Raw genomic sequence first — 56,939 nt, 5'->3', positions numbered from 1 at the left:
CAGCCCGTCGAGGGTCTGGATGAGCAGGTCGTTGTGGGAGGCGGAGTACAGGGCCCGGTGGAACTTGCGGTGCGCGACGAGCTGCTCGTACGCGGGGTTGCCCGGCAGCGGCTTGAGACCGTCGAGGGCGGCACGCATGGCGGCGATGTCGGCCTTGGTGCGGCGTTCGGCGGCCAGCGCGACGGCGAGCGGGTCGAGGGAGCGGCGCAGCTCCAGCAGGTCGCGGGCCTCCTCGGCGGCCAGGGGCGCGACACGGGCGTCGCGGTGGGCGTCGAGCTCGACCAGGCCCTCGCTCTTGAGCCTGCGCAGCGCCTCGCGCAGCGGGGTGGTGCTGATGCCGATCTCGCGGGCGAGCTGGGCCTGCGCGATGACGGAGCCGGGGTGCAGGGTGCCGGACAGGATCAGCTCCTTGACCCTGAGGTAGGCGTAGTCCGCCTTGGTCGTGTAGAGCTCCGCCGCTGATTCGCTCATCGTTGTCCCGTCCCGTCGCCCGATGACGGTTATAACCTACACCGATCTCCTGCCCTGTCGGCAAGTCGCGACCGCTGCACCTGCCGAACCCTTCGTGAAGCACGTTGCGCCTATAAGGCGTCCACGAGGCTTAACGCGTTACATTCCGGAAACAGAGGCTTGACGTCATAGGTTATAACGAAGCAGAGTGTGCGGCATCGCAGGCGGTGGCCGGCCAGTGCCTCGCCTGGTCAAGGAGGAAGCACATGACCACCTTCCACCCCCCGTTCCGCGCCCTCGGCGCCGCCGTACTCGCGCTCGGCCTGCTCACGGCCTGCGGCGGCGGTGGCGGCGAGGCGGCGAAGGCACCGCCGCCGAACCGGATCGCGACGGGACAGGCCCCGTCGTACTACCCGGCCGACTACGCCCGGCTCATGGAGGCGTCCAGGAAGGAGGGCGGCACCCTCACCATCTACTCCAACACCGACCAGGAGAACTGGGCGCCGATCTTCCGCGACTTCCAGAAGAAGTACCCCTGGGTGACGAAGCTCGCGGCCAACAACCTCGACAGCGACGAGGTGTTCCAGCGGGTGCTCAGCGAGCAGGCCACCGGCAGCTCGCCGGCCGACCTGGTGGTCTCCAACGCCGCCCAGGCGTGGGCCGACTTCGCCGCCCGGCCCGGCACGCTGACGGAGTACGCCTCGCCGGAGAAGGACAAGCTGCCGGACTTCGGCGAGCTGCTGCCCCACGTGTACGCCATGTCGATCGACCCGCTGTCGATCGCCTACAACACCTCGCTGCTGCCCGGGAAGCCGACGGGGCTGAAGAGCCTGGCGGCGATCCTGGCCAAGGACCCCGCCCAGTACAAGAGCAAGATCACCACCCGGGACGTGAGCGGCGCGTTCGGCTTCACCGTCTCGCACGCCTTCGCCGAGGCCCGCCCCGAGTCCTGGGCCTCGTTGCAGTCGGTGCTGCCCCTGGCCAGGCCCGAGACGTCGTCCGGCACCCAGATGGAGAAGATCATCTCAGGGGAGTACGTGGCCGGCTTCTTCGTCAGCGCCGCCCCGGCGTACCCGGTGGTGGCCAAGAGCGGCGGCCTGCTGGCGATCTCGTTCCTCGACGACGGCACGGTCGCGCTGCCGCGCGGCATCGGCATCGCCGCCGGGGCGCCGCATCCGGCGACGTCGAAGCTGTTCGTGGACTTCGTGCTGTCGCAGGAGGGGCAGCGGGCCGTGGCCGAGGGCGGCCTGACCTCCTACCGCGACGACGTGCCCGCCGCCGACGGGCTGCACACCTACCAGGAACTGGTCAAGGCGGTGGGCGAGGCCAACGTGATCGTCGCGAGGTACACGAAGGTGCCCGACGCGGAGGTCGAGTCCTTCACCGACAAGTGGAACGGCCTGCTCGGCCGCTGAGAGGAACGCGATGACCACCCTGTCCCCGACGCGTCCCCCCGCCCATCCCCCGCCGCGCTACCGCAGGCCGCTGGGGCTCGGCCGGGAGGGCTGGCTGCAGTACGGCGTGCTGCTCCTGCTGGCAGTCCTGGTGCTGGCGCCGGTCGTGCCGACGCTGTACCAGTCGTTCCTCGACCGCCCCCTGTACGAGGCGGGCGGCGTGCTCGGCGCCGGCAACTACGTGCGGCTGTTCACCGAGGCGGGCTTCGGCCGGGTCGTGCTCGACACGGCCCTGTTCGCGGGCCTGACCACCGTGCTCAGCCTGCTCATCGCGGTGCCGATGGCCGTGGTCGTGGTGCGCACGAAGCTGCCGGGCGGGCGCGTGTTCGCCGCCGCCATGCAGTGGCCGTTCTTCATCTCCTCGCTGATCCTGGGCTTCGGCTGGATCACCATGTACGGCCCCGCGGGCTTCGTGAGCGTCGAGGTGCGGCGGATCCTGGGGTTCCTGCCGTGGAACCTGTACTCCATCCCCGGCATGGCCCTGACCGAGGCCGTCGCGCTGGCCCCGATCGTCTACACGTTCTGCGCCGGCGCGCTGCGCCAGAGCGACGCGTCGCTGGAGGCCGCCGCGCAGGTGTGCGGCGCCGGCCCGCTGCGCATCCTGCGCTCGGTGATCCTGCCGCTGCTGCGCCCGCCCGTCGTCTACAGCTCGATCCTGGTGGCCAGCATGTCGGTGGAGACGCTGAGCGTGCCGCTGCTGTTCGGCCAGCCGGTCGGCATCGACGTCTTCTCCACCTTCCTCTACCGCAACGGCCTGCAGTCGATCAACCCGGACTACGGCGTGCTCGGCGCGGCGTCGGCGATCATCCTGCTGGTCACCGTCAGCCTGGTCGCGCTGCAGGCCAAGCTGCTGAAGGACGCCCAGCGCTTCGTCTCCGTACGCGGCAAGGCCACCCGCCCGCGCCCGCTGGACCTGGGATGGCTGAAGTGGATCAGTGTGGCCGCCATCGCCTTCTACGTGGTGATGGGCGCGCTGATCCCGATCGGCGGGCTGGTGTTCCGCTCGTTCACGCAGGTGTTCACGCCGCTGCAGTCGCCGTTCAAGACCCTGACCGGCGACAACTACGAGCGCATCTTCACCTATCCGGTGTACGTGCAGTCGATCGTCAACAGCCTGATCGTGGCCGCGGTCGGCGCGGTCCTGGTCAGCGTGCTGTCGCTGCTGGCCGTGATGGTGGCCAGGCGCTCGACGTTCCGCTTCGCCCGCGCGGTGGAGAACCTGGCCCTGGCGCCGCAGGCCATGCCCGGCATCATCGTCGGCATCGGCCTGTTCTGGGCGCTCGCCTTCGCCCCGTTCGGGCTGGGCTCGCTGGTCCAGGGCACGCTGTGGGCGCTGATCATCGGGTTCGGGCTGCGCGCACTGCCCAGCGGGTTCGGCTCCATCTCGCCGTCGATCATGCAGATCGGGCGCGAGCTGGACAACGCCGCCCGGGTGTCGGGAGCCGACTGGGTGCGCACGTTCAGCCGCATCCTGGCCTCGCTACTGCGGCCGGCCTTCGCCGGAGCGCTGATCCTGACGTTCGTGACCCTGCTCAAGGAGTACTCGCCCGCCGTGTTCCTGGGCTCCGCGGACTCCAACATCATCGGCACGACCATGCTGGAGCTGTGGGTGCAGGGCAACACCGGCTCCGTGGCCGCGCTGGCCAGCCTGCAGATCGCCATCACGGCGACCTTCGTCGGGCTCGCCGGCCTTCTTCTCAAGGGACGTGACAAGAATGCCTGAGGTCAAGGTCACCCACCTGTCCAAGCAGTTCGGGGACAACGCCGTCCTGCGCGACATCAGCTTCACCATCGCCGACGGCGAGTTCTTCACCCTGCTCGGCCCCAGCGGCTGCGGCAAGTCCACCACGCTGGCCTGCATCGCCGGGCTCGAACGGCCCACCCGCGGCAGCATCGCCGTCGGGTCCAGCACCTTCGTCGACACCGGCACGTTCGTGCCGCCCGAGGGCCGCAACCTCGGCATGGTGTTCCAGTCGTACGCGCTGTGGCCGCACATGACCGTCGCCCGGAACCTGGCCATGCCGCTCAAGATCCGCAAGGTCGACCGGCGCGAGCAGGACAGGCTCATCGCCGACGCCCTGGACAAGGTGGGGCTCGCCGGGCTGAGTGACCGCTTCCCGCACCAGCTCTCCGGCGGCCAGCAGCAGCGCGTCGCGCTCGCCCGCGCCCTGGTCTACTCCCCCAGCGTGCTCCTGCTCGACGAGCCGCTGTCCAACCTGGACGCCAAGCTGCGCGACCAGGCCCGCGCCTGGCTCAAGCGGCTGCAGACCGAGCTCGGCATCACCACCGTGTACGTCACCCACGACCAGGAGGAGGCGCTGGCCCTCAGCGACCGCATCGCGGTGATGTCCAGGGGCGACATGGTGCAGATCGGCACCCCGCAGGACATCTACGAGCGGCCCGCGACCGCCGAGGTGGCCGCCTTCGTCGGCCGGTGCAACTTCCTCACCGGCGCCACGACCGGCCCCCGCGAGGTGCGGCTGGACTGCACCGGGCAGACCATCACCGTCCCGGACACCGCTCCCGGCGGGCCCGTCACCGTGGCGATCCGCCCCGAGCGGCTGGAGATCCTCCCGCCCGGCCGCGCCGCCCCCGCCGGCGCCAACGTGCTCACCGCCGAGGTGCTCACGAGCTCCTACGTCGGCTCCCGCCACGAGTACGACCTGCGCCTGGGCGACCACGTCATCCAGGCCGAGACCAGCCGCCCCGGGCTGACCGGCGAGGTCGTCCTCGCCGTCGAGCCCGCCGCCTGCCTGCTCTACCCCGCCACCGGCGCCCTGCCCGAGGACGCCGCGGCTCTCGTCACCACCGCACAGTGAGGATTCCCGTGAGTTCCTATCGTCTTGGCGTGCTCGAAGGCGACGGCATCGGCCCCGAGATCGTCCCCGCGTCCGTCCTGGTCGTGGACGCCGCCCTGGCCGCCGCCGGCGCGCCACCCGCCGAGTGGGTGGAGCTGCCCCTGGGGGCCTCGGCCATCGGCACGCACGGCGACGCCCTGCCCGCATCGACGCTCGCCGCGCTGGAAGGGCTGGACGGCTGGCTGCTCGGCCCGCACGACAGCGCCGCCTACCCCGAGCCGCACCGCTCCAAGCTCAACCCCAGCGGCGGCATCCGCAAGCACTTCGACCTGTTCGCCAACATCCGCCCGGCCAAGTCGTTCGACGGCGCCGACGCCGTCGTGCCCGGCACCGACCTGGTCATCGTGCGCGAGAACACGCAGGGCTTCTACGCCGACCGCAGCACCTACAAGGGCACCGGCGAGTTCATGCCCACCCCTGACGTGGCCATCGCCATGGGCATCGTCACCAGGCCGGCGGTCGAGCGGATCGCCGTCGAGGCGTTCGAGCTGGCCTCCCGCAGGCGTGGCCGGGTCACCATCGTGCACAAGGCGAACGTGCTGAAGCTGACCACCGGCCTGTTCCGCGACGTCTGCCGCGAGGTCGCCGCCCGCTACCCGCAGGTGAGCGTGGACGACTTCCACATCGACGCGATGACCGTGCACCTGGTGCGGCGCGCGGACGCGTTCGACGTCATCGTCACCGAGAACATGTTCGGCGACATCCTGTCGGACCTGGCCGGCGAGATCGCGGGATCGCTCGGCATCGCCCCGTCCATCAACGCCTCCCACGAACGCGCCATGGCCCAGGCCGCCCACGGCTCCGCCCCGGACATCGCCGGCCAGGACGTCGCCAACCCCATCGCGATGATCCTGTCCAGTGCCATGCTGCTCGACTGGCTCGGCGCCCGCCACCAGGACCCCGCCCTGGCCCGGGCCGCCACCCTGATCGAGACGGCGGTCGCCGGCACCGTGCGGGGCGGGGTCCGTACCCGCGACATGGGGGGCACGGCCGGGACCCGCGCGTTCGCCGAGGCCGTCGCCGCCGGTGTGAAGCGATGAGAGTCGCGGTCGTCAACGCCACCCCCGCCTCCATGCGGCCCGCCGACGACGGGCTGCGCGAGGGCTTCCCGGAGGCCGCCGCCTGGCACCTCCTGGACGACCGGCTCGTCACCGAGGCCGACGCGGCGGGCGGCATGACACCCCCGCTGACGCGGCGCATGCTGGCCCTGATCGACTACGCGGTGCGCGGCGGCGCGGACGCGGTGCTGCTGTCGTGCTCGATGTACGGGCCGGTGGCGGGGCTGGCGCGGCGGTTGCACGACGTGCCGGTGACCGGCTCGGACGAGGCGATGTTCGCCGAGGTCGCCCGGCGGTTCGGCGAGCAACGGCCCGCCGGCTCAGGCGATGCGGCCGTTCGGCCGGGCGCGGGTGAGGCGGCCGGGGAGCCCCGCGCGGGTGACAGGGCCGGGCGGCCGGGCGGGGTTCTGGTGCTCGGCTCGCTCGAGTCGGCGGCGGCGGATTCGGCGCGGCGGCTGCGGGCGGTGGCGGGTGGTGTCGCGGTGCGGGCTCTCGCGGCTCCTGGCGCCGCCGCCGCGGCGGCCGACAGGGACTGGCCAGGGCTCACGGACGCGCTCGCGCGGGCCGCCCTGCCCGCCCTCGACGGCGCCGGCCTGGTGCTGCTCGGGCAGTACTCGATCAGCCCGGTGCACGCCGCACTGGCCGGCCGGCTCGGCGTGCCGGTGCTGACCCCGCCGCTCATGGCGGCCAGGGCGTTGCGGGAGGCGCTGGCATGAGCCCGTCGCTCGGGTGCGTGGCCGACGACTACACCGGCGCGACCGATGTCGCGGCCGCCTTCCGGCGGTCGGGGCTGCGGACGGTGCTGCTCTTCGGCGAGCCGGGACCGCGGACGGTCGTGCCGGAGTGCGACGCGGTCGTCGTCGCGCTCAAGACCCGCTCGGTCCCGGCCGTCGAGGCGGTCGCCGCGTCGCGGGCCGTCCGGGACTGGATGGCCGGCCGAGGTGTCCGGCGGGTCTACTTCAAGTGCTGTTCCACCTTCGACTCCACCGACGCGGGCAACATCGGCCCGGTCGCCGACGCGCTGGCCGAGGCGGGCGGGGGTCGCCTGACCGTCGTGTGCCCGGCCTCGCCCGAGCACGGCCGCACCGTCTACCAGGGGCATCTGTTCGTCGGTGACAGGCCGCTGTCGGAGTCGCCGATGCGGCACCACCCGCTCACCCCCATGACGGACGCCGACCTGGTCCGCGTCCTGGGCCGGCAGACCCCGCACCGGGTCGGGCTCGTCCCGCTGCGGACGGTGGAGCGCGGCGCCGCCGCCGTGCGGGAGGCGCTGGAGGAGCTGGCCGCGCGAGGCGTTCGCCACGCCGTGACGGACGCGGTCGGTGACGGCCACCTCGACACCGTCGCCCGCGCCGCCGCGCACCTGCCGCTGATCACAGGTGCAGCGGGGCTGGCACGCGCCATCGGCACACTGACCGGCACCGCCCTCGGCACCGCGGACGGCGACGGCCTCGCTGGTGCGGATGGGGTGCCGGGGTTGCCGCCAGGTCCCGTCGTGGTCCTGGCGGGCAGTTGCTCGGCCGCCACGCTGGAGCAGGTGGCGCTGGCCCGCGAACGCATGCCCGCCCACCGCCTGCGAGCCCACGACCGGGGCCTCGCCGAAGCGCTCGGCTGGCTGGAGGACAGCCTCGCCGGGGAGGACCGGGTGATGATCTACACCTCCGCCCCGCCCGGCCGGCGCGCGCCCGGCGCGGCCGCGTTCCTGGAGGGGGCGCTGGCGGCCGTGGCGGCCCGTGCCGCCGAGCTGGGCGCGGGCCGCATCGTCGTGGCCGGCGGCGAGACGTCCGGCGCGGTGGTGAACGCGCTCGGCGTGTCCGGCGCGCTCGTCGGCGCCGAGGCCGACCGCGGCGTCCCCTGGCTGCACGTCACCCGCCCGGGAACGCGTCTCGCCCTGCTGCTCAAGTCCGGCAACTTCGGCCGTCCCGACCTCCTCGTCCGAGCCACGGAAGCACCATGACCGACCTGTCACAGCAGATCGCCGACCTGGGCGCGTCCCTGTTCGCCCGGCGGCTCACCCACGGCCGCACCGGCAACCTCAGCGCCCGTACCGGCGGCGGATTCCTCATCACCCCCGGCGGCGGCTCGCTCGGCGCGGTCGGCGACCTGTCGCTGGTCAGCCTGGCGGGCGAGCACCTGGACGGGCCGCGCCCGTCGAAGGAGGCGTTCCTGCACGCCGCCCTCTACCGGGCCCGCCCGGACGCCGGCGCGGTCGTCCACCTGCACAGCACCCACGCCGTGGCCGTGTCCTGCCACGCCGGCCTCGACCCGGACGACGCGCTGCCGCCGCTGACCGCGTACTACGTGATGCGCGTCGGACGGCTGCCGTTGCTGCCCTACCACGCGCCCGGCGACCCGGCGCTGGGGCCGATCGCCGAGCGGGCCGCCCGCACCGCGCACGCCCTGCTGCTGGCCAACCACGGCCCGATCGTCGCCGGCGCCGGCCTCGCCGCCGCCGCCGACGCGATCGAGGAGCTGGAGGAGACGGCGCGGCTGTGGCTGCTGCTGCGCGAGCGCCCCACCCGGCCGCTCACCCCCGACCAGGTCAGGAGCCTGTCATGATCCCACCGTCCGAGCTGATCTGTTTCGGGACCGCGGTCCTGGCCTCGCTCGGCGTCCCCGAGCCGGACGCCCGGCTGGTGGCCGACAGCCTGGTCACGGCCGACGCGTGGGGGCATCCCTCGCACGGGATGCTGCGCCTGGAGTGGTACGCCGCCCGGCTGCGCTCCGGCGTGATGCGCGCGGTGACCGACGTGGCGACCGTGGTCGACGGCGGCGCGGTCGCCTTGCTCGACGGCCGCGACGGCGTGGGGCAGGTCGTCACCGCGTACGCGGCCCGCGACGCCGTGCGCAGGGCGGGCGAGCACGGCGTCGGCGTGGTGGCCGTCCGCAACGGCAACCATTTCGGCACCGCCGCCTACTTCACCCGCATGATCGCCGCCGAGGGCTGCGTCGCCCTGCTGACCACCAACGGCAGCCCCGCGATGGCCCCGTGGGGCGGCCGGGAGAAGAGCGTCGGCGCCAATCCGTGGTCGATCGCGGCGCCGGGCGGAAGGCGCGGCCCGGTCGTGCTCGACCTCGCCAACACCACGGTCGCCCGGGGCAAGGTCTACGCGGCCCTGGAGCGTGGGGAGCCCATCCCCGGGGGCTGGGCCCAGGCGGCGGACGGCTCCCCCACCACCGACCCCCGGCAGGCCGTCGACGGGCTCATCCTGCCGATGGCCGGGCACAAGGGGTACGGCATCGCGTTCATGATGGACGTGCTGTCCGGGGTGCTGACCGGCAGCTCGTACGCCACCGGCGTGACCGGCCCGTACGTGCCCGACCGCCGCAGCGGCTGCGGCCACCTGCTGCTCGCGCTGCGCGTGGACGCCGTGGCGGAGCCCGGCGACTACGCCCGCCGGCTCGACGACCTCATCGACCGCACCAAGGCCGTCCCGCTCGCGCCCGGTTTCGACGAGATCTTCTACCCCGGCGAGATCGAGGACAGGAACGCCGCCAGGACCGGTGTGGGCCTGCCCGGCAGGACCCTGCGCGGCCTCGCCCGCCTCGCCGACGAGTGCGCGATCGACCGGCCCGCCTGGATGGAGGCCGCGTGAGCGGGCACCTCACGGCGGGGGGACGCCGTTACCGCATCCACCCCGTCGGAGCCCCGGACCGGCTGCCGTACAGCCTGCGGATCATGCTGGAGAACCTGCTGCGCCACGGCGCCCCCGCCGCCCAGGTGGCGGCGCTCACCGGATGGCAGCCGCGCGGAGCTCGTACCGAGGCCGTGGACCTGCATCCCGCCCGCGTGTTCCTGCACGACACCAACGGCGTGCCCGCGCTGGCCGACCTGGCGGCCATGCGTGACGCCATGGCGGCGCTCGGCGGCGACCCGGAGCGCGTGAACCCGGCCGTCCCCGCCGAGCTGGTCGTGGACCATTCGATCATCGCCGACGTGTTCGGCCGGCCGGACGCGCTGGCCCGCAACGCCGAGCTGGAGTACGAGCGCAACGCCGAGCGGTACCGTTTCCTGCGCTGGGGGCAGGCGTCGCTGCGCGACTTCACCGTGGTGCCGCCCGGCAAGGGCATCATGCACCAGATCAACGTGGAGCACCTGGCCCGGGTGGTGATGTGCCGCGACGACGAGGCGTACCCGGATCTGTGCCTGGGCACCGACTCGCACACCACCATGGTCAACGGGCTCGGCACGCTCGGCTGGGGCATCGGCGGGATCGAGGCCGAGGCGGCCATGCTCGGGCAGTCGGTGTCCATCCTCGTGCCCGACGTGGTGGGGGTGCGCCTGCACGGCGAGCTGCCGGTGGCCGCCACGGCGACCGACCTGGTGCTGACGCTCACCGAGCTGCTGCGCGCGCACGGCGTGGTCGGGAAGATCGTGGAGTTCCACGGGCCGGGCGTCACCGCGCTGCCCGTCACCGACCGGGTGACGATCTCGAACATGAGCCCCGAGTTCGGCTCCACCGCCGCGCTGTTCCCCATCGACGCCGAGACCGTCCGCTACCTGCGCTTCACCGGCCGCTCCGGCGAGCACGCCGATCTGGTGGAGGCGTACGCCAGGGCCCAGGGCCTGTGGCACGACCCCGGCGCGCCGCCCGCCTACACCGCCGACCTCTGCCTGGATCTGGCCACGATCGTGCCCTCGGTCGCGGGCCCGCGCCGGCCGCAGGACCGCGTCCCGCTGGAGGGGGTGAAGGCGGCCTTCCGGGGGCAGGAACGGCCGCCCGCCCCGGCGTCCGGCGAGATCACCCACGGCAGCGTCGCCATCGCGGCCATCACCTCCTGCACCAACACCTCCAACCCGTCCGTCATGATCGCCGCCGGGCTGCTGGCCAGGAACGCGGTGCGGCGCGGGCTGCGGGCCAGGCCGTGGGTGAAGACCACGCTGTCGCCCGGCTCGCGCGTCGTCATGGACTACTACGGCCAGGCCGGGCTGACGTCCGCGCTGGAGCGGCTCGGCTTCACGCTGGCCGGGTTCGGCTGCATGACCTGCATCGGCGCCTCCGGCCCGCTCGTCGAGGAGGTGTCGAAGGCCGTGGCCGAGCACGATCTCGACGTCGCCGCCGTGCTGTCCGGCAACCGCAACTTCGAGGGCCGCATCCAGCCGGAGGTCCGCTCCAACTACCTGGCCTCGCCGCCGCTCGTCGTCGCCTACGCGCTGGCCGGCACCGTGGACGTGGACCTCACGACCGAGCCGCTCGGCACCGGCGCCGACGGCCGTCCCGTCTACCTGCGCGAGCTGTGGCCCAGCCCGCAGGAGGTGCGCGCGGTCATCGAGGAGGTGATCCGCCCGGAGATGTTCGCCCGCGCCTACGCCGGCGTGCTCGACGGCGACGAGCGCTGGCGAAGCCTGGACGTCCCCGGCTCCGCCACCTACCCGTGGGACCCCGGCTCCACGTACGTGCGCCGCGCCCCGTACCTCGACGGCATGTCTCCGGAGCCGCCGCCCGTCACCGACATCACCGGCGCGCGGGTGCTGGTCAAGCTGGGTGACTTCATCACCACCGACCACATCTCCCCGGCCGGCGCCGTCCTGCCGTCCAGCCCCGCCGGGCGCTACCTGACCGGGCTGGGCGTGCCCCGGCACCGGCTCAACACCTACGCCTCCCGCCGCGGCAACCACGAGGTGATGATGCGCGGCGCGTTCGCCAACGTCCGCCTGCGCAACCACCTCGCCGCCGGGGCCGAGGGCGGCCTCACCCCGGACTTCCTGGACGGCGGGCGGATCACCAGCGTGTACGAGGCCGCCCTCGCCTACCAGGCCGCCTCGGTGCCCGCCGTGATCCTGGCCGGTGAGGGTTACGGCGCGGGCTCCTCCCGCGACTGGGCCGCCAAGGGGCCCGCGCTGCTCGGCGTGAAGGCCGTCATCGCCAAGTCGTTCGAACGCATCCACCGCTCGAACCTGGTCGGCATGGGCGTGCTCCCGCTGCAGTTCCTGCCCGGCGAGGGCGCGGACGAGCTGGGCCTGACCGGCCGCGAGAGCATCACGGTCACCGGCCTGGCGGCGCTCGGCGGGCCCGGCGTCCCGCCGGCGCTGACCGTCACCGCCGGCGGCGTCACCTTCCAGGCCCGCCTCCGCCTCGACACGCCGCGCGAGGCCGACTACTACCGGCACGGCGGCATCCTGCCGTACGTGCTGCGCCGCCTGCTGCGAGGCGAGGGTCCCGCAACTCCCCCGGACGCGCCCGCGGCCGGTTGCCCGGGCTCGCACGGGAAGGATGCAACGTGAGACTTCCGCCCCGGTGAAGGAGCCCGGCGTGGGCCCGGCGTGGGCCCGGCGTGGGGCGCGGATCGGCCGGCTGGCCGCGATCCGCGGGCAGACCGGCGTGCCGCCGCCCGCGCTGCTGGACGCGGTGGCAGCCGTCGGCCGCCGCTGACGATCTGCCGCAACTTCACGCGATCCGGCGGCGTCTAACCGCCCGTGGATCCATTGCTTGCGGGGGACCCGCCCCGGATCGGCGGCTACTGGCTGGCCGGGCGGCTGGGCTCGGGCGGTCAGGGCGTCGTCTACGAGGCCTACGACGCGGCGGGGACGCGGGTCGCCGTGAAGGTGCTGCACGCCGAGGCGCGCGATCGTTTCGCCAAGGAGGCCGAGGCGGCGCGCCGGGTGGCGTCGTTCTGCACGACCAGGGTGCTGGACGTCGAGCTCGACGGGGACAGGCCGTTCATCGTCAGCGAGTTCGTGCCGGGGCCGAGCCTGCGGCGGGCCGTACAGGGTGGGCGCAGGTTCACCGGGGACGACCTGTACCGGCTCGCGACCGCGGTGGCGACGGCGCTGACCGCGATCCACGACGCCGGCGTGATCCACCGCGATCTCAAGCCGGACAACGTGCTGCTCGGCCCCGACGGGCCGCGGGTGATCGACTTCGGCATCGCGCGGACCGCGGACATGTCGCTGACCAGGACCGGCGAGGTGGCGGGCACGCCCAGCTACATGGCGCCGGAGGTGTTCACCGGGCAGCGGGCCGGGACGGCGGCGGACGTGTTCGCGTGGGGCGCGCTGCTGGTGTTCGCCGCGACCGGCGAGGACCCGTTCCGCGCCGACAACCTGGGCGGCGTGATCCACCGGGTGCTGTCGGCGCAGCCGGACCTGAGCGTGCTGCCGGACCGGCTGGCCACCCTGGTGACCGCCGCGCTGGAGAAGGACCCCGCCGCCCGGCCCGCCGCGCGGGAGCTGCTGCTGGCGCTGGTGTCGGGCGACGGCGGCGACGTGCGGCAGTTGCTCGCGGCGGGCAGCCGCTCGGCGGCGGGCCTGGACGTGCCGCAGACCGCCGACCCTGAGCTCGGCGCCATCGCCGAGGACGTCTACGCCTCCCTCGCGCCCGAGGAGCGCGACCTGGCGGCCGAGGTGTTCCTGCGCCTGGTGACCGTCACCGAGGACGGGCACGAGACGGTCCGCTGGGCGGCCGTGGACGAGCTCGCCGACGGCCGGCCCGAGATCGCGCGGATCCTGGAGCGCTTCGCCTACCTGCTGACCCGGCGGGACGGGGCGGTCGCGCTGTCGCGCCCCGCGCTGCTGCGCGCCTGGCTGCGCCTGCGCAGGTGGGTGGACGCCGACCGCGACGGGCTGGCCACGCTGGCGCAGCTCTCCGCCGCCACCCGCCACTGGATCGAGCACGGGCGCAAGGACGGCGACCTGCTGCAGGGCAGCCGCCTGGAGCAGGTGCTCACGTGGGCCGCGGCGGGGCGCACGCACATCAGGCTGACCACGGCCGAACGCTCCTTCCTCCAGGCGGCCACCGTGCTGACCCGCAGGCGCACCACGCGGCGGCGCACGATCACGGCGGCGCTGGCGGGGCTGCTGGCGGTCGCGGTGGCCGCCGCCGGCACGGCCTTCGTGCAGGCGCAGCGGGCCGCCGAGCAGGGCAGGGCCGTCGCGCTGCAGCGTGACCAGGCCGTCGGCCGCCAGGTCGCGGCCGAGGCGGGCCGGCTGCGCACCACGGACCCGACCGTGGCGATGCTGCTCAGCGTGACCGGCTGGCGGCTCGCGCCCTGCGCCGACACCCGGCAGAGCCTGATGGGCTCGCTGACCATGCCGGAGCGGGCGGCCTTCCGCGACCCCGCCGTCAAGGGGGTGTCGGCGGGCGCGGCGGCCGCCTCGGGGCGGATCAGGGCCGTGGCCGGCGAGGACGGCGTGCGCGTCTACGACGTGCCCGGCACGCGGCTGCGCGCGTCCTGGACGTGGCCGCGCGGATTCACCTCGCTGCCCGCCACGGCGGCCCTCAGCCCCAGCGGCGCGACCCTCGTCGTCCTCAACGGATACACGATGTCGGCCTGGGACACGATGACGGGCAGGAAACTGCGCGAGCGCCCGGTGGCGGAGGGCACGCCGCGCCCCGACCTGGCGTTCGGCGACAACGAGGACCTCGTGAGCGTGACGAGGTCGGGCTCGGTGGAGCTGCTCTGGAACGTCAGGACGGGCCGCGCCAGGAAGCCGTCCATGGAGGCGGGCCTGTCCCCGGCCGTCTCCGCCTCCGGCGAGTACGTCGCGGGCATGGGGCCCAACGACGGGATGCGGGTGATCCGGCTCCCGGACCTGTCCGTGCTGCCGTGGACGCCGAAGGAGTGCCACGCGGTAGCCTTCTCCCCGGACAGCACCCGCATGTACTGCGTGAACGGCACGATCCAGGTCTGGGACACACGCACCGGCCGCCGCGTCCCCGGCGGCGGCGAGCCGTTCTGGAACGCGTCGGAGCACGGCGCCCGCCTGTGGGTGTCGGCGGACGGCACCCGGCTGCTCGGCCTGCAGGAGAACACGATCAGGCTGTGGGACGCCAAGAGCGGCGACGAGCTGTTCACCTACCGCGCCGGGGGCGAGCCCGAGCACGCGTGGATCGAGGGCGACGGCACCGTCCGCTACCTGCTCGGCAACTCGATCGTCACGCTCGACGCCGGCTCCCGCGGCATGACCTCCAGGCTGCCCGGCGGGGCCAGGCTGATGAGCCTCGGCGACGGCCCCCTGATGATCGCGGCCAGGCCGGACGACCTCCTGCGCACCTGGGACGGCAGGCGGCTCGGCCCGCCGCTGCCCGGCTCCGAGGGGGTGGCCCCGATCGAGCTCGACCCCCAGGGCCGCAGGCTGGCAGGCGTCAAGGAGACCAGGACCGTGCAGGCGTGGGACGTGCCCACCGGGCGGACGTCGTGGACGTGGCCGTTCCCGCCCATGCAGGACGTGGTCGCCATGACGTTCACGCCGGACGGGAGCAGGCTGGTGCTCTCGCTGGCCGAGAACAGCCAGCGGGACGCCCGCAACGAGCTGCTCGTGCTGGACGCCGCCGACGGCAGGGTGCTGAAGCGGCACGAGCTCGACACCGCCACCGGCCACCTCGCCGCGGTGCACTCCGGCAAGGCCGTGGTGACCAGCGTCGGCAGGATGCTCGACCTGGACACCGGCGAGCTGACCGGGTCCGGCTTCAACAGCGGGCAGAGCGGCACGATCGCGGCCGCCCGCACCCGTCCGCTGGTCGCCTTCGGCTCCGCCGCCGTGCAGCTCTGGGACCACGGCAAGGGCGAGGAGCTGTCTCCCCTGCTGCGCCCGGCCGGCGCGCTCGGCATCTCCGGCATCGCCTTCAGCCATGACGGCTCGCTCGTCGCCGCGGTCAGCAGCACGCGGCAGGAGGAGTACTTCGTGCACGTCTGGGACGTGGCCACCCGGCAGGAGCTGGCCGCCGTGCCCATCGGGTTCGGCGACGAGCTGCGCTTCAGCGCCGATGACAGCGTGCTGTACGCCGGCGTGCGCAACTACCCGGCGGTCACCACGATCCCCGTCAAGGGGGACGCGGTGGCCACGCTCGTCTGCGAGCGCGCGGGCCGCGCGCTGTCCCCGCAGGAGTGGTCCCGTCACCTGGGAGGCGTCCCCTATCGCGACCCGTGCCCGGGCTCTCACCGGTAGGCGGCGGGTGGCCGGCCGCGCGCCGGCGCGCAGTGGTTAAGCTGCGCGCATGGCACGCGTTCTCCTCTTGCACTCGATGTACGGTCTGCGCCCCGCCGTCCACCAGGCGGCCGACCGGCTGCGGGCGGCCGGGCACGAGGTGCACGTCCCCGACCTGTACGGCGGCCGGGTCGCCGGCACCGCCGAGGAGGGGATCGCGATCAAGGAGGAGATCGGCCGCGACGAGCTGCTGAAGCGGGCCGTGGCCGCGGCCGCCCCGCTGTCCGACGAGCGGCTGGTCTACGCGGGCTTCTCCCTCGGCGCCGCGATCGCGCAGAACCTCGCCCTGGGCGACGAGCGCTCCCGCGGCCTGCTGCTGATGCACGGCACGTCCGACATGGCCGAGGGGGTCTCGGCCGACGACCTGCCCGTCCAGCTGCACGTCGCCGACCCCGACACCTACGAGCCCGCCGACTGGCTGACCACCTGGTATCTCGGCATGCGCCGGGCCAGGGCCGACGTGGAGGTCTTCCGCTACCCCGGCGTGGGGCACCTGTTCACCGATCCCGGCCTGCCCGACTACGACGCCGAGGCCGCCGAGCGCGCCTGGGCGATCGCCCTGGACTTCCTCGCCGGCCTGTGATCCGCCCTTCGGCGCAGGAGCGGCGCCCGGCGCCGGGCGAGATCTGCCGAACGGCGGATGGGCGTGGCCGCCGTCCGGCCCGAGGCTTGAGCCATGAGGAAGATCATGGCGGACTGGCCCCGATGGGCCGGGTACGCGGCGGCCGGCTGGTCGCTGGGTTACGGGGCGCTCGGGCTGTTCTGGGCGCTCGGCGGCGGAGGGTTCCCCTTCGGCAGGACCGACCCCGACTGGGAGCCCGGGCTCTCGGTGCTCGGGGAGGCGACCAGGCAGGCGGCGGCGCCGCTGATCGCGGTGCTCGGCGTGCTGGGGGCGGGCGCCGGGCTGGCGATCGCGAGAGGGGTGCGGCGGGGACGGCCCGTGCTGCTCGGGTTCGCGTGGGCGGCGGCGGCCGGGCTGACCGTGGTGGTGCCCGACAACCGGGTGCTGATGCTGGTCGCGTACGCGCCGCTGCTGGCGGTGTTCGCCTTCACCGGCGTGCCGGGCGGGCAGCCGATGTCGGAGCTGGTGCCGTGGTCGCGGGTCAACCTGTTCATCGTGCTGGCGGGCGGGCTGCTGTGGGCGCTGGCGGCGCTGGCGCACCAGCGGCGCACGGCGGGCAGGTGCACGGCCTGCGGGCGGGGCGGGCACCGTACGGCGCGCTGGGCCACGCCGGCGGCCGCGCGGCGCTGGGGCCTGTGGGCGGTGGTGGTCGCGGCGGCCGTCCCGGCCGCGTACGACGCCAGCCGGTTCGCCTGGGCGGCGGGCATCCCGCTGGGGATCACCGAGGAGTTCTGGCGGTGGCTGGACGAGTCGGGGCTGCGCTGGGCCGGGCTGTTCCTCAGCCTGATGGGGCTGGGAGGGGCGATCCTCACGCTGGGGCTCGTGCAGCGCTGGGGCGAGGTCTACCCGCGGTGGATCTGGTTCAGGGCGGGCCGGCGGGTGCCGCCCATGCTGGCCGTCGTCCCCGCCTCGATCGTGTCGGTGATCGTGCTGTCCGGCGGGCTGACGTTCTGGCGGCTGCGCATGGTGCACGACTACGACTGGGAGATGTGGGCGACGTGGGCGCCGTCGCTGGTGTGGCCGTTGTGGGGGGTCGCGCTGGCCGCCGCCACCCTCGCGTACCACCTGCGCCGGCGCGGCGCCTGCCGGTCGTGCGGGCGCGGCGGGCCGCTGGAGGCCGCGCGTGATCGGGAGCTCGCGTGATCGGGGGCGCGCATATGCGGGGCTGGGCATGATCGGAGCTGGGCATGATCGGGGCTGGGCATGATCGGGGCTGGGCATGATTAGCGCCGCGGGCCGGCGGGTCACGGTGGCCGGGGTCGCGGGGGTTGCCGGGGCGCTCTCGCTCGCCGTCACACTGGCGCACCCGCTGACGGGCAGGGCGAGCGTGAACGCCCTGGCGACGGTGGCCGAGGTGGCAGTGCTGCTGGTCCTCCTCGTCGTCACCGTCCGCCGCTCCCCCGCGCGCCAGGCGGCCGTCGCCGCGGCGCTGAGCGGCTCGGCGGTGGCGCTCGTCCTGCTGCGCGCGGTGTGGCAGGGCCCGCCGCAACTGGCGTTCGGCGCGTGCGCGGCCTGGGCGCTCGGCTCCGTGGCGGCCACGGGGGCCGGGCTCTACCTGCGCAGGCTGGACGACAACCGGCGGCGCGCGGTGGAGGAGGCGACCCGGGCGCAGCGGCTCGGGCTGGCCCGCGACCTGCACGACTTCGTCGCCCACGACGTCAACGGCATGCTCGTGCAGGCGCAGGCCGCCCAGGTGGTGGCGGGCGAGCTGCCGGAGCCGGTGGCCGACGCGCTGCGGCGCATCGAGGAGGCCGGGCAGCGGGCGCTGGCCTCGCTCGACCGTACGGTGCACGCGCTGGGCGAGCGGGGGCCGGGGATCGAGGGGCTGGCGCGGCTGGCCGGCGCGTTCTCGCCCGGCGTGCGGGTGGACCTGGCCGTCGAGCCGGGCCTGGCGCCGCGGCACGAGGTCTCGTCCCTGGCCTACCGCGTGGTGACCGAGGCGCTCACGAACGTGCGCAGGCACGCCCCGCGTGCCACCATCGTGGCGGTGGAGATCCGTGAGAGGGGCGGTGTCCTGCGGGTGCGCGTGGCGGACGACGGCGGCGGCAGCTCGCCGAGCACCAGGGCCGGCGGGTTCGGCCTGGCCGGCCTGGGCGACCTGCTGGAGGCCCGCGGCGGAAGCCTGGCGGCGGGCCCGCACGGGCCCGGCTGGCAGGTCGTCGCGGAGATCCCGGCATGACGGCGCGCCCGGGTGCGCGGGCCCGCGGCGCGGTGGCGTGCGTGCGGGGAGCGGCATGACGACGCGGATCCTGCTCGCCGACGACCAGGAGGACGTGCGGATCGGCTTCCGGCTCATCCTCGACGCGCAGCCGGACATGACCGTGGTGGGTGAGGCCGCGGACGGCGCGCGGGCGGTCGAGCTGGCCCGCCACCTGCGCCCCGACGTGGTGCTGGCCGACGTCCGCATGCCCGTGCTGGACGGGCTGGAGGTCACCAGGAGGCTCGCCGCCGAGACCCGCGTGATCGTCGTGACCACGTTCGACCTGGACGAGTACGTCCACACTGCCCTGCGCGAGGGCGCCTGCGGCTTCCTGCTCAAACGCTCGGGCCCCGCCCTGCTGGTGGAGGCCGTCCGCGCGGCGATGGCGGGCGACACCCTGATCAGCCCCCAGGTGACCGTACGCCTGCTCCAGGGCCTGACCCGCCGCCCGCCTCCGCCGCCCGCCGACCCGCTCACCGCCCGCGAGCTGGAGATCGCCCGCCTGGTGGCGCGGGGGCACACCAACGCCCGCATCGCCGCCGAGCTGACCATCAGCCCCGGCACCGTGAAGACGCACCTGGCCCACATCCAGCGCAAGGTGGGCGCCGCCAACCGCGTCGGCATCGCCGCGTGGGCGTGGAGCAGCGGACAGGTGACCTGACGAGGGAGAGGATCGCCGGATGATCGAGACAGCCGACCACGGCGGCGTCGCCGTGCTGACCCTGGCCAACGGCCCGGTGAACGTCCTGGACCTGGAGTTGCTGACCGCCGTCCCCGAGGTCCTGGCCGGCGTGGCCGGCGCCCGCGCCGTCGTGCTGACCGGCGGCGGCCGGGCCTTCTCGGCGGGCGTGGACCTGAAGCGCGTCGTCGAGGGCGGCCCCGGCTACGTCGAGCGGTTCCTGCCGGCGCTCAGCGAGGCGGTGCTGGCCCTGTTCGGGCAGCCGAAGCCGGTCGTCGCCGCCGTGAACGGGCACGCCCTGGCCGGTGGCTGCGTGCTGGCCGCCGCCTGCGACGTCCGGCTGATGTCGGGCGGCACCATCGGCCTGACCGAGCTGGCGGCAGGCGTGCCCTTCCCCGCGGTGCCTCTGGAGGTCATGCGCCACGCGGTCGGCCCGGCGCTGGACACGATGGTGCTCGGGGCCGGCCGGCTGGCTCCCGGTCGGGCCGTCGCGATCGGCCTGGTGCACGAGGTCGTCGAGCCGGAGCGGCTGCTCGCGCAGGCGCTGCGGCGCGCCGAGGAGCTGTGCGCGGTGCCGCCGGACGTGTACGCCTTCGCCAAGCGCCAGCTCCACGCGCCCGCCCTCGAACGTGTCCAGGCCACGCGGGCGTCGGACGATCCCGAGGTGCTGAGGATGTGGAGCTCCGAACGCACCCGCACGGTCCTGCGCGGCTACCTCGACTCCCTGCGCCGGCCCTGAACCGGCTCAGTTCAGAACCGGCTCAGCCCGAACCGGCTCAGCCCGAACCGGCTCAGTACGTGATGAACCCGTACAGCGCCAGGTGGTTCGACTTGGTGCCGCTGACCGTGTGGCCGACGGCGGACGGCTGCACGGCGCCCTTGACGAACAAGTAGTCGATCTTCCTGGAGCCCATGGTGGCCTTCGTCCCGTAGCCGGTCATGCCGAAGCCGCCGAGGGTGGCGGGGGCGATGCCCGTGCGGTTCGCGTCCACGCCGATCACGCGGATCGCGGAGGCGTTCATCAGGCTCGTGGCGTCGGCGCCGACGTGGATGCCGGAGCCGCCGATGCCCGTGTCGCCCGCGCCGGCGCAGGCGTGCTGCCCGTTCTGCTCGGGCAGGTGCATGGTCGCGGCGAAGACGGACGTGCTCGTGCCCTTGATCGTGAACCTGGCGGCGATGGCGCTCGTGCGCTTCCACTTGTACGCGTACGCGGCGCCGTCGTCGTTGCTCGGCGGCTTGTACAGCGTGCACCCGGCCCCGGTGTCGTAGGCCGTGCCGGGCTTCAGCCAGCCCGCGCTCCAGTACTTGGAGGTGTCGGCGAGGCCGAGCGTCCGGGTGTTGTAGACGATCGCGTTGGTCTGCTTCTTCTTCAGGTCGCCGAGCGACTGCTGGCTGCAGTGGTGGGAGCCGCCCCACGGCTCGGGGTCGGCCCAGGCCACGATCGCCCGGTAGGTGCCGGCCGGGTAGCCGAACATGGCCGAGAGCTGGTCGGCGTAGGCCGTGGCCTGGCCGGTGCCGCGTACCTGTTGCACGATGAGCAGGTCGGGGGCCTGCACGCCGGAGGTGCCGGTCGCGCCGTTGCCGTCGACCAGCATCGAGCGCAGGTGGTCGGGGCCGGAGATGCGGGTGCAGGTGCCGTCGGCGTTGTTGCGCACCAGGTTCTCGATGTTGTTGCTGTAGACCCGTAAGACGCGGTCGGCGGCGGCCGCGGGGGCCGCCTGCGCGGGGGTGGCCGCGGCGAGCGAGGCGGCGGCGAGCGCCACCGCGCCGGATGATCGGAGGCCGGATGATCGGAGACTGAGTGCCATGGAGAGAGGGTAGCCAGCCGCATGATCGGCGGGCAGGGCCCTCTTGCGCCGGACACCCACCTGAACTAGCGTCTGGACACATGTCCGGCGAAGCGATGACGGAGCCGACCCGCCGCCGGTTGTCCGGGCGGCAGGCCGACACGGTGCGCCGGCTCACCGACGCGGCCGTCGAGGAGGTCCGGGCGACCGGGTTCGACGGGTTCACCGTGCGCAACGTGGCACGCCGCGCGGGGGTCGCGCCCGCCACCGCGTACACGTACTTCACCTCCAAGAACCACCTGATCACCGAGGTGTTCTGGCGGCGGCTGCGCGCGCTGCCGCCCATCCCGCAGGCGCCGCAGGCGCCGCGCGAGCGGGTGATCGCGGTGCTGCGCGAGATCGCGCTGCTGGTCTCCGACGAGCCGGAGCTGGCCGCCGCCTGCACGACCGCGCTGCTCGGCACCGACCCGGACGTGCGGGAGCTGCGCCTGCGCATCGGCAGGACCATCCACCGCCGCCTGCTGGCGGCGCTCGACCCCGGCGCCGAACGCCCGTCGCCGGAGCAGGCGCGCGTGCTCAACGCGCTGGAGTTCGCGTACGCGGGCGCGCTCGTGCACGCGGGCATGGGTTACAGCTCTTACGCCGAGATGGCCGACCGGCTCGCCGAGGTGGCCGGGCTGCTCTTCTGAGGGGGTGTCGCCGTGCGGGGCAGTCCGTCCTACGACCCGTACGACTACGCGATCCACGAGGACCCGTACCCCGCCTACCGGCGGCTGCGCGACAGCGCGCCGCTCTACCGCAACGACGAGCTCGACTTCTGGGCGATCTCCCGGCACGCCGACGTGTCGGCCGCCTTCCGCGACCACGAGCGCTACTCCAGCGCCAACGGCGTCTCCCTCGACCCGAGCGCGTGGGGCCCGGCCGCGCACCGGACCATGTCGTTCCTGGCCATGGACCCGCCCTCGCACACCAGGATGCGGGCGCTGGTCTCGAAGGGCTTCACGCCGCGCCGGGTGCGGGAGCTGGAGGGCGACATCCTGCGGCTGACCCGCCGGCACCTGGAGCCGGCCGTGGCCGCGGGCGGGTTCGACGCGATCGCGGACTTCGCGGGCAGGCTGCCGATGGACGTCGTCTCCGAGCTGATGGGCGTGCCGGAGGCCGACCGCGAGGAGGTGCGGCGGCTCGCGGACCTCGTCGTGCACCGCGAGGAGGGGCTGAACGACGTCCCGCCGGCCGGCATGGAGGCGGCGCTCGTGCTGGCCGGCTACTACCAGGACCTGGTCGCCGAGCGGCGCCGCAGGCCGGGCGCCGACCTGACCTCCGCGCTGCTCGCCGCCGGGGAGGGCCGCGACCGCATGACCGGCGAGGAGATCGTCGCCTTCCTGTTCCTCATGGTCGTGGCCGGCAACGAGACCACCACCAAGCTGCTGGCCAACGCCCTGTACTGGGGCCGGCGCCATCCGGAGCAGCTCGCCAAGCCGCTGGCCGATCCCGGCCGGGTGCCGGCGTGGGTGGAGGAGACGCTGCGTTACGACACCTCCAGCCAGCAGATCGCCCGCACGCTCACCCGTGACACCGAGCTGCACGGCACGCTCGTCCCCGCGGGGGCGCGCATGCTGCTGCTGGTCGGGTCGGCCAACCGCGACGAGCGCGTGTTCGCCGAGCCCGACCGCTACGACCTCGACCGCGACACCGCGCCGCTGATCAGTTTCGGCGGCGGCCGGCACTTCTGCCTCGGGGCCGGCCTCGCCCGCCTGGAGGCGCGGCTGGCCCTGACCGAGTTCGTCCGCCTGGTCCGGGCCTACGACGTGGACGAGGACAAGGCCGTACGCGTGCACTCCGTCAACGTCAGAGGCTTCGCCGCCTTACCCATGACCGTCACCCCCCGATAGGAGGTCCGCCTCCATGCCCCGATTCGCCCCCCACCCCGGACGCCGCCCCGCACTCGTCACCGGGGCCTCGTCCGGGATCGGCGCGGCCACCGCCACCCTGCTCGCCGCCGCCGGCCATCCCGTGGCCCTGGGCGCCCGCCGCGTGGACCGCTGCGAGCAGGTCGCCGCCACCATCCGCGAGCGCGGCGGGCAGGCGGTCGCCCTCCCGCTGGACGTCTCCGACTCCGACTCGGTCAAGGCCTTCGTCGCGGCGGCCACCGACGCGCACGGCGACCCCGAGATCGTCGTCTCCGGCGCCGGGGACCTGGCCGCCTCGCGCGTCCACGAGCTCGACCCCGAGGCCTTCGCCGCCCAGCTCCAGGTGCACCTGGTGGGCGCGCACCGGGTGGTCGCGCAGGTGGTGCCCGGCATGGTGGCCAGGGCGCGCGGCGACGTCGTCCTCGTCTCCTCCGACGTGGTGCCCTCGCCCCGGCCCCGGATGGGCGCGTACGTGGCGGCCAAGCACGGTCTCGAGGGCATGGCCCGCGCCATGCGGATGGAGCTGGAGGGCAGCGGCGTGCGGACGTCGCTGGTCAGGCCGGGCCCGACGCTGACGGGGATGGGCATGACGTGGGACGCCGAGACGACCACCACGGTGCTGGCGGAATGGGTGCACTGGGGGCTGGCGCGGCATCCGCACTTCCTGCAGCCGGAGCAGGTCGCCGCGGTGATCGTGACGGTCGCGACCGCGCCGCGCGGCGTGCACCTCACGCTGGTGGAGGTCCAGCCGGAACGGGCGGTCGGGTCATGAGGGAGCCCGCCCTGGTCTCCGGCGGCCCCGACCACCTGGAGGAGCTGCGCGCCGACCCCATCGGGCTGATGCGCCGGGTGCGCGCGGAGTGCGGCGACGTGGGGCGGTTCCTGCTGGCCGGGCGGCCGGTCGTGCTGCTGTCGGGGGCCGAGGCGAACGAGTTCTTCTTCCGCGCCCCGGACGAGGAGCTCGACCAGGCGGAGGCGTACCCGTTCATGACGCCGATCTTCGGGACCGGCGTGGTCTTCGACGCCACCCCGGAGCAGCGCCGGGAGGCCCTGCACAACCAGGCGCTGAAGGGCTCGTTCCTCAGGGGGCACGCGGCCACGATCGCCGCCGAGGTGGAGCGGATGGTCGCGGGGTGGGGCGAGGAGGGGGAGCTCGACCTGCTCGACTGGTTCGCCGAGCTCACCATCTACACCTCCTCGGCGTGCCTGATCGGCAAGCGGTTCCGCGAACAGCTCGACCACCGCTTCGCCGAGCTCTACCACGACCTGGAGCGGGGCACCGACGCGATCGCCTACGTCGACCCGTACGCCGACATCGAGAGCTTCCGCCGCCGCGACGCCGCCAGGGTGCGGCTCGTGGCGCTGGTGGAGGGCATCATGGACGGCCGGGCCGCCGCGCCCCGCCCGCCCCGGGAGGAGCGGGACCTGCTCGACGTGCTCATGTCGATCCGGGCGGACGACGGCACGCCTCGCTTCTCCGCGGACCAGATCACCGGCATGTTCATCTCGATGATGTTCGCCGGGCACCACACCAGCTCGGGCACGGCCGCCTGGACCCTGATCGAGCTGCTGCGCCACCCCGCCGTGCTGGACGGGGTGGTGGCGGAGCTGGACGAGCTGTACGCCGACGGCTCCGAGATCAGCTTCCAGGCGCTGCGCGAGATCCCGCTGCTGGAGTCGGCGATCAAGGAGGCGCTGCGCCTGCACCCGCCGCTGATCCTGCTGCTGCGGGTGGCCATGACGGAGCAGCAGGTGCTCGGCTTCCGCATCCCGCCGCGCACCCTGGTCGGCTGCAGTCTGGCGGTCTCCAACCGGATCCCGGAGGACTTCCCGCGGCCCGGCGCCTTCGACCCGTCCCGCTACGCCAAGCCGCGCGAGGAGGACCTGCTCAACCGGTGGACCTGGGTGCCGTTCGGTGCGGGCCGGCACCGCTGCGTGGGCGCGAACTTCGCGATGATCCAGCTCAAGGCGATCTTCTCGGTGCTGCTGCGGGACTGGGAGTTCGAGCCGGCCCAGCCGCCGGACTCCTACCGCGACGACCACTCCAAGATGGTCGTCCAGCTCGCCCGGCCGTGCCGGGTCCGCTACCGCAGGCGCAGATCGTGAAGCTGGAGGCCGACCTGGACCTCTGCCAGGGGCACGCGATGTGCGAGCTGGAGGCGCCGGACGTCTTCGAGGTCCCGCGCAGGGGCAAGGTCCGCGTCCTCGTGGAGGAGCCGGAGGAGTCGATGCGCGCCCAGGTGGAGGCCGCCGTCCGTTACTGCCCGACCCGGGCGCTGAAGCTGGGAGGCTGATCATGTTCGCACGTGACGAGCTGGAGGAGATGGTCCAGCGCTGGCTGGAGGCCAACCGCCGGTGCGAGGAGCGGGGCGACTGGCGCCCGCTGGCGGACCTCTACACCGAGGACGCCACCTACGGCTGGAACATCGGCCCCGGCCAGGACTTCATGGCGGTCGGCAGGGACGAGATCCGCGAGCTCGCCCTGGGCTCGGAGATGGGCGGCCTGGACGGCTGGTCGTACCCGTACCAGAGCATCCTCATCGACGAGCGCCAGGGGCAGGTGGTCGGCTTCTGGAAGCAGCTCGCCGACGCCCGCCGCCCGGACGGCAGCCCGTACGAGGTGCCGGGGATCGGCGGGAGCTGGTTCAGGTACGGCGGCGGCTTCCGGTGGAGCTGGCAGCGCGACTGGTTCGACCTGGGCAACGTGACCGCGGTGTTCGTCGAGATGATGAAGGCCGGGGTCCTGTCGGACGGCATGCGCCGCCGCCTGGACCGCGCCTCCTCCGGCGCCCCCGTCGCCGGCTACTACCCGAGGGCGCAGACTCCCGTGCCGCTGTGGTGACGGCTAGTGCGGGATGGCGTCGATGAGCTGGCGGGCGCCCTGGCGGAGCAGCGCGACGGCGACCGAGGTGCCCAGCGTGGCGGGGTCGAGGGGGCCGGCCCACTCGTGGGCGTCCAGGACGGTCTTGCCGTCGGGGCTGAAGACGCGGGCGCGCAGCGACAGGCGGCCGTCGCGTTCGGCGCGGCCGTACCCGGCGATCGGGCTGTTGCAGTGCCCCTGCAGGACGTGCAGCAGCATGCGCTCGGCCGTCACCTCGCGCCAGGTGTCGGGGTCGCCCAGGCCGGCCACGGCCTCGATGGTCTGCTCGTCGTCCTGGCGGCACTGCAGGGCGAGCACGCCCGCGCCGATCGGCGGGCACATGGTCTCCAGCGACAGCGCTTCGGAGACGCGGTCGCGCATGCCGATGCGTTCCAGGCCCGACACGGCCAGCAGCAGCGCGTCGGCCTCGCCGGCGTCGAGCTTCTCCAGCCGGCGGTTGGCGTTGCCGCGCATCGGGACGCAGCGCAGGTGCGGGTGGGTGGAGGCGAGCTGGGCGATCCGCCGCACCGACGAGGTGCCGATGCGGGTGCCCGGCGGCAGCTCGTCCAGGGTGGCGCCGCCCGGGTGGACGAGGGCGTCGCGCAGGTCGTCGCGCTTGAGGAAGGCCGCCCAGGTCGTGCCGGCGGGCAGCGGCCGGTCGGCCGGGACGTCCTTGACGCAGTGGACCGCCAGGTCGGCCTGCCCCGCCAGCAGGAGCGCGTCCACCTCCTTGGTGAACGCGCCCTTGCCGCCGAGCGCCGACAGCGCGCCCTGCCACCGGTCGCCCGACGTGGTGACCGGCACGACCTCCGTCCGGACCTCGGGGTGCAGCGCGGCGAGCTCGTGGCGGACCCGCTCCACCTGGGCGAGCGCCATGGGTGACGAGCGGGTGGCGATGCGGATCAGCTCAGGGACGGCCATCCGTCGATGGTAGCCCGCCGCGGCCGTCCGCGAGCCCTCATCCGGTGGGGGCCTGGGCGAGCGAGAGGCTGTTGCCGTCGGGGTCGATGATCTCCACGTGGCGCACGCCGTTGCCGTACGTCTCGACGGGCTCGTGCCCGATGCCGTGCGCGGCCAGGCGGGCCAGGATGTCGTCGAGGTCGGTGACGCCGAACGTGATCATGGTGCCGCCCACCCGGCCGGCCCGCACGTCCCGGTCGTCGAGGACGACCCACGCGTTCTCACCGACCTGCCACAGGAGCTCCTCGCCGATGATCTCGTCCGCCGGCCGCCCGAAGAACACCTCGTACCACTTCTGCGAGATCGCCAGGTCGCGCACGCACACCACGCTGTGCAGGTCCATGGATGCCGTTCCTTCCCCTCGGGTCAAGGGTGAGACCGCTCCCGCGGCCGGAACTCATCGCCCGGGACGTGCGGCGTGCCGTCGCGCATCGGCGGGAAGCGGAAGCGGGCCGCGGTGGTGGCTCGGGTCATCCCGGTGATCGGGGCCTCGCCGACCGGCTCGGTGTCGTCGTCGATGACGACCTCCCAGCGGCAGTGCGGCACCCTGCCGCCCGGGACGCGCGGCGGGCGGTGCACCGGGCGGATGCGCGCCCTGGGGTTGACCGCCTGGGCCGTCCAGTCGAACGTGCCGTCCTCGATGTGGTGGCACATGCCGCGCACCGCCCGCTCGCCGAACGGCTCCACGTCGAGCAGCGCCCCGCAGGTGCGGAGCTGGAAGAAGCCGTGCGACTCGTCGATCAGCTCGTACTCGACGTCCATGTAGTGCTGGGCGAAGCCGGGGTCGAGCTGCAGGCACTTGAAGATGGCCGAGACCCCGTCGCCCTCGATCCGCATGATCTCGCGGATGCGCCGGGTGTAGACGGGGCTGGCGCCGCGCCACTCCTGGACGGCGATCTCCTCCACGGCCTCCTGGCCGTACCTCATCCCGACCGCGATCAGCGAGGAGCGGTCGAGCAGGTGGACGATGAGCGCGTACTCCCTGACCAGGCGCACCAGCGCCGCCTTCGACAGGTCCTCGAAGCGGAAGCCGGGGTCGAACGCGCCGGAGTAGTCGTCACGGGACACTGGCCCTCCTCGGTCGCCCCTTGCACGGTGACACGTGAACTGTAGTCTGGACACGTGTCCATAACAACCGGTCGCTTGCTCGACGGCTGGGCGGAGCAGGGCTCTCCCCTCCTGGTCGACGGCAGGCTGGTCACGGGCGATCGGCACTTCGAGACGATCGATCCGGCCACCGAGGAGGTCATCGGGCCGGCCGCCGACGCCACGCCCGGCCTGCTCGACGCCGCGATCGCCGCCGCCCGCCGCGCGTTCGACGACTCCGGCTGGGCGGCCGACCTCGCGCTGCGCGTCCACTGCCTGCGCCAGCTCCGCCAGGCCCTGGTACGGCACGGCGACGAGCTGCGCGCGCTCACCATCAGGGAGGCCGGCGCGCCCCGGTTCCTGACGTACGGCGCGCAGCTCGACGCGCCCGTGGCCGATCTGGGCTGGGTCGCCGACCTCGCCGAGACCTACGCCTGGACGCGCGACCTGGGCCGGGCCGAGCCGATGGGGATCGCCAGCGACCGGTACGTCCTGCGCGAGCCGGTGGGCGTGGTCGCCGCGATCACCCCGTGGAACTTCCCGCACCAGATCAACCTGGCCAAGCTGGGCCCCGCGCTGGCGGCGGGCAACACGGTGGTGCTCAAACCCGCCCCCGACACCCCCTGGTGTGCGGCGGCGCTCGGCCGGCTGGCCGCCGAGGAGACCGACCTCCCGCCGGGCGTCGTGAACGTCGTCACCGGCCGCGACCACGCCCTCGGCGCGCGGCTGGCCGCCGATCCGCGCGTGGACCTGGTCTCCTTCACCGGCTCGACGGCGACGGGCCGCGCGGTGATGCGCGGCGCCGCCGAGACGCTCAAGCGGGTGTTCCTGGAGCTGGGCGGCAAGTCGGCGTGCGTCGTGCTGGACGACGCCGACCTCGTCAGGGCGTGCGGGTACGCCGCCTTCGCCGCGATCTCCCACGCCGGGCAGGGCTGCGCGCTCACCACCCGCCTGCTGGTCCCCCGCGCCCGCCACGACGAGGCCGTGGAGATCACCGCCAGGACGATGGCGCGCATCGGCGCCGGAGACCCGTCCGACGAGCGCACCGTCTGCGGCCCGGTCATCTCCGCGCGCCAGCGCGACCGCGTCGAGGCGTACCTGAAGCTCGCGGTCGCCGAGGGCGGCTCGTTCGCCACCGGCGGGCGCCGGCCCGACCGGGAACGGGGCTTCTGGATCGAGCCCACCCTGATCACCGGCCTGACGAACCAGGCCAGGGCGGCCCGCGAGGAGATCTTCGGCCCGGTGCTGGTGGTGCTCCCCCACGACGGCGACGACGACGCCGTGCGGATCGCCAACGACTCGCCCTACGGCCTGTCCGGCGCCGTGCACTCCGGCGACCCGGAGCGGGCGCGCGCGCTCGCGCGGCGGCTGCGCACCGGCACGGTCAGCGTCAACGGCGGCATCTGGTACGGCCCCGACGTGCCGTTCGGCGGCTACAAGCAGTCGGGGACCGGCCGCGAGATGGGCGTCGCGGGCTTCGAGGAGTACCTGGAGACCAAGTCGATCGCGGAGGGAGCGGGATGAGGCGCTTCGCCGGAAAGGTGGCGGTCGTCACGGGCGCCGCCCAGGGCATCGGAGAGGCGTACGCGCGGGCGCTGGCCACCGAGGGCGCGAGCGTCGTCGTGGCGGACGTGGACGAGCAGGGCGCGAAGGTCGCCGGCGACATCGACGGCCTGTTCGTCAGGACCGACGTGGCCGATCCCGCGGCCACCGAGGCCATGGCGTCCGCGGCCGTGGCGGCGTTCGGCGGGATCGACTACCTGGTCAACAACGCCGCCGTCTTCGGCACCATGAAGCTGGACTTCCTGTTCACCGTCGACTGGGACTACTACCGCAGGTTCATGTCGGTGAACCTGGACGGCGCGCTGCTGTGCGCCCGCGCCTGCCACGCCCGCATGGCCGAGCGGGGCGGCGGCGCGATCGTCAACCAGTCCTCCACCGCCGCCTGGCAGTACTCCGGCTACTACGGCCTGGCCAAGGCCGGGGTGAACAGCCTCACCCAGCAGCTCGCGCACGAGCTCGGCTCGCTGGGCATCCGCGTCAACGCCATCGCGCCGGGCCCGATCGACACCGCCGCCCACCGGGCGGTCGTGCCCGCGGGCATGTCCGCCAGGATCGTGCGCGACAAGCTCGCGCTCAAGCGGCTCGGCACGCCGGACGACCTCGTCGGGATGTGCCTGTTCCTGCTGTCGGACGAGGCGTCGTGGGTCACGGGGCAGATCTTCAACGTGGACGGGGGCGAGGTGTTCCGCGCATGATGTACGGCTTCGTCGGGCTCGGTCAGATCGGCGCCCCCATGGCGGGACGCCTGGCCGGGCCCGGCCTGATCGTCTACGACGTCCGGGCCGAGGCGATGGCGCCCCTGGTCGAGCGGGGCGCGCTGCCCGCCGCCGGCCTGGCCGACGTGGCCCGCGCCGAGATCGTCTCGCTCATGGTCCGCGACGACGCGCAGGTCAACGAGGTCGCCGGTGCGCTCATCCCGGCGTGCGCGGCCGGCACGGTCATCGCCGTGCACTCCACGATCCACGCCGGCACCGCGGTCAAGCTGGCCGAGGCCGCGCGGCCGTACGGGGTGGAGATCGTCGACGCCCCCGTCAGCGGCGGCTTCATGGGCGCCGCGGCGGGCACACTCGCGGTCATGGTCGGGGCGAGCGAGGCGGCGTTCGCGCGGGTGAAGGAGGCGTTCGCCGCGTGGGCCGGGCTCGTCCTGCACATGGGCCCCGTCGGCGCGGGCACCCGCGCCAAGCTCGCCCGCAACCTGCTGCACTTCGTCTCCTTCGCCGCGGCGGCCGAGGCGCAGCGCCTGGCCGAGGCGGCGGGGATCCCGCTGGGCGACCTCGGCCGGATCGTCCGCCACTCCGACGCCGTCACCGGCGGCCCCGGCGCCCTCATGCTGCGCGGCACCACGGCGCCCCTGCCTCCCGGCGACCCGCTGCGCGAGATCATGGCGCACGTGCTCGCGCTCGGCGACAAGGACCTGTCGCTCGCCCTCGACCTGGCCGGCGAGCTCGGCGTCGACACCCCGCTCGCCCGGCTCGCCCACCGGCGGCTGGCCGCCGACCTCGGCCTGGAGGAGCCCTCATGACCGACGACAGGCGGCGGCGCGGGCTGGAGATGATGGGCCGGGTCTACGGGTGGGAGGTGCACGACGGCCCCGGCGACTTCTTCGGGATCACCGTGGACCACCTGTTCGCCGAGATCTGGTCCCGGCCCGGGCTGTCGATGCGCGACCGGCGGCTCCTCCTGATCGGCGTCCTGGCCGCCAGGGGCATGAACGACGTGCTCGACATCCAGCTCCCCGCGGCGCTGAGCAACTCCGAGCTCACCGCCGGCGAGCTGCGCGAGATCGCCATCTTCCTGACCCACTACGTCGGCTGGCCCCTGGGGGCCAGGCTCAGCGTGCAGGTCGACACGATCGTGGCCCGGCACGAGAAGCGGGCCGCTACAGAGGAGTGACCGGGGTGGCCCGCGGCACGTACACCAGCGCGTCGTACGCCTTCGCGGGCACCATGGCCACCGTGTACGTCCAGCTCAGAGCGCTGAACAGGGACCGGAAACCGTCGCCGGCGCTGCCCATGCGCAGCTCCGAGCCGAGCAGCCGGCGGTTGGCGGGCGTGGCCGACGCCTGGGCGAGGTTCACGTAGCCCAGCGGCTCGGCGCCGAACAGCCCGGCCAGCGGCGTGTCGTGGCTCACGGTGAAGCGGGCGCGCTCGCCGGAGGAGTCGTCGCGGCTGAGGAAGGTGCTGGTGCCGAACTCGGTGCCGATGGCGAAGTAGTCGTCCCCGTACGTCCTGGCCAGGCGCCGTCCCATCGACTCGAAGGAGAACGCGGCCCCGGTCTTGTCGAGATGGCCGTTGTGACCGGCCACGACGAGCTTCCTGCCGTCGCGCCCGGCGATCCACTCGACGGCCTCGGCCATCCAGGCGTCCCGCTTGCTCGCGTAGCCGGCCCCGGACAGTTGCAGCCGCGCGCCCCTGCCGATCGTCTCGGCGTGGCGCAGCGCGACGGCGAACGCCTCGGGGGAGCTGCGCCTGACGTAGGCGTCCTCGTGGTCGCGCAGGCGGGCGGCGATGCGTTCGGCGGCGGCGGCGCCCGCCTCGACCTCGGCCTCGTCCCGTGTGGACCTGGTGGCGTCGGTGAGGCCGGCCAGCGCCTGTCCGGCCTGCTGGGCCTGGGCGGGCTCGACGGTGGCGAGATAGCGCAGCAGCCGCTCCTTGTTGCGGTCGTAGCGCTGCATGTCGAAGCCGTAGAGGCGGACCTTGTCGGCGTCGGCGGCGCTCGCGTTGTGGTCGTGGATCCAGCGCAGCAGGGCCGCCGTCTCGCGGGTGCGGTAGATGTCGAAGCCGAGCGCGGTGGCGGCCTGCTCCGCGGTGCCCTGGCCCTTGACCACGTAGTCGTCGGCGACGGCCGTGCCGCCGAAGTCCGCCTCCAGGGCGACCGTGCGGAAGCCGTGCTCCCGTACCAGCCGCTGGATGATCAGCGTGCGGGCCTGGACGAACTCCTTGTTGCCGTGCGTGGCCTCGCCGATGCCGACCACCCGCTTCGCGGCGGCGTCGGCGAGCGTGGCCCGGTCGAGGGGCACCACGGCGCCGGACGTCACCCCCGCGGTGTCCACGCCCGCGCACGCGGCCGCGAGCAGCGCGAGGCCCGCGAGGGCGACGGCGAGCCGGGGCCGCACGTCCTTGTCGAACTGGATCATGGGTCCAGTTCACCGGTGCGGTGGGGTGCGTGTCATCGGAGCCAGGTCGAGCGTGACGGGGTGCGGGTTGTAGACCCTGGGCCGCCGCCGATGTGGACCTGAGTCGTACGGATGACACTGTGGTGACCTCCGTCAAAGAAGCCGCCACATGAGAACGGCCACCAGCCCTCCTCGGAGTGGCCGTCGGATGACCGGCCCGGCCAGGGGTTGCGCACATTTCGAACGGCATATCATTTACGGTCGATGAAGCTTGTGTTACATATATGGGAATCCTCCGGGCGCGACCCTCCTGATTACCGGAGACATCATGAAATTTCGGCTTCACCCCGCCGCCATCGCCTGCGCCGTCCTGCTCCTGGCCGCCGGCTGCGGCTCCTCCGGCACGGGCGGCGGCGCGTCCGTCCCCGCCGACGCCTCTCCCGCCCTGCGCACGCTCATCGAGGCGGCGCAGAAGGAGGGCGAGCTGGTCTGGTACAGCGTCCCGGCGGAGAACATCGCCAAGGCCGTCTCCGACGACTTCACCGCCAGGTACGGCATCAAGGTCAAGTTCATCCGGCTGACCTCCAGCGACCTGGCCCAGCGCTTCGCCGCCGAGGCCGAGAGCGGCAAGCCTGCCGCCGACCTGTTCGTGGGCTCCTACACGCCGTTCGTGCCCGAGGCGCTGGGCAAGGGCTGGACGGTCAAGCTCGCCGAGGCGGGCATCCCCGGCTATCCCGGCGGCCTGCCCGAGAAGTACCTGCTGCCCGACGCCGGGACCGCGGTGATCCAGATCCAGCCGACCGGCATCGCGGTGAACACCCAGCAGGGCGGCGACGCGATCAAGGACTGGCAGGACCTCCTCGACCCGAGGTGGAAGGGCAGGATCATCCTGGTGGATCCGCGGACGTCGGCCGCGTACACCCCGTTCTGGAACCTCATCGTCAAGGAGTACGGCGAGGAGTACCTGACCAGGCTCAAGGCGCAGCAGCCCGTGGTGGCCCCCGGAGCCGCGCCGGCGACGCAGCAGCTCGCGGCGGGCGAGGCGGCCATCGTCATGCCGGGCGTGCAGTCCATCGCCGACGACCTCAAGGGCAAGGGCGCGCCCGTCGGGTTCGTGCAGCCGCCCGCCTCGACCGGGCCGGAGATCGTGCCGGGGCTGGCCGCCAAGGCGGCCCATCCCCACGCGGCGCGGTTGTTCGTGCACTACCTGATGAGCGCCGAGGGCAACCGGAAGCTCAACGCGGTCCCGGGCTCCGGCTCGCCGCTCGACCCGGCCACCCTGCCCGCCCGCTACACCTTCAACAGGGAGCTGTCGGGCACCCCCGCCGAGCGCATCACCACCCTGCTGGGCCTCACGTGATCAGGCGCTTCACCCCTTTCCAGGTCGCCGGGACGCTGCTGGCGCTCGCGCTCGGCGCGCTGGCGGTCTACCCGCTCGCCCTGGTGGTGGTCCGGCCGTTCGTCACCGACGGCCGGCTCGACCTGACGCCGATCCGCGACACGCTCGCCCAGGCCGGGCTGGGCACCCTGCTCTGGCACACCGCGGTGGTGGTGGGCGGCAGCGGGCTGGCGGCGATGGTGATCGGCTCGGCCCTGGCCTGGGCGAACGAGCGCACCGACGCCCGCATGGGGCTGCTCACCGACGTCGTGCCGCTGGTGCCGTTCCTGCTGCCGCCGATCGCGGGCGCGATCGGCTGGTCGCTGCTCGGCTCGGAACGCTCCGGCTACCTCAACCAGCTCCTGCGGCTCGGCGCCGGCGGGACCGAGGGCCCGATCGACATCCACTCCTGGTACGGCCTGATCTTCGTCTACACCATCTACCAGGTCCCGTACGTCTTCATGATCGTCTCGGCGGGCCTGCGGAACACCGACGCCGCCATGGAGGAGCAGTCGCGGGTGAGCGGCGCGGGCCCGCTGCGCACCCTGCGCCGGATCTCGCTGCCCGCCGTGCGGCCGAGCCTGGGCGCGGCCGGGCTGCTCATGGTGTGGACCGGGTTCGGGCTGTTCTCCATCCCGGCGATCCTGGCCCCGCAGGCCGATCTGGACATCCTGTCGGTGCGGGTGGTGCAGCTGCTGTCGTTCACCTACCCGCCTGAGACCGGCGTGGCGGTGAGCCTGAACCTCGTCGTCATGCTGGTCATCACCCTCGTCTGGTACGCCCAGACCCGGCTGCTGCGCGGCTCCCGCAGCGCGGGCCTGGGCGGCAGGGGCGCCCGGGCCCGCCCGCTGCGGCTGGGCCGGTGGCGCGGGCCGGTGCGGGGGCTGATCGTGGCGTACCTCGCGCTGACGTCGGCGCTGCCGCTCGGCGCCCTGGTGCTGGTGTCGCTGACCGGCTTCTGGAGCGGCACCGTCGACTGGGCGCGGCTCAACCTGGACGCGGTCACGCGCACGCTCACCGACACCGCCACCCAGGAGGCGCTGCTCAACAGCCTGCTGCTGGGAGCGGTGTGCGCGACCATCGGGGTGCTGGCGGCGGCGGTGGTGTCGGTGCTGGTCAGACGGTCGGGACGGGCCACGGGGATGCTGGTGGACGCCGCGATCAAGTTCCCGCCCACGCTGTCGCACCTGGTCATCGCGGTCGGGTTCGTGCTGGCGTTCAGCGGGGCGCCGTTTCATCTGGGCGGCACGCTGTGGATCCTCGTGCTCGCGTACGTGTCGCTGCACATGCCGCAGGCCACCACCGCCTCGGACGCGGCGGCCGGCCAGGTCGCGCCCGAGCTCACCGACGCCTCCAGGATCAGCGGCGCCGGGCAGGCACGCACCTTCCGCCGGATCACCCTGCCGCTGATGGCGCCGGGGCTGCTGGCCGGGTGGGCGCTGCTGTTCGTCACCATCGCCGGTGACATCAGCGCCTCGGCGATCCTGGCCGGCACCGGCAACGAGGTGGTGGGCTTCCGCATCCTGGAGGTGTTCGCCAACGGCGACTACGCCATGCTCGGCGCGATCTCGATCCTGCTGACGCTGACCACCTCGCTGGTCGTGCTCCCCGTCACCTGGTACGCGCGGCGGCGCGGCGCCTCTCCCCTTTCCCGAACCCGGCTCTGAGGACTTCGATGCAGGAGACCACCATGGCCCGGCGGGCCACCACGACGTCCGTCGTCCGGCTCGACGGGGTCCGCAAGCACTTCCGGCGGGCCGACCGCACCCTCGCGGCGGCCGTGGACGGCGTGTCCCTGGAGGTGGCCGCGGCCGAGATCCTCGTGCTGCTGGGGCCGAGCGGCTGCGGCAAGACGACGCTGCTGCGCTCCGTAGCCGGCCTGGAACGGCCGGACGCGGGGCTGGTGGAGATCGGTGGCCGGGCCGTCTTCGACGCGGCGCGCGGGCTGGACGTCCCGCCGGAGCGGCGGGGGCTGAGCATGATGTTCCAGTCGTACGCGCTGTGGCCGCACCTGTCCGCCTTCGACAACGTGGCCTACCCGCTGCTCAGCCGGCGCGGCGGCCGTCCGGCCAGGGACGAGGTCGCCGCCCGCGTCGGACAGGCGCTGGAGCTGGTGGGCATCCCCGAGCTGGCCCGGCAGCACCCCGGCGAGATGAGCGGCGGCCAGCAGCAGCGGGTGGCCCTGGCGCGGGCGCTGGTGGCCGGGGACGGGCTGATCCTGTTCGACGAGCCGCTGTCCAACGTGGACGCCAAGGTGCGCGAGCGGCTGCGCGTGGAGCTGCTGGCCATGCAGCGCAGGCTCGGCTTCGCCGCCGTGTACGTCACCCACGACCAGACCGAGGCGATGGAGCTGGCCTCCCGCATCGCCGTCATGCGGGACGGGCGGGTCGAGCAGCTCGGGCCGCCGCGCGAGATCTACGACCGGCCCGCCAGCCGGTACGTGGCGTCCTTCGTCGGCATCGCCAACGAGATCCCCGGCGAGGTGGCGGAGGTCTCGGGCGAGCGGGCCGTGCTGCGCACCCCGTACGGGGCGCTGACCGGGGTGGCGGGGCCGGGGCTGCGGACCGGCGCGGCGGGGGTGGCGATCTGGCGGCCCGAGCACGGCCGGATGAGCGGGGGCGAGCCGGACGTGGCGAACCGGTGGCGGGCCCGGCGGCGGATCTCGATGTTCGCCGGGCCGCACCTTGAGCATCACCTCGACAGTGAGGGGGTGGCGTGCCGGTTGTGGTCGGACGGGTCGGAGGGCGAGGCGGAGGAGGTGTGGGTGGGCGTGGCCCCTGAGCGGCTGCGCATACTGCCCGCGTAGGGTGACCGCCCGCGTAGGGCGCCTGCGCGGGCGGGTGGCTGCGCGCACGGGTGGCTGCGCGCACGGGTGGCTGCGCGCACGGGTGGCTGCGCGCACGGGTGGCTGCGCGCACGGGTGGCGCGGACGGTGCGGGGCGGACCTCAGCGCAGGACGACGTCCTCCAGCCAGCGGCCGATGCGAGCGGCCACCCGGTCGCCGTCGTAGGTGCGGGCGTCGACGTTGTCGGCCTCGATCTCGACGACCGGGAAGCCCGCCGACTCCAGCGCCCGCGCGGTGAAGTAGCTGCCGCGCGGGTCGTCGGAGACCAGGTGCACCACCCCGTCGACGCCGTGCAGCCTGGCCTCCTTGACGTACCACTCGCTGGACCACGGCGGGGTGTAGAGCTGGTCGGTGAAGGCGGCGAAACGAGCGGCCAGGGCGCGCATCGGGTCGTCGCCGTGCCGGATGTAGCCGTCGGCGGCGATGGCCAGGTACATCGACCAGACGAAGACGGCGCCGTACTCGTCCTGGAAGCGCTGGTAGAAGCCCATGTCGTACCAGAGGCCGCGGCCGATCCACATCAGCCGGGCGCGCTCGCCCGGGCAGGCCGCGTGCCCGGCGGCCACGCGTTCGCGCACCTCGTCGTGGAAGCGGCGGGCGGCGTCGCGGGCCCATCCCGTGCCGCGGTGCCACTGCGGCAGCATGACGCCGGGGATGCCGTCGGCGACGGAGATCGGGGCGGGCCGCGTGCGGGCGATGAGGTCGCGGGTCCGCCTGTTCCACTCCTCCTGCTCGTTGGCCAGGGCCATCACCTCGCGGAAACGGGACTCGCGGAAGCGCCTGCCGGTGGTGGTCTCCAGGAACCTGACGAGGCTCTCCAGCTCGGCGGTGAGCAGGTCGAGCCGGGCCGGGCCGATGGCCTCCTCCCAGCGGTGCGGCATCAGCTCCCACCAGTCGGCCGGCACCTCGTTCTCGGCCGCGCTCTCCAGGGGGTAGAAGGTGACGCCGGGCTCGCCGCCCCAGAGGTCGAAGATCTTGCGGGTGACGTCGCCGGAGGCGTCGCCGACCACGATGGCGGGCTTGGGCAGACCGCCCCACGGGCCCTCCTCCGGGTCGAGGGCGGAGGCGAGGGTGAGCGCGTTGTACTGCTCGGAGTTGTCAGGCAGGCCGCGCCGCCGCAGCAGCTCCAGGTAGTGGCCGGAGCGCTGCTTGGCGGCGACGACCGAGGCCCACCACTGGCTGACGACGTACGGGATGTCCATGACGCGGAAGATCTCGTGCGGCACGTCGGCGTTGACCACGGCCAGCGGCTCTCCCGCCGCCACCCGCGCACGCAGGCCGGCGAACCACTCGCGCTGGTACCGGCTCGCCTCGGTGGCCGTCGCGAGCCTCTTCACGCGTCCTCCTTGCGCAGCGCGGCCAGGTCGGCGCGGCCGTACTCCTGGCGGTCCAGCAGCACGGCCGGGATGTCGAGCGCGGCCCGTTGCGCCGCGAAGTCCCAGGCCGGGGCGTCGTCGCCGGTCCTGGCGTAGGCGACGAACAGCTCGGCGCGGCAGCGGCGGACGGCCATGGCCGCGTGGGCGGCGCGTTGCGCGGCGGTCGCGCGGTGGGCGGTCGGGCCGTGCTCGTGATAGTGCTCGGCGAGCGCGTCCAGGCCACCGGCGCCGACGCGGCGCTCGGCCTGGAGGTCGCCGAACGAGTGGTCCTCGCCGACGATCACGTGACCGTCCGCCTCGATCGCCTCGTACACGTCCGGGGTGTCGTGGTCGGAGCCGCTGAGGAACACCCGCCGCCCGTGCCGCTCGGGCAGCCGGTCGGATTGAGCCAGCAGCTCCCGCAGCCGGGCGAGGTGCTCGGCGAGGGGAAGGGCGGCGTTGGCCGCGGCCAGGAACTCGGCGCCGGTCAGCCGGGCGGGCACGGCACGCCGCAACCCGGCGACGGCGGCCAGCAGGCGGCGGCGCTCATCGTGCGCCCCGATCGCGGCGGCAGGATCGACAGGACGGCCGGTCCACGCGCGCAGGCGGGCCGCGAACTCGCCGATCCTGCGCCGGTTGTAGCGGGCGGTGGTGCGGTGCGGCAGGTGCAGGACGTCCACCAGGTACGCCTCCGGCACCCCCGCCCCCGGCTCGATCCGCCGCAGCTCCCGCAGAGCGTAGAAGAGCCGCAGCGACGCCTCGCAGTCATGGGAGACGACGACCCGCTCCAGCTCGCCGAACGCCCCGGTCAGCAGCCGGGTGAGGATCGACCGGGCCATCGGGTCCACGCCCCGGCCCAGGTACCGGTCCCCGAGCGCGGAGTCGCCGCCCGGATCGCCGGTGAGCCGCACGGCGTGGAACCCGGCGGCGGTCAGCAACTCGACGGGCACATCCGCGCCGACGTAGCCCGCCACGGGCCCGCCGGGCTCGCGGTCCCCCGCTGGACCGCCACCGGCAGCGCCCGCAACGGACGCGACTCCACGAGCACCGGCAGCGCTCAAGCCGGGCGCGGCGCCCTGTCCGGAGGGGCGTCGCGGTCGGGCGTAGGCCGCCTGAAGTGCCGCCAGGGCCGGGACCACGTCAGATCACCCCGTCCTCGGCCAGCGCTTTCAGCTCGTCGTCGGTGTAGCCGAGCAGCCCGCCGTAGATCTCGGCGTTGTGCTCCCCGAGCCCGGGCGCGGGCCCGTCGAGCGCGGCCTCGGCGGCCGAGAAGCGGATCGGCACGCCGGTCCCCACCAGCCCCGCCACGTCCCCGTGACGCGGGTGCTCCAGGGGCACCACCTCCGCCCGTTCGAGCACGATCGGGTCGCGTACGGCGGCGACGGGGTCGCGGACCTCGGCGGCGGGCACCCCGTGCCGGGCGAGCAGGCCGAGGACCTCGGCGAGGGGCCGGTCGGCGGCCCAGGCCGCGACCGTCCCGTGCAGCTCGCCCGCGCCCGCCACGCGCGCGTCGCGGGTGGCGAAGCGCGGGTCGGCGGCCAGCTCGGGCCGGTCCATGGCGGCGAACAGGCCGCGCGCGAAGGCGTCGGTCGGCCCGCACAGCGCGAACCAGCCGTCCGCCGCCGGGAACGTGCCGAACGGCGCCAGCCGGGGCACGGTGGCGCCGGTGCGGGCGGGCAGGCCGAGCCGTTCGTAGGCGTCGAACGGCTCGCAGGCGACCAGCGAGGTGAGCGCGCCCAGCATGGAGACGTCCACGTGCTGCCCGCGCCCGGTGGCGTCGGCCTGGATGACGGCGGCCAGCGTGCCGATCACCGCGTAGAGCGGGGCGAGCAGGTCGCCCACGGGCAGCCCGAAGCGGACGGGCGGCTCGCCCGGCGCGCCGGCGGTCATCATCACGCCGCTGAGCGCCTGCACGATCGTGTCCATCGCCTTGCCCGAACCCGGCCCGCCCTGCGCGCCGAAGCCGCTGATGGAGGTGCACACGATGCGCGGGTTGATCGCGCTCGCCCAGTCGTGGCCGATGCCGAGCCGGGCCGTGACGCCCGCGCTGTAGTTGTCCACCATGACGTCGGCCGCCCGTACCAGCCCGGCGAGCACGTCCCGCGCCGCCGGGTGTTTCAGGTTGAGGGTGACGCCGTGCTTGTTGCGGCCGCGCAGCAGCATCGACACCGACATGTCGTCCGGCTCGCGCCTGACCGCGGTGAGGCCGTCCGCGCCGACGTACGGCGAGTTGCCGCGGGAGCTGTCGCCGCCGGTCAGCGGGTTCTCCACCTTGATGACGCGGGCGCCGAGCCCGGCCAGCAGGAGGGTGGCGTACGGTCCGGCGAGCGCGGTCGTGAGGTCGATCACCGTGCGTCCCGTCAGGGGCCCCTCAGCCACGCAGCACCACCTCGCCGCCCTCCCAGGCGAACCCGGTCGCCAGGCCGGCGCGCCGCGTGATGTCCTCGACGTACGCCGCCACCCGCCGCCCCCGCTCCGAGTCGCCGAGCGGCAGCGGACGGCCGGCGTCGTCGATCCAGCACGGCACGAACCCGGCCGAGACGAGGCCGCCGCGGTCGAAGCGGCAGACGGCGATGGCGGTGTTCCTGCTCTCCGGGTGGAAGGGGTAGAACGGCATGGCCGGGTCGGGGGCGAAGCCGTACAGCTCCTTGCGGCGGCGCGCCCAGTCGGCCCGCTCCCCCGCGTCGCCGGCAGCGGGCGTCAGGGCGTGGGTGACGGTGACGAAGTTTCCCAGGCCGTGATAGATGGGGCGGCCCCGGTACATCTCGATGCCGCGCATGATGTGCGCGTGGTGAGCGAACACGGCGTGCGCGCCGGCGTCGATCGCGGCGCGGGCGACGGGTTTCTCGTACATGGCCAGCGCGGCGGGGGTGTGGCCGACGCCCTTGTGCAGCGACACCAGCACGACGTCCGCCTCGGCCGACAGCGCGGCCACGTCGGCGGCCATGCGTTCCAGGTGGGCGGGGTCGGCGAAGGTGTAGACGGTGGGCGGGCCGCCGGGGCTGGCGTGGTCGAGCTCGTAGTGGGTGAGGACCTTGATGTACGCGCAGCCGGGCTTGCGGGTGGTGGCCCAGGACTCGCGCGGGCCGACGCAGTTGTAGCTGAGCACGCCGACGCGCAGCCCGCCGCGCTCGACCAGGGCGGGGCCGCGGGCCTCGTCGAGGGTGAGGCCCGCGCCGGTGGTGGCGAGTCCGGCCTCGGCGGCGTGCTTGACGGTGTCGGCCACGCCCTGGTCGCCGGCGTCGTAGACGTGGTTGCCCGCGAGGGTCACGACGTGGAAGCCGGCCTCGGCGATCGCGGCCAGGGCGGCGGGGTCGGCGGGCGGGGCGGGCACGTCGGTGCTGACCTGGGCCGTGGAGGTGCTGTGCGGCACCTCGACGTGGCCGATCACCACGTCGCCGCGCGCGAGGACGTCCCTGGCGGGGGCGAAGAAGGACGCGGGGCCGGGCTCGTCCACGACCAGGTCGCCGACGGACATCACGGTGACGGTCATCGGGCGTTCTCCTCCTGCAGCGTCCGTTCGTCCGGGACCTCTCGTACGCGTTCCTGCGAGAAGCGCGACAGGAAGGCGCGCAGGCGCGGCGACCCGGGACGGTCGAAGATCTCCTCGGGCGTGCCGGTCTCGACGACGCGCCCGTGCTCCATGAAGACGCAGCGGTCGGCGACCTCGCGGGCGAAGCTCATCTCGTGCGTGACGATGATCATGGTCATGCCGCCGGCGGCCAGGTCGCGGACGACGCTCAGCACCTCGTCCACCAGCTCGGGGTCCAGCGCGCTGGTCGGCTCGTCGAACAGCATGATCCGGGGGCCGGTGGCCAGGGCGCGGGCGATGGCGACACGCTGCTGCTGGCCGCCGGAGAGCTGCCCCGGATGGGCGTCCGCCTTGCCGGCCAGCCCCACCCGCTCCAGCAGGCGCAGCGCCTCCTCGCGGGCCCGGCCGGTCGTGCGGCCGTGCACGGCGACCTGCGCCTCGGTGAGGTTGCGCAGCACGCTCCAGTGGGCGAACAGGTTGAACTGCTGGAAGACCATGCCCATGCGGCCGCGCTGGGCCGCCACCCGCCGGTCCGGCAGGGGGCGCAGGTGGCCGCGGTGGAACTCGTGGCCGAGCAGCTCGCCGTCGAGGTACATGGCGCCGCCGTCGATCGCCTCGAGCTGGTGGACGCAGCGCACCAGGGTCGACTTGCCGGACCCGGACGGGCCGATCACGGTGACGACCTCGCCTTCGTGCACGTCCAGGCTCACCCCGTCGAGCGCCACGTGGTCGCCGAAGCGCTTGCGCACGTTCCGCACGCTGAGGACCGGCTTCACCGCCGCCCCCTTCCGAAGTGCCGCTCCAGGCGCCGCTGGCCGAGCGACAGGACGGTGACCACCGCCAGGTACCAGGCGCAGGCGACGATGAGCAGCGGCACGATCTGGTAAGTCCGGTTGTAGATCACCTGCACGGAGTAGAGCAGATCGGCCATCGCGATCACGCTGACCAGCGAGGTGCCCTTGAGCAGGCTGATGAACTGGCTGCCGGTGGGCGGGATGATCACGCGCATGGCCTGCAGGAGCACGACCTTGACGAAGCTCTGCCGCGCGGTGAAGCCCATCGCGCGGGCCGCGTCGCGCTGGCCGCCGTCCACGGCCAGGATCCCGGCGCGGACGATCTCGGCCATGTACGCCGCCTCGTGCAGCGTGAGCCCCAGGAGGGCGGCGGTCAGCGAGCCGATCACCGTGTTCGTCGGCCACGAGGCGAACGTCGGCCCGAACGGGATGCCGAGTGAGATGCGCGGCAGCAGGTAGCCGAGGTTGAACCAGAAGATGAGCTGCACCAGCGGCGGGATGCCGCGGAAGAACGCCACGTAGCCGCCGCACGCCCACGCGACCGGCTTGAACCCGCTGAGCCGCCCGGCGGCGAGCAGCACGCCCAGCCCGCCGCCCAGCGTCATGGCGATGACGGTGAGCAGCAGCGACACGCCGAGCCCCGCCAGGATGTTGGGGTCGAGCAGGTACTCGGCGACGACCGGCCACTCGAAGCGCGGGTTGCTGACCAGGAACCAGCCGAGCTGGGCGGCGAGCACGAGCAGGACGGCTCCGGCCAGCCAGCGCAGCGGGCGCACCCTCGGGCGGGCGGCGGCGACGTCGGCGAGCCCGCTCACCGGCCCGCTCACTGTGCCGCTCACTGGGCCGCTCACTGGGCCGCCGCGGTGTTCAGCCTGGGCTCGTCCACGGTCACGTTCTGCAGGCCGTACTTGTCGACGATCCGCTGGTACTCGCCGTTCCTGAAGATCTCCTTGAACGCCTCCAGCATGACCGGCCCCAGGCCGCTCGACTTGGGCACCAGCATGGCGAGCTGGTCGACGCCGGCGCCCTGCTCGTCGGTCTGCGTCACGTACGTGAAGGCGTCCTTCTCCTTGGCCATCGCGTCGATCGCGGCGCTCTCGGTCATGCCGGCGGCGTCGGCGCGGCCGGACTTGGCGGCCAGGATCGTGCCGTTGGTGTCGGCCAGGCCGACGAAGGCGAGAGCCGGTCTGCCCTGCCCCGCGCACCACTCGCTCAGGCGCTTGGCCTGGTCCTCCACGACGCTGCCCGCGGTGCCTGCGACGCGCTTGCCGCACAGGTCCGCGGAGCTCTTGACGGCGGCCGGGCCCGCCTTCGGGATGAGGTAGGAGGTGCGGCTGACCATCCAGACGATGGCGTCGAACTGCTTCTCGCGCTCGGCGGTGTCCTTGACGGGGCCGTTGAAGGCGTCGTAGCGGGAGGCGAGCATGCCGGACAGCGCGGCGGGCAGGCCGTTGACGATCGAGATCTCGGTGCGGACTCCCAGCACCTTGCCGAGGGCGTCCTGCAGATCCTTGTCGATGCCGGTCACCGTCTTCCCGTCGTTGCCGACGATTCGGTAGGGCGGGTGGGAATCCCCGGCGAATCGGATGACGCCCGCTTCCTTGATGGCATCGGGTAGGCGGCCGGAGAGGGCCGTTCCGCCGGCCGGTCCTGTCGTCTCGCCGCCGTTCCCGCCGCAGGCCGCGGCGGTGGCGAGGGTCAGGGCCGCCGTGGCCGCGCGGGTGATCCTGGGCAATCTCATGATGGTCCTCCGGAACCCGGATCATGCTGCAACAGGCGTTGCGATCGTGCGAATTAATGTCACATCTACGACTGCACGTCTGTCAAGGGGTCCCGGTGCGGAGAGGGGAAACGGGCACGCCTCGCTCACGAGCGCCCGCGGGCGCGCCGACGCGGCGGCGGGCCGCGGCTAGCGGGGGGAGAGGATCAGGCTGGTGCGGTGGTGGGCCACCAGCTCGGCCAGGCCGGGGTCGAACTCGGCGACGATCTGCCTGACGCGGAACTCCGCGAGCGTGCCCAGGGTGTCGTAGATCTCCACGAACACGTCCCTGGCCGCGCTCCTGGGCCAGCCGTCGGGCAGCAGCTCGGCGGGCAGGTCGGGGTCGTGGTTGGGGAACGTGCGCCAGGTGTCCATGATCCCCGTACGCGCCACCAGGGCCTCGGAGGCGCCCACCGTCCCGTTGCGGACGCGGGCCAGCAGCGGCGAGTACTGCGCCACGAACCCCTCGTAGGTGCGGCGGAGCTGGTCGAAGTCCCACGCCTCCTGCGGCGCCCGCATGCCGGCCAGGTCGAGGGCCTGGGCACGGAAGATCGTGGACGTGGGCACCTCCAGCTCGGCGAGCACGGCCGCGGCGTCGTCGGCGTCCGCCCTGGGGGAGACCCAGAGCCCGTCGTACAGGGGGGCGAAGCCGAGCCAGCGCAGCCGCGAACGCAGCGCGTGCCTCAGGTCGCGCTGCTCCTCCGAGATCGAGAACGCGGCGAGCACCCAGGTCCCGTCCCAGGCGCCCTGCTCCAGCCCGAACGACATGATCCGCTGCCGGCCGTCGAGCAGCACCGCGGCGGCCCGGTCGGTGAGCCGGTAGTAGGTGCGCCGCCCCACCTTGGACGACTCCAGCAGGTCCCGCCGCGCCAGCCGCGACAGCGCCGCGCGGGCGGCCACCGCCGACACGCCGAACTCCTCCGCCAGCCGCACCAGCGCCGCCGACGGGAGCTGCTCGGACCGGCTGATCCAGTAGTCGCCCAGCAACGTGGTGATCAGATGCTGCGGAGGCGCGCCCACCTGGAAACGCGGAAGGTCGACGCCGCCTGCCTCGGTCCATGCACCGTCAGTCACCGTAGGAGTATATGGATAACGCTTACGCATACGCACGCAATCGATTCGTCGTACATCTCAGGCCGGGCGGAGTCGTACGGGGACGGACACCGCGCCGATCTCGGGCATCCGCGCGCTCTCGACTGGGCCGTCGAGCTCGATCGCGGAGGTGCGCCGGAGCAGCTCCTCCAGGGCGAGGCGCATCGACAGCCGGGCCAGCGGCATGCCGGCGCAGGCGTGCCGGCCGCGCCCGAAGGCCAGGTGCGCCGCGATGTTGGGGCGTGCCAGGACGAACGCATCGGGGTCGGGGAAGACCGTCCCGTCCCGGTTCGCGGAGGCGTAGACGAGGGTGACCGGCTCGCCCGGGCGGATCCGCCGCCCGTGCAGCTCGATCTCCGCGCTGACCGTACGGGCGAAGCCGCGGTAGGGCGTGAACAGGCGCAGGAACTCCTCCAGCGCGGCCGGCAGCAACTCGGGGCGCGCCCGCAGCCCGGCCTGCAGCTCCGGGTGCCGCGCCAGGTGGGCGCAGACGGAGCCGAGCAGGACGGGCGGCGCGACCATGCCCACGACCAGGCACTGGCGCAGCGCGCCGACGATGTGCTCCTCCTCCAGCGGCCGTCCTTCCGGCCGTTCGGACAGCAGCGAGGCGGCCGGGTCCTCCTCCACCGGGCGCGGCGACGCGCGGCGGTCGCGCACCAGGTCGCGGGCCATCGCGTACATGCGCTCGCTGGTCTCGTCCACCACCTCGCGGTCCAGGGCGCGCCAGGCGCGCACCCAGCGGGCGGCGGTGGCGGCCAGCTCCGGGGCCAGGTCCGGGTCGAGGTTGAGCCACTCGGTGGTGACCCAGGCGGGGAACCGGGCGCCGAACCCCTGCGCGACGTCGCCGCCGCCGCGCTCGACGAGCGGGGTCAGCTCGCGGGCGGCGTGCGCGCGCAGCCGCGGCTCCAGGCGGGCGATGCGGGCGCGCTGGAGGGTGCGGTCGAGGGCTCTGCGGTACGGGGTGTGGGCGGGGGCGTCGTAGTTGAGCGGCGGGCGGCGCAGGCCCCGGGGGTCGCTCGGGACGACCGCGCGTACCGAGGAGATGAACGTCACCGGGTCGGCGGCCGCGGCGGCCACGTCGGCGTAGCGGGTCAGCGCCCAGAAGCCGCCGTACCTGCCGCTGCGGGCCAGGGGGCAGCAGGCGCGCAGCCGGGCGTACATCGCCAGGCTCTCCTCGGCGGAACCGGCCGCGGCGGGATCGAAGTCGTCCGGGACCTCGTGACCCGGCGACGGGCGGGAGGTCATCGGGGGGCCGCCGTGAAGCGCATCGGGACCGAGTTGGTGCCCCACTCGGCCCAGCTCGCCATCTTGATCTCGCCGCTCACCTCGAACGCCGACGTCCGCGCCAGCGCCTCCTCCAGCGTCGTGACCAGCATGAGGCGGGCCAGCGGGGCGCCGGGGCAGGTGTGCACGCCGGCGCCGAAGGCCAGGTGACGAGCCAGGTTCGGCCGGTCGAAGCGGAACGTCTCCCCGTCGGGGAAGACGCTCTCGTCCCGGTTGGCGGAGGTGTACACCAGTGCGATCGGCTCCCCCGCCTTGATGAGCCGGCCGCCGAACACCACGTCCCGCCGCGCGGTCCTGGCCATCCCCCGGTACGGCCCGTACAGCCGCAGGAACTCCTCCACCGCGGCCGGGATGCGGGACGGATCGGCGCGCAGCAGCCCGGCGAGCCCGGGATCGCCGCCGAGGTGCACGAACATGTTCCCGATGAAGACGCTCGGCGCCACCATCCCGGTCACCAGCAGCTGCCGGACGCAGCCGAGCACCATGTCCGGCGGCAGCGGCTCGCCCTCGTACTCGGCGGCCATGAGGGCGCTGGTGAGGTCCTGGCCGGGATCCATCGGGCGGGCCCGCCGCTCGTCGATCACCGCCTGCGCGATCTCGTACAGCCGGCGGCTCAGACGTACGACGTTATCCGTGTCGACGATCTGGATGGCCGCAACGTAAGCGGCGCTGATCTCCTTGATCAGCTCGGCCAGGTCGGTCGGCAGATTGAAGAACGCCGCGAACACGTGCGCCGGGAACTTCTGCGCGTAGGCGACCGAGACGTCACCCTCCCCCGCCTCGACGAGGGGCCGCAGCAACTGCACGGCGTACTCGCGCACCCGTGGCTCCAGCGCGGCGATCCTGTCCCGGGTGAAGAAGCGGTTGATGACCCGCCGGTAGGCCGTGTGCTCCGGCGGGTCGAGGTGCAGCGGCGGCCGGCGGCCGGTGAAGGCGAATCTCGGCACCGTGTTCTGCACGGACGTGGTGAACAGGTCACGGCCGTCGAGGACGCGCTTGACGTCGTCGTACCGGAACAGCGCCCAGAACCCGCCGTCGTAGGTGGTGCTGTGCGCGACCGGGCAGGACGAGCGCATCTCCCTGTACAGCGCGTGGGCGCTGGTGAAGGTCTCGGGGGCGCGGGGGTCGAAGTCGTGGGTGAGGTCGCGGTCGCGTCCGAGGTCCTGGTGTGGCGTGGTCATCACGGCCTTCCTCGCTCGTCAGAGGCTTCCTTGACCCTAGACATTTGTCATTACGTGCGTCAACGGAGCGACTAACTTCTCCATGCCCCGCGCCGGCCGGTCCCGCGCACAAGATGTGGTCATGCAGCCGCCGCCGATGATCACATCCGCCACCGTGGACGTGATCGAGGCCCTGACGGCCGACTGAACCCGCGCTGGGGGCTGAAGATCGTCAAGGCGACGGGCCGCTCCCCGGGGACCGTCTACCTCGTGCTCGACCGGCTGCTACGCGGCGGATGGGTGATCTCCACCTGGGAGGACGACTCCGCGCGCGCAGGGCCGCGCCGCCGCCTCTACCGGCTGAAGGAAGACGCCCTGCCCGCCGCGCGCCGCGCCGTCGCCCGGCGCGCCATCGCCCACCAGCCCGCCACCCAGCCGCTTCCCCACCCTGGCGTCTGAGACGAACCCGCTGACCAGAGGCCGGCCGACGGCGCGGGCGCGGCCGAGGCGGGGATCAGCCCGCTGTCCGTGGCGCTGGGCGCGCTCAGGGCCGCGCCGGCGACGAACCTGACCGGCCGTTCCGCCGCAGCGCTCGGCCTGACGCTCCCGGGGGCTGGGAGGACACCCTGGCAGCCGGGCAGGCGGGCCTGCCGAAGGGCCCGGCCCCCGAGCAGGGGCCGGGACGGAGGCGGCTGCTCGTGCCGGCCCTGCACGCCGTACGTGTGGTCCTGGCGGCGCTGCTGCTCCTCGTCCTGTTCAGGTGAGCGGCCCCGCCCTCTCCTGTCCCGATGGACGTCCTGGCCTAGACCCAGGCTCGGCGTTCCTCGCCGTGCGGGTCGTCCACCACGGCCCAGTCGGCGCCGATGCGCATGGTGGCGCGGCGGGCGGTGTCGTAGCGGGCCCAGCCGGGGTCGCCGGTGCGGGCGAAGGACACCCAGGCGGCGTGCATGCGGGGGGCCAGGTCCGCGGGCGGCTCGGCGGTTCCGAGCAGGGCCGCCGGGCCGCGTAGCCCGGGCAGAGCGGTCGCGTCGAAGACGAACGGCAGCTCGACGGCGTGGGCCGCGCCCAGCTCTCCGTTCAGGGCGTTCGAGCGCCACGCGAACGAGTACCGGTAGGTGGCGGCGTGCGCGGGTCCCGCCGCCGCGAGGTCGGCGTGTGCCGGCTGCGAGGCGTGCGCGCGTCGTGGACGCGCGGCCTGTGCGGCGTGTGCGTCGGCCAGGCGGTGGGTGCCCGTGCCGAACAGGGCGTCGCCCATGATGGCCGAGCGCAGCTCGCCGTGGGACGCCCCCGGGCGGGACCTGCGGTAGGTCTCGACGAGGCGGCCGGGGTCGGGGTGGGAGCGGGCCGCGGCGGCGTGCACGTCGGCGGCGGTCGAGGTGGACAGGCTCCCGAACGGGGCCAGGTAGAGGTTGCCCTCCTCGGTGTTCGTCCCGGCGAGCAGGTCCACGCCCGCGCCGCGCCCGGCGGCGACGGCGTCGGCGGGCTGCCGGTCGAGGACGACGCTGAACGGGCTGAGCCCGATGAGCGGGTCGCCGTGGGTCGCGGTCCGCAGGTCGATGCCCGACAATTCCGGCATGACCTCGACGAGCCGCTCGTCGGGGACACCCGCGAAGGCATCCGCGTGCGCCTCGATCCCCAGCGCCCGGGCCGCCGCGCGGGTCACGCGGGCGGCCTGCTCGGTGGTGAACGCCCCCAGCCCGCTGCCGCTCTGCACGATCGCCCGCCGGAACAGCCCTTCCGCCGCGGGATCCGCCAGCACGGCGCCGACGATCGTGGCGCCCGCGGACTGGCCGGACAACGTCACGTTGCCGGGGTCGCCGCCGAACGCGGCGATGTTCTCCCGCACCCAGCGCAGCGCGGCCAGCACGTCGAGCAGGCCCCGATTGCCGGGCGCGCCGGGGAGGTGCAGGAAGCCGGGGATGCCGAGCCGGTAGTTGAGGGTCACGAGGACGACGCCGTCGCGGGCGAAGGCGGCGCCGTCGTAGATCTCCGAACGGGTGGATCCCGCCACGAACCCGCCGCCGTGCACGAACACCATCACGGGCAGCCGCGCGCCGCCCGTCTCCGGCGTCCACACGTCGACGGTCAGGAAGTCCTCGCCGCGGACCCAGCCAGGCCCGAAGTACGGGCTCATGTCCACGTTGCCGAGCCGGCGCCCGGCCTGCGGCGCGGTGGGGCCCGGCGCGGTGGCGTCCCGCACGCCGTCCCACGGGTCGTGCGGGCGTGGGGCGGCGAACCGGGCGGCGCCGAGCGGCGGCGCGGCGTACGGGACGCCGAGGAAGGCCGTCGTCCCGTCGCCGCGCAGGCCACGCACGGCCCCCTTCGTGGTGGCGACGACGTCCGGCGTGCGGCGGTTCATCGGAGGTCCTTCCCGGCCGGTGCCGCGAACGGCGCCCAGCCCTTGACGGCGAACCCGCTCCCCTCGCGGGCCACCTCGGCGGCGCCGTGCCCGGCCAGGTGCGCCGGAACGACCAGGGCGCCGTGGTCGGCGGCCCAGCCGAGCACCTTGCGGCGGGTGGCGCGGGCGCCGGCGGGGTCCTCGCAGAAACAACTGTTCGTGTCCGGCTCCACGAACTGCACGGGCGTGTGCAGCATGTCGCCGACGAACACCGCGCGGTCCGCGCCCGATTCGAGCACGACCACGGCGGAGCCGGGCGTGTGCCCGGGCGCGGGCTCCAGGCGCAGGTTCGCGTCGATCCGGTACGCGTCCTCCCACAGCCTCGTCAGGCCCGCCTCGTGGACGGGGGCGACGCTGTCCTCGAACACGTTCTGGTTGCCCCGGCCGAGCAGCGGCTTGTGCTCGTTGGCCGGATTCCAGAAGTCGAAGTCGGCCCTGGAGATCAGGTAGGTGGCGTTGGGGAAGGTCGGCGTCCAGACGCGGCCGTCCAGGTAGGTGTTCCAGCCGACGTGGTCGACGTGGACGTGCGTGTTCACCACGATGTCCACGTCCTCGGGGCGGACGCCGGCGCGGGCCAGGTTGCCGAGGAAGTCGGTGTCGAGGTGGCTCCAGACCGGCGAGTACGGGCGCTCCTTGTGGTTGCCGACCCCTGTGTCGATGAGGATGTTCCTGCCCTCGCTGCGCAGCAGCCAGGTCTGGATCGCGGAGTTGACGATCCGCGTCTCCGGATCGACGAAGTGCGGCTCCAGCCAGGAGGAGTGCTCCTGCCAGGTCCGGGGTGAGCTGTCGGGGAAGAACGTGTCGGGCGTCAGGTCGACGGGGCCGCAGTACTCCCAGACGCGGGTGACGGTGACGTCACCGAGAGTGATCTGGTCGGGCGGTGAGGTGCCGAGGGGCATGAGGGTCCCTTCGTCGAAGAGTTTCGAGGGTTGCGGCCGCCCGTCCATGGTGCGGGGCCCGGGCGGGCCGGCGGTATGCGTCAGGTGACTGCATCCGGCGTCCCTGCTTGCGGGCCGGGCGGGCTGCTACTGTGACGCGAGGGGCACGGACCTGCGGCGACGCCCGCTTGTGTCCGGCCGGTCCGGTCAGGAGAGGCACGGTTCCTGGAGAGCTGTGGACGGGGGGAACGCCGCGTATCGGGCGGTCGGGCGGGATGGCGACGGCCGGGGCGCCGGAGACGTGGTCGTCGGGCGGGCTGCCGAGGTCGAGCGGATCTCCGGCCTGGTGGACGCCATCGCGGGTGGCGGCCGGCTGCTGGTGATCGCCGGTGCCGCCGGGGCAGGCAAGAGCACGCTGCTGGACGTCGCCGCGCGCGCTGCCGGGGCGGCGGCGTACCGCGTGCTGCGCGTGTCCGGGCGGGAGTCCGAGAGGGACCTGGCCTTCGCCGGGTTGCACCAGCTCCTGCGGCCGGTGCTGAGCGAGGCGGCCGCGCTGCCCGACCGGCAGCGGCGAGCCCTCCTGCACGCCCTCGGCTCGGAGCCGGACGCCGTCCCCGGCGCAACCCCGGAAACAGGCTACGGCGCAGGACCGGAAGCGGCGCTCGGCGGGCGGACCGCGTCCGGAGGCGGGCCTGATCTGCTGCTGGCCGGTGTCGCGGTGCTGTCGCTGCTGTCCAGGCTGGCCGGGCGGAGCCCGGTCATGGTCCTGGTGGACGACGCCCAGTGGCTCGACGCGGCCTCCGCCGACGTGCTCGCCTTCGCCGCCCGCAGGCTGGACGACGACCCTGTCGGCCTGCTGCTCGCCGTCCGCGACGGCGAGCCGCTGCCCGGCTTCGAGCCCGCGTACCCGACGCTCGCGCTGACGCCGCTGGGCGGCGAGGCGTCCGGGCGGCTGCTCGACCACCACGCGCCGGACCTGCCGCGCAGGGTGCGGGACCGGATCCTCGACCAGGCCGCGGGCAATCCGCTGGCGCTGCTCGAACTGGCGGAGACGGCGATCGCCGACCCCGGCGCCGTCCTCCGTGACGAGCACGGCCCGCTGCCGGTCGGCGAGCGTCTGGCCGCCCTGTACGCCGCCCGGCTGGCCGAGCTGCCGGAGGCCGGGCGGCGGGCCCTGCTGCTGCTGGCCGCCGCCGACGTGGCGGATCCCCCGGCCGCCGTCCTGGCGCTGCTGCCCGCCCCGGACCACACAGGCCCGGACCACACGGGCCTGGACGACAAGGTCCGGGTGGCCGTCGAGCAGTCCGGGCTGGTCCGCCGGACCGGCCGGGACCTGCGCTTCCGTCACCCCCTGATCCGCTCCGCCGTCTACCACGCCGTACCGCTCGACGCCCGCCTGGACGCGCACCGCGCCCTGGCCGGCGCCCTGCGCGGCGAGCCGGACCGCCGGGCCTGGCACCTGGCGGCGGCCACAGCTCGCCCGGACGCGGAGGTGGCGGCAGCCCTGGAGCGGACGGCGGGCAGGGCCATGCGCAGGGGCGGTCACGCCGCGGCGGCGAAGGCGCTGGCCCGCGCGGCGGAGCTGCACCCGGAGCCGGGCGACAGCGCGCGGCTGCTGGTCGCCGCCGCCGGCCTGGCCGTGCTCACCGGCGACCTGGACTGGGTGGAGGAGCTGGCCGGGCAGGCCCGCGCCCGTAGCGACGACCCGGCCGTGCACGCCGCCGCCGAGCTGCACGCGGGCCGGCTGGCCGCGCTGACCGGGCGGCACCCCGCCGTGTTCGCCGGGATGGCGCGGATCGCGGAGGACCTGGCGGGCACGCACCCGTCCATCGCCCTGGACGCGCTCACCACCGCCGCCGTGCTGCGCTTCTACTCGGGCGAGGAGTCCCAGCGGCGGGAGATCGACCGGATCCTGCCGCGCGTGGCCGTCGCCCCGGCGGACGAGCCGCTGCGCGACTGGGTGCGGATGGTGTCCGACCCGCTGGGCAGCAGGCGGGAGCTGGCCGCGCGGCTGCCGGCGATGATCGCCGCCGCCGCGGGCCGTCCGGAGCGGCTGACCGCGCTGGCCATCGCGGCCTGGCTGCTGGACGAGATCGCGCCGGCCGTGCGGGCCTTCGACGAGGCCGTACGCCTCTGGGAGGGCAGGGGGCCGCTGCCCGACGGCCTGGGCGGCGTCACGGCGCTGGCCTGGCTGGAGTACGGCCGGTGGGAGCAGGCCAGGGCGGTGTGCGCGGCCATCGCGGCCCTGCCCGCCACCGCCAGGAGCCTGCACCACGCGCGGGCGTGCGCGTACGCCGTCGACGCCATGGCCCTGGCCTTCCAGGGTGACGCGGCGGCGGCCCGCGAGCGTGCGGACGAGGCGCTGCGCCTGGTCGATCCGCTGGAGAGCCGGTCGGTCGCCGTGTACGCGCGACGCGCCCTGAGCGCCGCCGCGGCGGTCGAGGGCGACTACGAGACGGCCTACGAGCAGGTGCGGGCGGTCTTCGGCCACGACGGCGAGCCCGTCCACTACCACGCCTCCTATCCGGCGCTGCCGGAGCTCGCCGCCGCCGCGGCCCGCACCGGCCGCCGCGCCGAGGCCGCCGGGATCGTCGGGCGCGCGGCGCGGGCGCTCGCCCGGGACGGCTCACCGCGGCTGCGGGCGCTGGTACGGCGCAGCGCCGCGCTGCTCGCGGAGCCGGCGGACGCCGAGCCGGAGTTCCTGGCCGCGCTGGCCGGCCCCGCGCCGGAGCGCCGGCCGTTCGAGCACGCCCAGGCCCTGCTGGAGTACGCCGAGTGGCTGCGGCGGCGGCGCAGGATCGCCGAGGCGCGGCCCTTCCTCACGGCCGCGCACGACACCTTCCGGCGGCTGGGTGCGCGGCCATGGGCGGAACGCGCGCGGGCCGAGCTGCGGGCGGCCGGTCTGGACGTCAGCGCGGCGGAGCCGGCGGCCTTCGCCGAGCTGTCACCGCAACAGCAGCAGATCGTCAGGCTCGCCGCGCGCGGGCTGACCAACCGGGAGATCGGCGAGCGGCTCTTCCTCTCGCCGCGCACCGTCGGCTCCCACCTCTACCGCGCCTTTCCGAAACTGGGCGTCACCACCCGCGCGCAGCTTCGTGACCTGGTGGCGGCGGCGCCCCCGGATGAGCCTTTCGCCGGCCGTTACGGATGACCAAGAAAGGGCCGTTCAATTACGGAGCGGCACTGCCTGAATTCATTAAACAGTGATCTTTTCAGGAGGGTGCTGAAAGGGCCGGAAGAACGTCATGACGGCGAAGGGCGCGTTGAGCATGGCACGGGCCGGTACGCAGCCGCGCTCCGCGACGCGAATGGCGGCCGGGCGCCCGGCGGCCCCGCCGGGGCCGCGCACGGAAAGCCGCCTTATCAAGGCACGAAAGACCGCCTTTCGCCCTGGCCCTTTCAGGGATAAAAGCCCTTGCTGACAGGGGTTTCAGCCTCGCAACGGCTTTGGCGCAAACCCTGGCACAGAGGGCCCCCTCCTGTCTACAGTGTGGACAGCAAAAGTGGATTTCCCTGACATCTGATTACAGATCGGACAGACGACGATCTCAAGTTCGCAACAGTATGGACTCGGCTATTTGTCCGAAACGTTGGCCGGTGATCCTGTTGCGCATTAACCAGCAGCGCTGACCCTGATTCGGACACAAAGGAGAGCTGTCGTGACCCACAGGCGGAGACTTGGGAGATTCCTCACGGCGGTGACAGCAGGCGCGCTTCTGCTGTCCGCTTGCGGGCAGAGCGGCAACGAGGCGAGCAAACCGTCGACGCCGGCCACCACCGGCAGCGCCTCGGGGCAGACCATCACCTACGCCGGTGAGCAGGAGTTCAACTCCTACAACAGCATCGCCGTGAACAACCTGGTCAACAGCACGGCCATGCAGCGGGTGCTGCTCGGCTTCTGGTACTACGGCGAGAAGGGCGTGGTGACCCCCGACAAGGAGTTCGGCTCGTACACGAAGTCGTCGGACTCGCCGCTGACCGTCGACTACGAGTTCAACGCCCAGGGCGTCTGGTCCGACGGCAACCCGATCGACTGTGACGACGCCCTGCTGTACTGGGCGGCCAAGTCCGGCAAGATCAAGGGCTTCCAGGTCGACGGCACCACCGGCGTCGAGCTCGTCAAGGCCCCGGCGTGCAAGGCGGGCGACAAGAAGTTCACCTTCGAGTACTCCGAGCCGTTCGCCGACTGGGAGAGCAACGGCCCCGGCGCCGCCGACGTGCTGCCGGCCCACGTGGCGTACAAGGCCGCGGGCATGAGCGAGGCGGACTTCATCGCCGCGGTGCAGGCGGCGGACGCCGCGAAGCTCGAAGCGGTGATCAAGTTCTACAACGAGGGCTGGGTCATCGAGGGCGGCATCAAGGACATGTCCCTCTTCCCCGCCTCGGGCCCGTACAAGATCTCCGCCATGCAGGCGGGCCAGTCGCTGACCCTCAGCACCAACGACAAGTGGTGGGGCGCCAAGCCGGCGACGCCGACCATCGTCATGCGGGTCATCTCGCAGGAGGAGCAGGCCCAGGCCCTGCAGAACCGCGAGGTCAACCTGATCGAGCCGCAGCCGAACCCGGACCTGCTCGCCCAGCTCGAAGGCATGCAGGGCATCACCGTGAAGACCGGTGACGCCTACACCTACGAGCACCTGGACTTCAACTTCGACTCCAGCGACTTCAAGGACAAGACGCTGCGCGAGGCGTTCGCCAAGTGCGTGCCCCGGCAGCTCATCGTGGACAACCTGATCAAGCCGCTCGCGCCGCAGGCTCAGGTGCTGCAGGTTCGCAACACGCTGCCGTTCGAGGCCGACTACGCCACCGTCTCCCAGGGCAGCGGCTCGGAGGCCTACGCCCAGCCCGACATCGAGGGCGCCAAGGCGCTGCTGGAGAAGGCCGGCAAGGTCGGCATGGAAGTGAAGATCGGCCACAACCTGCCCAACCCGCGCCGTACGCAGGAGGTGCAGCTCATCGCCGACTCCTGCAACAAGGCGGGCTTCAAGATCACCGATGCCGGTGACGAGAAGTTCTTCGAGGCCGGCGGCCCCCTGGCCACCAACACCTACGACGTGGCGCTGTTCGCCTGGACCGGCTCGGCCGAGGTGAGCGGCTGGAGCTCGACCTACGCCACGGTCAAGGAGTGCAGCGAGGCCGGCAAGGAGAACAACAACGGCTGCTACTCCAACAAGGAGGTCGACGACCTCATCAAGAAGCTCAACGCCGAGGTCGACAAGAGCAAGCACCCGGCCATGATCGCCTCGATCGAGAAGGTGCTCTGGCAGGACCTGGCCACGATCCCGCTGTTCGCCCACCCGAACATGCTCGCCTGGGACGAGAAGCTGCAGAACATCGTGCCGAACCCGGCGCAGTCGTCCGTGACCTGGAACATGGACAAGTGGGCCCTGGCCCAGTAGCCGTCCGATCACTCTGAAACACCGGCGCGGAGCGGAGGACTCCCGGGTCCCCCGCTCCGCACCACTCTCGAACCAAGGGGGATAACGAGTGATCGCCTTCATCGCGCGAAGACTGATCGTCTCCTTCTTCGTGCTCCTGGCGGCCACCATGGTCATCTTCGGGCTGACGGCGCTCGCGGGCGACCCGCTGGAAGATCTGAGGGAGCTCCCGGGCCCGGACCGGGAGAGGAGGATGGCCGACCGCATCGAGCGGATGAACCTCGACGATCCCCTCCCGCTCAGGTACCTGTCCTGGCTCGGCAACCTGTTCCGCGGCGACCTCGGCGTCAACCGCGACGGCCAGGAGGTGGCGGTGCTGCTCGGCAGCGCCCTGTCGGCGACGCTGCAGCTCGTCGTGGCCGCCACCGTGCTCGCGGTCGTCATCGGCGTAATCGTGGGCATCGTCTCGGCGCTTCGGCAGTACAGCGCCTTCGACTACTCGGTCACCTTCACCGCCTTCGTCTGCTTCTCCCTCCCCCTCTTCTGGGTGGCGGTG

At 73.7% G+C, this 56,939-nt stretch carries 50 protein-coding genes (2 of these 50 cut by a window edge); 32 read left to right on the top strand and 18 right to left on the bottom strand.

From position 1 onward, the window contains the following. Nucleotides 1-471 carry the 5' portion of a GntR family transcriptional regulator gene (locus HD597_RS14010; RefSeq protein ID WP_253742483.1) on the bottom strand. 231 nt of this gene lie to the left of the window's left edge, so only the first 471 of its 702 coding nucleotides appear in the window; its start codon is at nucleotides 469-471; its stop codon lies off the left edge, out of view. A 245-nt stretch (nucleotides 472-716) separates the two neighbouring features. On the opposite strand from HD597_RS14010, the gene HD597_RS14005 reads away from it, so the two are divergent. From HD597_RS14005 to HD597_RS13935, 15 genes are all read left to right on the top strand, one after another. Beyond that, the gene (locus tag HD597_RS14005; RefSeq protein WP_253742482.1) at nucleotides 717-1,865 is read left to right on the top strand and encodes an ABC transporter substrate-binding protein; all 1,149 of its coding nucleotides are present in this window, start codon (nucleotides 717-719) and stop codon (nucleotides 1,863-1,865) included. Between the two features lie 10 nt (nucleotides 1,866-1,875). Beyond that, nucleotides 1,876-3,627 (top strand): ABC transporter permease, encoded by a 1,752-nt coding sequence (locus tag HD597_RS14000; protein ID WP_253742480.1) that lies wholly within the window; start codon nucleotides 1,876-1,878, stop codon nucleotides 3,625-3,627. Beyond that, complete coding sequence (locus tag HD597_RS13995) at nucleotides 3,620-4,723, top strand: ABC transporter ATP-binding protein (RefSeq protein WP_253742478.1); 1,104 nt, start codon at nucleotides 3,620-3,622, stop codon at nucleotides 4,721-4,723. The genes HD597_RS14000 and HD597_RS13995 overlap by 8 nt, the downstream gene beginning before the upstream one ends. A 29-nt stretch (nucleotides 4,724-4,752) precedes the next feature. Then, entirely contained in the window at nucleotides 4,753-5,802 is a 1,050-nt protein-coding gene (locus tag HD597_RS13990; RefSeq protein ID WP_253742476.1) for an isocitrate/isopropylmalate dehydrogenase family protein, read from the top strand. Next, complete coding sequence (locus tag HD597_RS13985) at nucleotides 5,799-6,536, top strand: hypothetical protein (RefSeq protein ID WP_253742474.1); 738 nt, start codon at nucleotides 5,799-5,801, stop codon at nucleotides 6,534-6,536. Before HD597_RS13990 ends, HD597_RS13985 begins: the two co-directional genes overlap by 4 nt. Continuing rightward, nucleotides 6,533-7,777, top strand: a complete 1,245-nt coding sequence (gene otnK, locus HD597_RS13980; RefSeq protein WP_253742472.1) for a 3-oxo-tetronate kinase — start codon at nucleotides 6,533-6,535, stop codon at nucleotides 7,775-7,777. Before HD597_RS13985 ends, otnK begins: the two co-directional genes overlap by 4 nt. Then, nucleotides 7,774-8,379 (top strand): 3-oxo-tetronate 4-phosphate decarboxylase, encoded by a 606-nt coding sequence (otnC, locus tag HD597_RS13975; RefSeq protein WP_253742470.1) that lies wholly within the window; start codon nucleotides 7,774-7,776, stop codon nucleotides 8,377-8,379. Before otnK ends, otnC begins: the two co-directional genes overlap by 4 nt. After that, entirely contained in the window at nucleotides 8,376-9,416 is a 1,041-nt protein-coding gene (locus HD597_RS13970; protein ID WP_253742468.1) for an Ldh family oxidoreductase, read from the top strand. Before otnC ends, HD597_RS13970 begins: the two co-directional genes overlap by 4 nt. Further along, on the top strand, nucleotides 9,413-12,046 hold the full coding sequence (gene acnA, locus HD597_RS13965; RefSeq protein ID WP_372513367.1) for an aconitate hydratase AcnA: 2,634 nt from the start codon (nucleotides 9,413-9,415) through the stop codon (nucleotides 12,044-12,046). Before HD597_RS13970 ends, acnA begins: the two co-directional genes overlap by 4 nt. A gap of 192 nt (nucleotides 12,047-12,238) precedes the next feature. Next, complete coding sequence (locus HD597_RS13960) at nucleotides 12,239-15,709, top strand: WD40 repeat domain-containing serine/threonine protein kinase (RefSeq protein WP_253742466.1); 3,471 nt, start codon at nucleotides 12,239-12,241, stop codon at nucleotides 15,707-15,709. A 49-nt stretch (nucleotides 15,710-15,758) separates the two neighbouring features. Next, nucleotides 15,759-16,331: a dienelactone hydrolase family protein gene (locus tag HD597_RS13955; RefSeq protein ID WP_253742464.1), complete on the top strand. Its 573-nt coding sequence runs from the start codon at nucleotides 15,759-15,761 to the stop codon at nucleotides 16,329-16,331. Between the two features lie 93 nt (nucleotides 16,332-16,424). Beyond that, the gene (locus tag HD597_RS13950) at nucleotides 16,425-17,513 is read left to right on the top strand and encodes a hypothetical protein (protein ID WP_253742462.1); all 1,089 of its coding nucleotides are present in this window, start codon (nucleotides 16,425-16,427) and stop codon (nucleotides 17,511-17,513) included. A gap of 76 nt (nucleotides 17,514-17,589) precedes the next feature. Next, nucleotides 17,590-18,549, top strand: coding sequence for a sensor histidine kinase (locus tag HD597_RS13945; protein ID WP_253742461.1), 960 nt, complete (start codon nucleotides 17,590-17,592; stop codon nucleotides 18,547-18,549). Nucleotides 18,550-18,604: 55 nt separating this feature from the next. Next, nucleotides 18,605-19,231: a response regulator gene (locus tag HD597_RS13940; protein ID WP_253742459.1), complete on the top strand. Its 627-nt coding sequence runs from the start codon at nucleotides 18,605-18,607 to the stop codon at nucleotides 19,229-19,231. A 19-nt stretch (nucleotides 19,232-19,250) separates the two neighbouring features. Further along, on the top strand, nucleotides 19,251-19,988 hold the full coding sequence (locus tag HD597_RS13935) for an enoyl-CoA hydratase/isomerase family protein (RefSeq protein WP_253742457.1): 738 nt from the start codon (nucleotides 19,251-19,253) through the stop codon (nucleotides 19,986-19,988). Nucleotides 19,989-20,040: 52 nt separating this feature from the next. On the opposite strand, the gene HD597_RS13930 is transcribed toward HD597_RS13935, so the two are convergent. Beyond that, nucleotides 20,041-21,057, bottom strand: coding sequence for a hypothetical protein (locus HD597_RS13930; protein WP_253742455.1), 1,017 nt, complete (start codon nucleotides 21,055-21,057; stop codon nucleotides 20,041-20,043). A gap of 80 nt (nucleotides 21,058-21,137) precedes the next feature. Here HD597_RS13930 and HD597_RS13925 point away from each other — a divergent pair, with 80 nt between their 5' ends. From HD597_RS13925 to HD597_RS13900, 6 genes are read left to right on the top strand one after another with little or no spacing between them, the layout of a single operon-like run. Then, nucleotides 21,138-21,725: a TetR/AcrR family transcriptional regulator gene (locus HD597_RS13925; protein WP_253742454.1), complete on the top strand. Its 588-nt coding sequence runs from the start codon at nucleotides 21,138-21,140 to the stop codon at nucleotides 21,723-21,725. A gap of 12 nt (nucleotides 21,726-21,737) precedes the next feature. After that, nucleotides 21,738-22,928: a cytochrome P450 gene (locus HD597_RS13920; protein WP_253742453.1), complete on the top strand. Its 1,191-nt coding sequence runs from the start codon at nucleotides 21,738-21,740 to the stop codon at nucleotides 22,926-22,928. Nucleotides 22,929-22,941: 13 nt separating this feature from the next. Beyond that, entirely contained in the window at nucleotides 22,942-23,718 is a 777-nt protein-coding gene (locus HD597_RS13915; RefSeq protein ID WP_253742452.1) for an SDR family oxidoreductase, read from the top strand. After that, nucleotides 23,715-25,052 carry a lanosterol 14-alpha demethylase gene (gene cyp51 / locus HD597_RS13910; RefSeq protein WP_253742451.1) on the top strand — a complete coding sequence of 446 codons (1,338 nt, stop codon included), beginning with the start codon at nucleotides 23,715-23,717 and terminating at the stop codon, nucleotides 25,050-25,052. Before HD597_RS13915 ends, cyp51 begins: the two co-directional genes overlap by 4 nt. Continuing rightward, complete coding sequence (locus HD597_RS13905) at nucleotides 25,049-25,240, top strand: ferredoxin (protein ID WP_253742450.1); 192 nt, start codon at nucleotides 25,049-25,051, stop codon at nucleotides 25,238-25,240. The genes cyp51 and HD597_RS13905 overlap by 4 nt, the downstream gene beginning before the upstream one ends. A 2-nt stretch (nucleotides 25,241-25,242) precedes the next feature. Beyond that, entirely contained in the window at nucleotides 25,243-25,788 is a 546-nt protein-coding gene (locus HD597_RS13900; protein WP_253742449.1) for a Cif family virulence factor, read from the top strand. Between the two features lie 3 nt (nucleotides 25,789-25,791). Here HD597_RS13900 and hemC read toward each other — a convergent pair whose 3' ends face one another. From hemC to HD597_RS13885, 3 genes are read right to left on the bottom strand one after another with little or no spacing between them, the layout of a single operon-like run. Beyond that, nucleotides 25,792-26,727, bottom strand: a complete 936-nt coding sequence (hemC, locus tag HD597_RS13895; protein WP_253742448.1) for a hydroxymethylbilane synthase — start codon at nucleotides 26,725-26,727, stop codon at nucleotides 25,792-25,794. A 37-nt stretch (nucleotides 26,728-26,764) separates the two neighbouring features. Beyond that, nucleotides 26,765-27,109, bottom strand: coding sequence for a VOC family protein (locus HD597_RS13890; RefSeq protein ID WP_253742447.1), 345 nt, complete (start codon nucleotides 27,107-27,109; stop codon nucleotides 26,765-26,767). Nucleotides 27,110-27,132: 23 nt separating this feature from the next. Beyond that, a complete protein-coding gene (locus HD597_RS13885; RefSeq protein ID WP_253742446.1) occupies nucleotides 27,133-27,834 on the bottom strand; it encodes a hypothetical protein in 702 nt (233 codons plus the stop codon). A gap of 54 nt (nucleotides 27,835-27,888) precedes the next feature. On the opposite strand from HD597_RS13885, the gene HD597_RS13880 reads away from it, so the two are divergent. From HD597_RS13880 to HD597_RS13865, 4 genes are read left to right on the top strand one after another with little or no spacing between them, the layout of a single operon-like run. After that, nucleotides 27,889-29,376 carry an aldehyde dehydrogenase gene (locus tag HD597_RS13880; protein WP_253742445.1) on the top strand — a complete coding sequence of 496 codons (1,488 nt, stop codon included), beginning with the start codon at nucleotides 27,889-27,891 and terminating at the stop codon, nucleotides 29,374-29,376. After that, complete coding sequence (locus tag HD597_RS13875) at nucleotides 29,373-30,110, top strand: SDR family oxidoreductase (protein ID WP_253742444.1); 738 nt, start codon at nucleotides 29,373-29,375, stop codon at nucleotides 30,108-30,110. The genes HD597_RS13880 and HD597_RS13875 overlap by 4 nt, the downstream gene beginning before the upstream one ends. Further along, nucleotides 30,107-30,937 (top strand): NAD(P)-dependent oxidoreductase, encoded by an 831-nt coding sequence (locus tag HD597_RS13870; protein ID WP_253742443.1) that lies wholly within the window; start codon nucleotides 30,107-30,109, stop codon nucleotides 30,935-30,937. The genes HD597_RS13875 and HD597_RS13870 overlap by 4 nt, the downstream gene beginning before the upstream one ends. Continuing rightward, nucleotides 30,934-31,308 (top strand): carboxymuconolactone decarboxylase family protein, encoded by a 375-nt coding sequence (locus HD597_RS13865; protein ID WP_253742442.1) that lies wholly within the window; start codon nucleotides 30,934-30,936, stop codon nucleotides 31,306-31,308. The genes HD597_RS13870 and HD597_RS13865 overlap by 4 nt, the downstream gene beginning before the upstream one ends. On the opposite strand, the gene HD597_RS13860 is transcribed toward HD597_RS13865, so the two are convergent. Continuing rightward, nucleotides 31,295-32,551 (bottom strand): erythromycin esterase family protein, encoded by a 1,257-nt coding sequence (locus HD597_RS13860; protein ID WP_253742441.1) that lies wholly within the window; start codon nucleotides 32,549-32,551, stop codon nucleotides 31,295-31,297. The two genes, HD597_RS13865 and HD597_RS13860, sit on opposite strands and share 14 nt — an antisense overlap. Nucleotides 32,552-32,858: 307 nt before the next feature. Here HD597_RS13860 and HD597_RS13855 point away from each other — a divergent pair, with 307 nt between their 5' ends. From HD597_RS13855 to HD597_RS13845, 3 genes are read left to right on the top strand one after another with little or no spacing between them, the layout of a single operon-like run. Continuing rightward, on the top strand, nucleotides 32,859-33,890 hold the full coding sequence (locus tag HD597_RS13855; RefSeq protein ID WP_253742440.1) for an extracellular solute-binding protein: 1,032 nt from the start codon (nucleotides 32,859-32,861) through the stop codon (nucleotides 33,888-33,890). Next, a complete protein-coding gene (locus HD597_RS13850; protein WP_253742439.1) occupies nucleotides 33,887-35,575 on the top strand; it encodes an ABC transporter permease in 1,689 nt (562 codons plus the stop codon). Before HD597_RS13855 ends, HD597_RS13850 begins: the two co-directional genes overlap by 4 nt. An 8-nt stretch (nucleotides 35,576-35,583) precedes the next feature. Continuing rightward, nucleotides 35,584-36,714 (top strand): ABC transporter ATP-binding protein, encoded by a 1,131-nt coding sequence (locus tag HD597_RS13845; protein ID WP_253742438.1) that lies wholly within the window; start codon nucleotides 35,584-35,586, stop codon nucleotides 36,712-36,714. 140 nt (nucleotides 36,715-36,854) lie between these two features. Here the strand turns inward: HD597_RS13845 and HD597_RS13840 are convergent, their stop codons facing one another. From HD597_RS13840 to HD597_RS13795, 10 genes are all read right to left on the bottom strand, one after another. Continuing rightward, nucleotides 36,855-38,090: a 2-hydroxyacyl-CoA dehydratase family protein gene (locus tag HD597_RS13840; protein ID WP_253742437.1), complete on the bottom strand. Its 1,236-nt coding sequence runs from the start codon at nucleotides 38,088-38,090 to the stop codon at nucleotides 36,855-36,857. After that, nucleotides 38,087-39,082 (bottom strand): 2-hydroxyacyl-CoA dehydratase family protein, encoded by a 996-nt coding sequence (locus tag HD597_RS13835; RefSeq protein WP_253742436.1) that lies wholly within the window; start codon nucleotides 39,080-39,082, stop codon nucleotides 38,087-38,089. Before HD597_RS13835 ends, HD597_RS13840 begins: the two co-directional genes overlap by 4 nt. A gap of 166 nt (nucleotides 39,083-39,248) precedes the next feature. Next, nucleotides 39,249-40,487: a CaiB/BaiF CoA transferase family protein gene (locus HD597_RS13830; RefSeq protein ID WP_253742435.1), complete on the bottom strand. Its 1,239-nt coding sequence runs from the start codon at nucleotides 40,485-40,487 to the stop codon at nucleotides 39,249-39,251. Continuing rightward, the gene (locus HD597_RS13825; RefSeq protein WP_253742434.1) at nucleotides 40,480-41,601 is read right to left on the bottom strand and encodes a CapA family protein; all 1,122 of its coding nucleotides are present in this window, start codon (nucleotides 41,599-41,601) and stop codon (nucleotides 40,480-40,482) included. The genes HD597_RS13830 and HD597_RS13825 overlap by 8 nt, the downstream gene beginning before the upstream one ends. Then, nucleotides 41,598-42,416 carry an amino acid ABC transporter ATP-binding protein gene (locus HD597_RS13820; RefSeq protein WP_253742433.1) on the bottom strand — a complete coding sequence of 273 codons (819 nt, stop codon included), beginning with the start codon at nucleotides 42,414-42,416 and terminating at the stop codon, nucleotides 41,598-41,600. Before HD597_RS13820 ends, HD597_RS13825 begins: the two co-directional genes overlap by 4 nt. Next, nucleotides 42,413-43,273: an amino acid ABC transporter permease gene (locus tag HD597_RS13815; RefSeq protein ID WP_253742432.1), complete on the bottom strand. Its 861-nt coding sequence runs from the start codon at nucleotides 43,271-43,273 to the stop codon at nucleotides 42,413-42,415. The genes HD597_RS13820 and HD597_RS13815 overlap by 4 nt, the downstream gene beginning before the upstream one ends. 8 nt (nucleotides 43,274-43,281) lie before the next feature. After that, the gene (locus tag HD597_RS13810) at nucleotides 43,282-44,175 is read right to left on the bottom strand and encodes a transporter substrate-binding domain-containing protein (protein ID WP_253742431.1); all 894 of its coding nucleotides are present in this window, start codon (nucleotides 44,173-44,175) and stop codon (nucleotides 43,282-43,284) included. Between the two features lie 168 nt (nucleotides 44,176-44,343). After that, a complete protein-coding gene (locus HD597_RS13805; protein ID WP_253742430.1) occupies nucleotides 44,344-45,267 on the bottom strand; it encodes a PaaX family transcriptional regulator in 924 nt (307 codons plus the stop codon). A gap of 57 nt (nucleotides 45,268-45,324) precedes the next feature. Then, nucleotides 45,325-46,530: a cytochrome P450 gene (locus HD597_RS13800; RefSeq protein ID WP_253742429.1), complete on the bottom strand. Its 1,206-nt coding sequence runs from the start codon at nucleotides 46,528-46,530 to the stop codon at nucleotides 45,325-45,327. After that, nucleotides 46,527-47,750, bottom strand: coding sequence for a cytochrome P450 (locus HD597_RS13795; RefSeq protein WP_253742428.1), 1,224 nt, complete (start codon nucleotides 47,748-47,750; stop codon nucleotides 46,527-46,529). The genes HD597_RS13800 and HD597_RS13795 overlap by 4 nt, the downstream gene beginning before the upstream one ends. 249 nt (nucleotides 47,751-47,999) lie before the next feature. Here HD597_RS13795 and HD597_RS13790 point away from each other — a divergent pair, with 249 nt between their 5' ends. Next, complete coding sequence (locus HD597_RS13790; RefSeq protein ID WP_253742427.1) at nucleotides 48,000-48,188, top strand: hypothetical protein; 189 nt, start codon at nucleotides 48,000-48,002, stop codon at nucleotides 48,186-48,188. Between the two features lie 343 nt (nucleotides 48,189-48,531). Here the strand turns inward: HD597_RS13790 and HD597_RS13785 are convergent, their stop codons facing one another. Further along, complete coding sequence (locus HD597_RS13785) at nucleotides 48,532-50,088, bottom strand: carboxylesterase/lipase family protein (protein WP_253742426.1); 1,557 nt, start codon at nucleotides 50,086-50,088, stop codon at nucleotides 48,532-48,534. After that, nucleotides 50,085-51,026: an MBL fold metallo-hydrolase gene (locus tag HD597_RS13780; RefSeq protein WP_253742425.1), complete on the bottom strand. Its 942-nt coding sequence runs from the start codon at nucleotides 51,024-51,026 to the stop codon at nucleotides 50,085-50,087. Before HD597_RS13780 ends, HD597_RS13785 begins: the two co-directional genes overlap by 4 nt. Before the next feature lie 214 nt (nucleotides 51,027-51,240). On the opposite strand from HD597_RS13780, the gene HD597_RS13775 reads away from it, so the two are divergent. The 3 genes from HD597_RS13775 to HD597_RS13765 form a co-directional block, all read left to right on the top strand. Next, nucleotides 51,241-54,156 (top strand): AAA family ATPase, encoded by a 2,916-nt coding sequence (locus tag HD597_RS13775; protein WP_253742424.1) that lies wholly within the window; start codon nucleotides 51,241-51,243, stop codon nucleotides 54,154-54,156. Between the two features lie 508 nt (nucleotides 54,157-54,664). After that, a complete protein-coding gene (locus HD597_RS13770; RefSeq protein ID WP_253742423.1) occupies nucleotides 54,665-56,404 on the top strand; it encodes an ABC transporter family substrate-binding protein in 1,740 nt (579 codons plus the stop codon). 88 nt (nucleotides 56,405-56,492) lie between these two features. After that, nucleotides 56,493-56,939, top strand: the 5' end (the start) of a protein-coding gene (locus tag HD597_RS13765) for an ABC transporter permease (RefSeq protein WP_253742422.1). 1,062 nt of this gene lie beyond the right edge of the window; only the first 447 of its 1,509 coding nucleotides appear in the window; it begins with the start codon at nucleotides 56,493-56,495; the stop codon falls past the right edge of the window.

Origin of the sequence: Nonomuraea thailandensis (genome assembly GCF_024172165.1) — a bacterium.
In the GTDB taxonomy this organism is placed as follows: Bacteria; Actinomycetota; Actinomycetes; order Streptosporangiales; family Streptosporangiaceae; genus Nonomuraea; species Nonomuraea thailandensis.
This window is presented reverse-complemented; position numbering and strand designations above follow the sequence as displayed.

Excerpts from the sequence above, each read along its gene's own strand:
- HD597_RS13925 (WP_253742454.1), top strand. The coding sequence starts at position 21,138 with ATGTCCGGCGAAGCGATGACGGAGCCGACCCGCCGCCGGTTGTCCGGG.
- HD597_RS13995 (WP_253742478.1), top strand. The coding sequence starts at position 3,620 with ATGCCTGAGGTCAAGGTCACCCACCTGTCCAAGCAGTTCGGGGACAAC.
- HD597_RS13860 (WP_253742441.1), bottom strand. The coding sequence starts at position 32,551 with ATGATCCAGTTCGACAAGGACGTGCGGCCCCGGCTCGCCGTCGCCCTC.
- HD597_RS13795 (WP_253742428.1), bottom strand. The coding sequence starts at position 47,750 with ATGACCACGCCACACCAGGACCTCGGACGCGACCGCGACCTCACCCAC.
- HD597_RS13950 (WP_253742462.1), top strand. The coding sequence starts at position 16,425 with ATGAGGAAGATCATGGCGGACTGGCCCCGATGGGCCGGGTACGCGGCG.
- HD597_RS13945 (WP_253742461.1), top strand. The coding sequence starts at position 17,590 with ATGATTAGCGCCGCGGGCCGGCGGGTCACGGTGGCCGGGGTCGCGGGG.
- HD597_RS13915 (WP_253742452.1), top strand. The coding sequence starts at position 22,942 with ATGCCCCGATTCGCCCCCCACCCCGGACGCCGCCCCGCACTCGTCACC.
- HD597_RS13930 (WP_253742455.1), bottom strand. The coding sequence starts at position 21,057 with ATGGCACTCAGTCTCCGATCATCCGGCCTCCGATCATCCGGCGCGGTG.
- HD597_RS13940 (WP_253742459.1), top strand. The coding sequence starts at position 18,605 with ATGACGACGCGGATCCTGCTCGCCGACGACCAGGAGGACGTGCGGATC.
- HD597_RS13800 (WP_253742429.1), bottom strand. The coding sequence starts at position 46,530 with ATGACCTCCCGCCCGTCGCCGGGTCACGAGGTCCCGGACGACTTCGAT.
- HD597_RS13955 (WP_253742464.1), top strand. The coding sequence starts at position 15,759 with ATGGCACGCGTTCTCCTCTTGCACTCGATGTACGGTCTGCGCCCCGCC.
- otnC (WP_253742470.1), top strand. The coding sequence starts at position 7,774 with ATGACCGACCTGTCACAGCAGATCGCCGACCTGGGCGCGTCCCTGTTC.
- HD597_RS13900 (WP_253742449.1), top strand. The coding sequence starts at position 25,243 with ATGTTCGCACGTGACGAGCTGGAGGAGATGGTCCAGCGCTGGCTGGAG.
- otnK (WP_253742472.1), top strand. The coding sequence starts at position 6,533 with ATGAGCCCGTCGCTCGGGTGCGTGGCCGACGACTACACCGGCGCGACC.
- HD597_RS13855 (WP_253742440.1), top strand. The coding sequence starts at position 32,859 with ATGAAATTTCGGCTTCACCCCGCCGCCATCGCCTGCGCCGTCCTGCTC.
- HD597_RS13970 (WP_253742468.1), top strand. The coding sequence starts at position 8,376 with ATGATCCCACCGTCCGAGCTGATCTGTTTCGGGACCGCGGTCCTGGCC.
- HD597_RS14005 (WP_253742482.1), top strand. The coding sequence starts at position 717 with ATGACCACCTTCCACCCCCCGTTCCGCGCCCTCGGCGCCGCCGTACTC.
- HD597_RS13845 (WP_253742438.1), top strand. The coding sequence starts at position 35,584 with ATGCAGGAGACCACCATGGCCCGGCGGGCCACCACGACGTCCGTCGTC.
- HD597_RS13825 (WP_253742434.1), bottom strand. The coding sequence starts at position 41,601 with ATGACCGTCACCGTGATGTCCGTCGGCGACCTGGTCGTGGACGAGCCC.
- cyp51 (WP_253742451.1), top strand. The coding sequence starts at position 23,715 with ATGAGGGAGCCCGCCCTGGTCTCCGGCGGCCCCGACCACCTGGAGGAG.
- HD597_RS13935 (WP_253742457.1), top strand. The coding sequence starts at position 19,251 with ATGATCGAGACAGCCGACCACGGCGGCGTCGCCGTGCTGACCCTGGCC.
- HD597_RS13785 (WP_253742426.1), bottom strand. The coding sequence starts at position 50,088 with ATGAACCGCCGCACGCCGGACGTCGTCGCCACCACGAAGGGGGCCGTG.
- HD597_RS13865 (WP_253742442.1), top strand. The coding sequence starts at position 30,934 with ATGACCGACGACAGGCGGCGGCGCGGGCTGGAGATGATGGGCCGGGTC.
- hemC (WP_253742448.1), bottom strand. The coding sequence starts at position 26,727 with ATGGCCGTCCCTGAGCTGATCCGCATCGCCACCCGCTCGTCACCCATG.
- HD597_RS13890 (WP_253742447.1), bottom strand. The coding sequence starts at position 27,109 with ATGGACCTGCACAGCGTGGTGTGCGTGCGCGACCTGGCGATCTCGCAG.
- HD597_RS14000 (WP_253742480.1), top strand. The coding sequence starts at position 1,876 with ATGACCACCCTGTCCCCGACGCGTCCCCCCGCCCATCCCCCGCCGCGC.
- HD597_RS13985 (WP_253742474.1), top strand. The coding sequence starts at position 5,799 with ATGAGAGTCGCGGTCGTCAACGCCACCCCCGCCTCCATGCGGCCCGCC.
- HD597_RS13870 (WP_253742443.1), top strand. The coding sequence starts at position 30,107 with ATGATGTACGGCTTCGTCGGGCTCGGTCAGATCGGCGCCCCCATGGCG.
- HD597_RS13810 (WP_253742431.1), bottom strand. The coding sequence starts at position 44,175 with ATGAGATTGCCCAGGATCACCCGCGCGGCCACGGCGGCCCTGACCCTC.
- HD597_RS13780 (WP_253742425.1), bottom strand. The coding sequence starts at position 51,026 with ATGCCCCTCGGCACCTCACCGCCCGACCAGATCACTCTCGGTGACGTC.
- HD597_RS13875 (WP_253742444.1), top strand. The coding sequence starts at position 29,373 with ATGAGGCGCTTCGCCGGAAAGGTGGCGGTCGTCACGGGCGCCGCCCAG.